The following is a 56,503-nucleotide window of genomic DNA, read 5'->3' as shown; positions in this document are numbered from 1 at the left end:
CATTAAAACCTTGTAAGATTGTTGCTCCATCTCGCTTTAGTGCAGTTCCTAACGGCAAAGCAAAACTCGCAATCTCCGATCGCAAGCCATATCCTTCCTGCATATTTTGCAACACCATTGGCAAAACTGCATTGGAACTTGCCGTCCCAAATCCTAAAAAGAATGATGGCACTAAACTCTGAAAAAACTTAACAGGTTCGGCTTTTAGTAAAGTTAATAAAATCAAATAAAATCCTGCCATGATCGCCGTGGCAATCAATAGTCCCAACACATACCAAGATAGTCGGATCAGCAATTCTAATCCTTGAGTCGCGATCGTCGAACTAATCAATGCAAACACACCGATCGGTGCAACATACAAAATCACCGATAGCACTTTTTCGCTAATAATATAAATACTTTCCAACAGCTCGACAAATGGCTGCGCCTTGGCTTGCGCGAGTTGTATTCCCGCCCCAAATAAAGCCGCTGAGAAAATAATTTGGAGCAGATTGCCGCTACTGAGTGCGCCGACTGGATTGGTAGGAATCAGACTTACCAACCAATCGATCGCATCTGGAGCCACTGTCGCATCAGTCGCGGTAGGCAGCGTAAATCCAGTCACCCCCGCACCAGGTTGCAAGCACAAAGCTACAGCCATCCCGATGCAGAGTGAAACCAGACTCGTCACTACATAGCAAGTCATCAGCTTGAGTACATATCGCCCCACTTGCCCCGTACCCTGAATCCGGTTGACACCCAAAATCAAGGATGAGAAAATCAGCGGTACGACTACGAACTGAATAATTCGTAAAAATCCCGCTCCGATCGGTGCGAGTAGATAACGATCGATTGGCGCGATCGCTAGCGGAAATGTGGTATTCAAAACAGTCCCAAACATCATGCCAACGGCAAGGGCAGTGAGGATTAGTGTAGACAGGCTCATAGGTGGATGGTGGATGGTGGATGGTGGATGGTGGATGCGTTATGGCTGGTTGCTGAATTTGTAGTGTGACATCTGTGCGGGGACAAGGCATCCATCAAAACTTAGCACAAAAATTTGCAACACCTGTTGAGCCTGTGACGAAGTTTCAGGCGAGAGCCAACGCACTAATCCCAAAACTAATCCCTAAAGCCCAAAGCCTAGAACCTAATTCGCCTAAAACCTAAAACCTAAAACCTAAATTAAGACATTCGATCGTTGTCAGTTACTGAAGTGCCGTGCTTAACTAAGTCGATATCGTCAAAAAAGTAACGGAAAAATCCCTGTGTTAGCCAGAGTTTGGAGTGCGACAATTATCGGCATCGAGGCAGTCAAAGTAGGCGTTGAGGTAGATGTCGCCACAGGTTTGCCAGGGATTACCGTCGTGGGGTTGCCAGATACAGCCGTCCAAGAGAGCAAAGAGCGTGTCAAAACAGCAATCAAAAATGCGGGTTCGGCATATCCCGTGCGGCGGATTGTGATCAATCTCACGCCAGCCGACCTTCGTAAGGAGGGGCCGAGTTTCGATCTGCCCATCTGTGTGGGTATCCTCGCCGCCTCAGACCAAGTGAGCGGCGAATTATTGGGTGATTATCTATTTCTCGGCGAACTGTCCTTAGATGGCAGTTTGCGGGCTGTTACGGGCGTATTGTCGATCGCTGCTGCCGCTCAGCAGATGGGGATTACTGGCTTGGTAGTGCCCGCCGCCAATGCTAGCGAAGCGGCGGTCGTGCAAGGCTTACAGGTATATGGCTTAAACGATCTTGCCGAAGTCGTCACCTTCCTCAACCATCCCGAACAATTTGAGCCAGTCAAAGTCGATGTCACAGGTAGACTCGCCCAACCCCAACTAGATTGCGCCGATCTGCATGATGTCAAAGGTCAAGCACACGCCCGTCGCGCCCTCGAAATCGCCGCAGCAGGCGGACACAATCTGATTTTTGTCGGGCCGCCTGGGAGCGGCAAAACGATGCTAGCGCGGCGTTTGCCAGGGATCTTGCCGCCCCTCTCATTCGCCGAAGCGATGGAAGTCACCCAAATCCACTCCGTCGCTGGCTTGCTCAAAGAACGCGGCGCACTCGTCTGCAACAGACCTTATCGCAGTCCCCACCATTCGGCTTCTGGGCCTGCACTGGTGGGTGGGGGCAGCTTCCCGCGCCCTGGGGAGATCTCCCTCGCCCATCGGGGCGTATTATTTCTCGATGAGTTGACCGAATTCAAACGCGACGTACTGGAATTCTTGCGGCAACCACTCGAAGATGGACACGTCACCATTTCCCGCACCCGCCAATCGGTATCCTTCCCCGCTCAATTTACCCTCGTCGCCAGTACAAATCCCTGCCCCTGCGGTTATTATGGAGACACGATCCAAGCTTGTACCTGCAATCCGCGTCAGCGCGAGACTTATTGGGCAAAGCTTTCTGGCCCCCTGATGGATCGGATCGACTTGCAAGTAGCAGTAAATCGGCTCAAACCTGAAGAAATTACCGATCGACCCACTGGCGAAAATTCGGCTACAGTCCGTCCCCGCGTGCAAGCTGCTCGCGACAAAGCCAGTCGGCGATTTGAGTCGGTACCGAGGATTGTGTGCAATGCCCAGATGCAAAGTCGGGAATTACGAACCTGGTGTCCGCTTGACGATCGCTCTCGGCAGTTATTAGAGACAGCCATTCGCAAGTTAGGATTGTCAGCTAGAGCCAGCGATCGGATTATCAAAGTCGCTCGGACGATCGCCGATCTCGCAGATACAGACAGCATTGCAGCGAGTCACATCGCCGAAGCAATTCAATATCGGACGATCGATCGCATGCAATAGCATCCTCACACAAACTAGGAGAGCTGGACTAGGAGATAGATCTAATAATTTCATCTCAACTACGACAAATAGATTGATGTAAACTATTCTCTAACCCCCAACCCCTAACCGATGACTAACCAAAATCCCGCAGTTCCTTCAGCCCAATCACCACTCGATCGTTCGCGCCAGCGCGATATCCTTGCCAAAGTCAATGCTCACGCAGATCGTTCGCTCGATCGCGTATTTGCAGACATCGACGAACTCCTCAGCGACGATCTTGCTACCAATACTCACACGCTGTCGGTACAGCAGCCTCAACGCCCTCAGTACACCACCACATCCGTGTACCCCGAACAATATTCGACTCGGCAACCACAGCAACCACAACTTCAAGCCCAAGCTCCATCTTATCCGCCTCAACCAGCAGTCGAGCCAACCCCAACCGCAGCCAAGCCAAAACCAAATATTCCCCTCTGGCTCAAAGTCCTACTCGGTCTCAGCGTGACTTCGATCGCGATCGGTAGTACGCTCGTCTGGCTCGTCAACGAACGCAAAATCGAACTTCCCAATACCAGTTGGCTCCCATTTCAATCCCAGTCGCCGACTGCTGTTGCCGATGCCAACTTCGCTCAGTACATGCAAAAATCTCTAGCCAGAATCGCCGCCAACACTCAAGCCGCTTCAGTCACTACTCCCACCAATCCCGCTCCGAGTATCGCCGCTCCAGCCGCCTCCACAGCCCCAAATCCTGCCACCACGACCGTCCCCGTAACAGCGACCCCAGTAGCGGTCACCACGCCAATTGGTTTGGTCAAAACCCTGCCCACTAATCAGCAGCCAGGTGCCGTCTTCGAGATCGACCGTCGCAGCGTCGTCGTGACTGTCGGTCAAAAAATTGGCAATACTAACTGGTCTTTGATCGCTGTCAATAAAGGCGAAGTAATGGTCAAACGCAAAGGCGGCGAAATTCGCGCGATCGATGTCGGTCAGAAATTCTAGGTTTTAGATTTTAGGCTTTAGGTTTTAGGCTTTAGGTTTTAGGGAAAAAGAGAAAATACAACTAATTCCCTAGTTTCCTACCTCTACTTCCTCTAACCATCAAGCCTAACTAACACCTAACACCTAATACCTAATACCTAACACCTAACACCTAATTATGGGTTTACTCGAAGACATGAAACGGTTTCTAGAAAGTCAAATCGATGACTTTCTTGCCAAAAATCCGCACCTGGAATTACAGGTGATTGAAGAGCAGCTAGCACAACAGGAAGATGATACAGTCGCGCTGATCGTAGACTTGCAATCTCAAGAAAAACAAACCGAGCGCGAAATCCTTAACACCGCCCAAGAGATCAAAAACTGGTACGATCGCGTCCAAAAAGCCACCACAGCCGGACGGGCGGATCTGGCGACAGCGGCTCAAGAACGCGTCAATGCCCTCCTCCCCCAGGGAAATCAACTCTGGGGCAAAATGCAAGGCTTCAAAGAGCGTACAGCCCAAGCTCAAGAGCTATTGCAAACCATCAAACAGCGAAAAACAGAGGTCAAAGCCAAATCGATCGCTGCTCGTGCCGCCCGCACTCAAGCCGAAACCAGCAGCAATACCAGCAGTTGGGGATCGGCAAACAATTATACCAGTACCAGCGATTTTGCCGATCCCCTCGATGCTCAATTTCGGCGATGGGAGGCAGATGAAGAATTAGCAGCACTCAAACGTAATTTAAGTAAATAGGCTGATTGTAAAATAAATCTTTAAATCTAGCTAGTGTAGTCTGGTAAGATTACCAATACAAGGTCGCTACATCATTGTCAGCAACACGTTATCGATCGCCGATTTTGATTTATTGCCTCAGTTGTGGAGTAGCAGTGTCAGTAGCGACCGATTGACACTATCTAGGTATATAGATATGCTAAAAACCGCGATTTTTAAGAAGTCTCATTTTGGTGACGCGATCGCTGGCATCGTTACCGTATTTGGGATCGATATTCTGATTATCTTTATCGCATTACTATTAAATACATTTTCACCGATTTTTATATCGGTGGTCTTTTCAGTCGGTTTGATCCAACTTATTTATGTATTACCACTATTGCGGTGGTCGATGAAACGCCGTGTCAAGGGATTTAGCAAAGGTATACTACTGGGTGCAATCGCGATCGCCACTATCAATATTGTCTGCTTTTTAGTAACTTTCAAGTTCTTTATTAGCGGTGCAAGATGAAAATTAGTTGACAGTTAATTATCGAAGGCTATTTTCAGGTATTCGGCTTCGGTAATCAGATCGGTGAGATTTGGGATGCGATCGGGAAATAAGATCCCGTCTAAATGATCGAGTTCGTGCTGAAATATCCGCGCGACAAAATCAGTGAGTTCTTGGCGGACAAACTCCCCAGACCTGTTAAAATATGTAACCTCGATCGCGCGATCGCGCAGCACCAAACCACGCGTACCAGGTACGCTCAAACACCCTTCCCAGCCTGCAACCAGCTCACCAGATCGAGCGACGATTTCTGGATTTATCATCGCTGTGGGTGCCATCGTCGGGGCGTGAGGATAGCGCGGACTCGGACGCGAAGCGACGATAAATAACCGCACCGATGCAGCGACTTGGGGAGCCGCAATCCCGACACCATTTGCCGCTTCACAAGTAGCCATCAGATCCGCGATCGTTTCGTCAAGTTGTCGATCGCTAATGTTGCCAATTGCCACTGATTTTTGACGCAAAATCGGATTACCTATTTCCGAAATCTGAAGAATTTTATTCACAACCCGATCGAGAATTTAGATATAAATGAGATGGAGATGGTAGGTTGGGTAGCGGATGCACGCATCCGCTACCCAACCTACGTGGAATATTTAATTCCCAATCTTAATCATGAACAATCTTGACGGATACCATTTTGTCACTACCTTTAATCGCATTGACAACATCCATATCCTCGGTCTTACCGAAAACAGTATGAACGCCATCTAAGTGCGACTGAGGAGAATGACAGATAAAGAACTGACTACCGCCAGTATTTTTACCTGCATGAGCCATCGAGAGACTTCCTGCTTGATGTTTATTCGAGTTGATTTCGCAATTAATTTTGTAACCTGGGCCACCAGTACCAGTACCCTGAGGGCAACCACCTTGGATCATGAAATTGGGAATGACGCGGTGAAAAGTTAACCCATCATAAAAACCTTTCTCTGCCAAATCGACAAAGTTCTTGACTGTATTGGGAGCATCAGCATCAAAAAACTGGATATTGATGTTTCCTTTTGCGGTTTCGATAATTGCACGAGTCATAGCGATTTGGGATTGAATGATTAGCTAACCTATTTTAGCGCAGTTTTAAAGTGGGCTTTCCCACAGCCTCAGACCTAAAGCCTAACTTACCTGTACAATGAATAACTGAGAGAGAGTCGGTGAGGTGGTTGCGAGTTCGCCAGTCGAATTTCGAGGAAAGTCCGGGCTTCCCAAAGACCAAACTTGCTGGGTAATGCCCAGTGCGAGCGATCGTGAGGATAGTGCCACAGAAAAATACCGCCGGAATTAGGCTTTAGGCTTTAGGCTTTAGGCTTTAGGGGACAGGAGATAGGGAAACACCCTAATATCTACCCCTAATACCTAATACCTAAAGCCTAACCCCTAGTGGTAAGGGTGCAAAGGTGCGGTAAGAGCGCACCAGCAGTATCGAGAGGTACTGGCTCGGTAAACCCCAGTTGGAAGCAAGGCAGGAGCGATGGTTGGTCTTTTCCCTGTTCCGTTTAGATCCGCTTGAGGTACTTGGTAACAAACTACCCAGATAGATAACCGCCGTCTCGTCAGAGATAACAAAACCCGGCTTATGTCCGACTCTCTCTCTATTTTTTGAGCGAGTAAAATCCAGATGTATCCACGCCGACAACAAGAATTAGTAAAGTTGATGAGTCGGTTGGGACTACCGCTAGATACTCAGGTGGATTGGTCGTTGTTGGATATTGCTTTGACGCACCCGACGATGGGGACGCCCAACTACGAGCAGCTAGAATTTATCGGTGATTCGGTCGTCCGGTTGGCTGCTTCCGAGTTTTTGTGGGAGACTTATCCCACTAAGTCGGTGGGGGATTTTTCGGCAATTCGGAAGGTATTGGTGAGCGATCGCATTTTGGCACAATTAGCCGATGGTTATGGATTTGAGCGTTATCTGACCCTGGCTGCCTCGGCGGTGGGCGATCCTTCGGGACGGGTGTCGCGGCTGGCTGATGCGTTTGAAGCGGTACTAGCTGCGCTCTACCTGAGCACCAATAACCTCAACCTAGTTCGTCCCTGGCTAGATCCACACTTCCAGCAATTAGCGACCGAAATCCTCCAAGATCCCGCCCGCCAAAATTATAAGGATGCACTGCAAGAGTGGACGCAGGCACACTATAAGGCGTTACCAGAATATCGCGTCCGCGAAGACCCCCTCAAACTCGATCGCTTTCAACGATTTATCGCCGAAGTCTGGTTTCGCGATCGTCATCTTGGCACTGGAATCGGACAGTCCAAAAAAGCTGCCGAACAAGCTGCTGCGAAGGTGGCTTTTACTCAGCTCATAAAATAGGCTTTAGGCTTTAGATGTTAGGTGTTAGGGGAAGAAGCCGGATGTGCGTAACGCCCAAAGTCCAAAGCCTAAAACCTAAAGCCTAAGACCTAACCTCTAGCTATTTACCAACCCGATCGAGTATCATAGACAATTGTGTCTAAACATACTTAATTTCCATGCCAAAACTCAAAAGTCGCAAAGCAGCAGCCAAGCGTTTTCGCGCTAGCGGCACTGGTAAGATCATGCGCCGCAAAGCATTTAAGAGCCACCTGCTCGAACACAAAAATGCCGATCGTCGTCGGAGCCTATCCAAGGCAACTGCGGTTGACGAGACTGATGTACTGCGAGTACGTGGGATGCTCCCTTACTTGTAACCTAGAGACTTTCGTTCATTACAAGACCCAGACACTGGTAGCTTGAGGACTGACGATCGATGGTTAAGACCCAACGATCCACAACGCCGTAGAGCAATTTTAATCACCAACTAACACCATTTACAACTATGACTCGGGTAAAGCGCGGTAACGTGGCGCGGAAGCACCGCAACAAAATTCTCAAGTTAGCCAAAGGCTTTCGAGGTGCACACTCGAAACTCTATCGGATTGCTAACCAACAAGTAATGAAGGCATTGCGAAATGCCTATCGCGATCGCAAGAAGAAAAAACGTGATTTCCGCCGCCTGTGGATCGCGCGGATCAACGCAGCTTCGCGTCAGCATGGCATGAGCTACAGCCAATTGATCGGCAATATGAAAAAAGCCGACATCCAACTCAATCGCAAGATGCTCGCTCAAATTGCCATCCTCGATCCAGCTAGCTTTGAAGCAGTAGTGAAACTCGCTGCCACAGCAAAATAGATATCAAAGGCAGTGGATGGTGAAGGGTGAATGGTGAATAGATCGACCACCCAATATCCACCATTCACTATCCACTATTCACTAGCCACCATGAAGTATAAAGCACGATCGAATAGATTAAAACCTTTATTCTTCATCCTGACACTAATAGCAAGTATTAATAGCTGGCAAGCAGCTCAAGCGGGAACGCTCAAAGAGATTCAACAACGTCGAAAATTAATAGTAGCGGTCAAAGACAATCTTCCCTTATTGGGAGTGCGAGATCGAGCTGGTAATTTACAAGGTTTGGAAATAGATATCGCCCGCAAATTAGCGACAGAGATCTTTGGAAATCCCGAATCTTTACAGCTAGTTCCTGTCACCAATCAAGAGCGATTGAAAGTAACGATCGATGGGACAGTCGATCTTACAATTGCGAGAGTCACCATCTCACCAACTCGATCGCGAGTCATTGATTTTAGTCGCGCTTATTATCAGGATGGGACAGGGATAATTACGGATCGAGCAAATATTGTCAAGAACGCTGACTTAGTTGGGAAGAAAGTTGCCGTCTTAAAAAATTCCACGACGATCGCCACTCTCCAATTTATCATCCCCACCGCCCAACTAGTCGGCGTCAATAGCTATCGACAAGCTCAAGAATTATTAGCTACAGGTAAAGTGGTGGCAATCGCCGCAGATCGAAGTCTGCTACTTGGCTGGAGCAAAACTACACCGACTTATCGTCTCCTACCAGATAAACTCTCGATCGAACCGCTAGGTATTGTCATCCCCAAGGGACAGCAATACGATCCACTACGGGAATTAGTCGATCGCGCGATCGCTAGTTGGAAAACTGATGGCTGGCTTGAGCAACGTATTCGGTTCTGGGGATTGCAATGAACACGGGAACCATGTCACGGAAAGCTGATTGTGTTCAAAAAAGCCTAACATCTAAAGCCTAAAGCCTAAAGCCTAAAACCTAGTTATCATAGATAGTCAGGTATTGAGTACCCAACCTAAAATTCCCTATCCGCTACCTAAAAATGGACTTTTCAGACAAAAATTTACTCGTCGTCTACCTGGCAGCATTCTTGGCAATCTTGAGTGTGGCGGCTTTCTTTATCCTCAGACAAATCATCAGAACTCAGAAAATTGAGAACAAGCTGACTAAATTGGAGCGAAAACTCAAAGCCGAGCGCGGTACCGTGCCCGAATATTATGAACTTGGGAGTATTTATCTAGAGAAAAAAATGTTTATCCAAGCGATCGCCATGCTCAAAAAGGCGATTAAACTCGAAGATGCCGAAATCCCAGCAATGGCTCCGATTTACAATGCTTTGGGATATGCATATTTTGGACAAGAGCAGTACGATATGGCAGTTCGTCAATACAAAGAGGCAATCAAACTCGAACCAGGATATGTGATGGCGATGAATAATCTCGGACATGCTTACGAACAGAAAAAACTCACCGGACAAGCTTTGGATATCTACGAGCAAGCCTTGGCACTGGAACCAGACAATGAAACTGCCAAACGTCGGAGTGAATCGCTACGTCGTCGCTTGGTTGTGAGTAGTAAATAATCAAATTAGTTTACAGTTTGGGGATTTAGATCCCAATCTTTGCAATTATGACGATCGGTTTTAGTGAGATGGAGATTTGAAAGCGTGTCAGAGTTATTAGCAGGACAAGTCGCGATCGTTACAGGTGCATCGCGAGGGATCGGTCGCGCGATCGCGATCGAATTGGCGCAAGTTGGTGCCAAAGTAGTCATCAATTATGCTAGTTCTAGCGGTGCTGCGGATGAATTGGTCGCTCAAATTGTCAGTGATGGTGGCGAAGCAATTGCTATTGGTGCCGATATCTCCAAAGCCGAACAAGTTGACGAGCTAGTCAGTAAGGTGATGGACAAATGGGGACGAATAGATGTCCTCGTCAACAATGCGGGGATTACCCGCGATACGCTGATGTTGCGAATGAAATTAGAAGATTGGCAAGCGGTGATCGATACTAACCTGACTGGCGTATTTTCCTGTACCCGCGCGGTGAGTAAAATCATGCTCAAACAAAAGTCCGGCAGAATCATCAATATCGCCTCTGTCGCTGGACAGACAGGCAACCCAGGACAAGCCAACTACAGCGCGTCCAAGGCTGGTGTCATCGGCTTTACCAAGACGGTAGCCAAAGAATTGTCTAGTCGGGGTATCACCGTCAATGCGGTCGCACCAGGGTTCATCGCCACTGATATGACTAACGATCTCAAAACCGCAGGGATCTTGCAATTCATCCCCCTCGGTCGCTACGGACGACCCGAAGAAGTCGCGGGGATGGTGAGATTTTTGGCAGCAGATCCAGCGGCGGCATATATTACTGGTCAAACCTTTAATGTCGATGGTGGAATGGTAATGGTGTAGGTGTGTCCGAGAGAGATTTAGGGCGTTGCTAAATTAAGGTATGAAACGCCAGATTTAGTTATCGCACCCTAAACGATCGGCTAGATTGATGTAGGGTGCGTTATGGCTTTGCCTAACACACCAGAAATTAAGCCGCATTAGAGTCCGACCGAAAACTGCTGCATATCCAAAAGACGATCGAGTACAGCAATAAGCCTAGAAATACGCCAGACATCGCCCCAATCAGCGATCGCACATGGAAATTGACAAAGGGTTCGCGATTGTCCTGTGCGGCGATCCAAGCCACTCCCAAAGCACAATAAACGATCCCGATGATGGCAAGCACTCGCCACCCAGGGGCTAACGTTTCCACTCGCTGATGCAGCTTTGCTCGATGCAGCCAGGTCGCAAGCCAGAATGACAGCGCGACAAGTCCGAAGATGCCGCCACCATAGTGAAGTAATGTATAAACCTGTAGCGATCCAATCGTTAATTTGAGGAACTCTGAATGTATACCAGAGTCACCAGTGTGTGTCAAAGCATCCCAAATGAGATGCGTAGCCGCACCGATCGCGATCGACAGCATAATATTAAATAGCTCAAAAATTGACAGCGGAAAATATTGCTTAGGTGAGGGAAATTTTTGAGCTAATTTGAGCGGAATCAGAGCTAAAAATGGGCGCAATAACACATATCGAATTACTAATAAGAGGACGATCGAATAAGGTACTCCTTGGATAAAGATGCCATGAAAAGTATGTCCGATGGTTTTGCTCGGATATAGAAATAGGAAGTAATCGGCATCAGGAATCATCGAGCCGATCGCGAGGCTAGCTAAATGTAGTTTCTGCTTCGATCCCCACCAAATCGGGACAGCGGCGATCGGATGAGCAAGGGTAAATGGCATATTTGAGCTTACCTTTCGTGACAAGTAGATGAGGACAAGTCGATCCTAATTTGCTGACTATCGACAGCGAGAATGAGCGGCGATCGGGCTGTTAAGTCATGAATGAATGGCATCATCACCTCCAGAATATCGGGTGCTTGAAAGTGTTCTGGCTTGGTATCGGGATGCGGATAATAAATCAAACCATCGATCGCTTTATCTCGATCGAGCAAAAGCTGGCAATCAAAAAATGAGAAGTCTTCGGCGGGGTCATTGGGCGACCATTTTATCTGCTTGAATGTATATTTAGTCTGCTTTATTTCATACTTGGATGGAGCGATCGATAGATTTATCGTACCTGCAAAATACTCGTTCAGATCTAGACCACGATCGCGAAAAAAGGGTTTTTGCATCTCAATCGTCCCCTGTGGGAAGCGCAGATTTTGGGCTTGTCCTGATGCTACTCCATACCCTTTTTCGATAACACATCTAACTTGAATCCGATCGCTCATAAGTGTATTTAGGTAGTTAAATATATTGGTTAATTAAAGTTCGGGTCACTCAAAACTGTGTAGACTTGACGCTGCTCGAACAATGCCAAGAGATTGCTGTCGAGCTTGCCTCCGGCGGCTTCTTGATGCAAGATCGCTAAGGTTCGATCGAGTGATAAACGCGGCTTGTAGGGGCGATCGCTAGCTGTCAGCGCATCATAAATATCGGCGATCGTCATCATCTGGGATTGGATCGGAATTTCAGTAGCAGTTAGTCCGTAAGGATAGCCACTTCCATCTAACTTCTCATGGTGGGAGCCTGCAATTTTGGGGACATTTTGGAGCTGTTTCGTCCAGGGAATCTTGCGAAGGAAATCATAGGTGTGACTGACATGGGACTCGACTACCAAGCGTTCGGCGACGGTGAGCGAACCTCTCGGGATGAGGAGTTGTTCGATTTCGGCTGGGGTGAGTAACGGTTGTAAATTGCCTGCGAGATCGCGGTAGGTATATTGAGCGAGTTGCTGGAGATCGGTAGCGATCGGATCTAGCGTTTGGGCGAATTTTGAAGTAATAATGACATCTGGTTGGTTGAGTTTAGTTAATAACTCCCAGTAAGATTGTAAGCGATCGAGTTTGGCTGTCAATTCTAGATCGAGCTGTTGCAAGTATCCACATTGGTGACAATTATTATCGCCTTGATGTTGATGTGAGAGGGGAGTATTGAGTAAATAACTGAATTTCTGTTCGGCGCATTCTAGTTGCCAAGTGCGTCGGAGCAGATTGAAGCGGTAGCTAAGTTCGGTAAGTTGATGGGGATAGAGCTTATTACTTTTTTGAACGATCGCTTCGGGAATGCTAACTTTACCAAAGTCATGCAGGAGCGCAGCATAGCGGATTTCTTGGAGCTGGCGATCGCTAAAATGGATGGCGGCGAGTTTGCCAGTATCGACACTACTGACTTCCTGGCTCAAGCGCACGCACAATTGAGCGACACGTTCGGAATGTCCGGCGGTAGTAGGATCGCGGCTTTCGATGACTTGGACTGAGGCGGTAACAAATCCGGCGAATAGCTCCTCGATGCTTTCGAGTAAATGATTGCGCTCGATCGAAATTGCGGCTTGAGAGGCGAGGGAGCGGACGATCTGCTGCTCCCAATCAGAATATGGTTGCGTGATTGACAGTGCGTTGGCGGGGGTAATGCGGAGATCGGCGTTAAGCTTGCGATCGATTAGTTGGAGTACGCCGATCGTATCTCCGTCCCGATTTTGCATCGGTAGTACCAGTACGGAGACAGTCCGATAAGCAAACTCTAGATCGAAATGCCGATCGAATTTGTAAGGAACATTGCTTGGGAGGGCGTAAGCATCGGGAATGTTCAGACTCTCGCCTGTAGTTGCGACATATCCCGCCAAACTTTCGAGATTGAGCGGGATACTGGCAAATTGGAAGGAGAGCTGGGGGAGAGAGTCAGTCTGAGCAGCTTTGAAGATCAGCTTGGGTTCGCGCTCGGTGCGATCGATCAAATAAACACTTCCCGCATCACTACAGGTGATTTCGCGACTTTTGGTCAAAATCAAGTCGAGCAATTCTGTTAAATTGAGACAATCGGATAGTGCCGTCCCAATTGCTAGCAATTGTTCGATCGTCTCCCGCTCGGCGGCGACGCTGGTAAGTGAGTCTAGAGATGTCCGCACGGGATCTTTCAAGCTACTGTCTAAGTACATAAATCGAATGTCAGCGCAGTTCGCGCTCACTGATGGAGCCGGAATACTGAGAACACAAATTCACCAAATCCCCTCAGCGGCAATCGTCAATGAGGATTGCCTCCAATTATATCAAACCCAAAATTGTGACCGATGTTATCAATTGCGATCGAGACTCAAATTACGGCGGTGACTGTTTATACCGATCGGGCACTAGTTACCCGCCAAGGGACAATTGAGCTAACCGGAGCTGAGCGAGTCCTGACGGTGACGGATCTACCTACTACCCTCGATCCTGAGTCGGTGCGTGTCAGTGGGAAAGGTCGAGTTGCAGTCAAACTCCAGGGTGTAAGTGTCGATCGTCACTATACCACCGCACCTGTCGCCGAGCGGCTAGCACAACTGACTGCCGAAATCGATCGACTCACAGCCGACAGACGGCGGCTACACCTCCAACTGGAAACCATCAAGCTCCAATCCGACTTTATCAAAGGCTTACGCGAACAAACCGAAACATCATTTTCACGCAGCCTCGCCCGCCAACAAATCGGGCTAGCAGATACCCAAAACTTCCTCGACTTCATCGGCACCAAAAATACCGAATACGCCTTCACAGGCGAAGATTTGCGCCAGCAGCAGCTTCAAATTGACAAACAGATCCACAGTCTCCAACTGCAACTCAATGATATTCAGGCTCCCACTAGTCAGGAGAGTTTCGAGATTGGGGTGGCGATCGCAGCGGCTGGGGCGGGCGAGTTCCAGCTAGAATTGACGTATCTAGTCGATCGCGCCTGCTGGACTCCCTTGTATGATTTGCGCGTCCAAATTCCTACCACAACAATCCAACTCAACTATCTCGCCCAAATCGTCCAAACTACAGGCGAAGATTGGGCGGATGTCAACCTGACGCTCTCTACTGCCAAACCTGGGCTAGGCAATATTCCTCCTAAATTGGCTCCGTGGTACATCGACACGATCGTCCCAGAGATCGCCCGTCAGAGAAGTATGGCATTCAGGCCGTCAGAACTACTACAAGCTGCACCCGGATCCTATGCTGGAGCTAGCTTTGATAAACTCGAAGCACAGGAGCAAGCACCAGAGTATGCAGCAGAAAATGACGTTGCTACCGTATCTCACCAGGGAAGTGTCGTCACATTTCAACTCGGTAGTGGCGGGAATATTCCCAGTGATGGCAATCCCCACAAAGCAACAATTTTTAGCGATAATTTGCCCTGTCAATTGGCATATATAGCGATGCCACGGTTAGTTAGTTTTGCGTACTTACAAGCCATAGCTACAAATCGTCCCGATGGTGCGACCTTATTGGCTGGTAAAGCTAATATATTTAGGGATGATGTATTTGTTGGTACGAGCAATTTAGAAAATACGGCACCTGGACAAGAATTCAAACTTAATTTAGGCATTGATGAAGGCATCAAGATCGATCGCGAGTTGAGCGAGCGTCAAGTCGATAAAACATTCTTGGCTGGCAATCGGCGGATTACTTATGCTTATCGGCTCAAGGTGACTAATTTACTCGATCGTGTCGATCGCATTCAAATTAACGACCAAATTCCACACAGTCGCAACGAAAAAATCAAAGTAAAACTACTCAAAGTCGAGCCACAAATTCAACTAGGCGAGTTGGGTAGACTGGCTTGGGAACTAAATTTACCCGCAAATACTCAAACTCAAATCGCATATCAATTCTCGATCGAATATCCTGAAGCTGTTCAGATCCAAGGACTAGACGGGATCTAGCCTCGCCACAAGTTCTAACTGTCCTGGCGACTACTATATTTACTCACGCTTACCCGTTGAGCGCGATACATCCCGCCGTGTCCCGAACAGAGATAACTACAAATACAGACAATCCCTGCATACAGCCCCGCCGGAACACCAAATAATTCGATCGCCATCAGCGTCGCCGTCAATGGTGTATTTGCAGCTCCAGCAAAGACAGCGACAAATCCCATCCCAGCTAATAATGGTGGGGGTAAGATCGTCACTGGGGCGATCGCATTGCCCAAGGTGGCACCGATATAGAATAAGGGCGTTACTTCCCCGCCCTTAAATCCCGCGCCTAGACTCAGTGCGGTGAATCCGATCTTGGCGGCAAAATCCCAGGGGGGAAGTTGAGTAGTAAAGGCACTGACGATCGTCGGAATGCCCAAGCCGACATACTTAGTCGTACCCAAGAGTGCGATCGCGATCGCGACTAAAATGCCACCAGCGCATGGTCGTAAGGGTGGATAAGCGATCCGCGCTGCAAAATAGCCACTGATTTGATGCGTCAAGGTGGTAAATACCCACGCAGTGAGTCCGAAGATCGCTCCCGCACCAATTGCAGTTAGCAGCCCCCACACAGTCAATTTGGGGACGATCGGGATGCTGTAAGTTGACGGTGTAGCCCCCATGCTAGCGTGACGCGATCGCCAACGATCGCCGCGATCGCACAGACAAATAATCCGTCATAGCGCAACTTGCCCACCGCCAATACTTCCAGCCCAAATAACATCCCCGCCAAGGGGGTGCCAAATACAGAGGCACATCTACCGCCGATCCCAGCCATCAGTACCAGCCGTCGCTCGGCAGCAGGTAAGCCCAATAGCAGTGTCAATCGATCGGCAAGTGCCGCGCCCATCTGTACCGCCGTCCCCTCTCTCCCCACCGAGGCACCAACCACATGCGCGATCGTCGTACCGAGGAATACTAGTGGTGCCATCCGCAGCGGAATCACCGTGCGCGGATCGTGAATTTGAGCGATCGCCAGATTGTTGCCTGCGGCGACACTGCGACCGAGATAATGATAGATCAGCCCACTTATCAGCCCACCCACGGGCAATAATAACCAGCTCCAGCGGTGGGACTCCCGCCACTGCGTCGCCCACTCCAGAGTAGCCAGGAGAGCGGCTGAGGCGGTGCCAGCGAGGATACCGATCGCCCAACCGATCGTCAGCCATTTTAGCAGATCGGAGATAGCTTGAGCTGGTTCGAGTCGCGACCATTTTGTCATGATAGTTTGTGCGTGACACTGCTGTGGCGGCAATCCTGCTGTCTGTGAGTAATCGATCGAGAGCTAAAGTATAAACGATCGCAACTTGCTGTCGATCGAGCATAATTACGAGATCGACGGGGTAATATAGAGATTGGGATCGATCGCTTTGTTCGCACCGAACAACTAAATAATGCTGATAACTCCCACGCTCGGTTAGCATCTGCGGCACCAGATCGCCAACCTCCCATCGTCTTCAGTTTAGGAGCAATAAATCGCCATGCAATCACGCGCAGTCCGAGAAGGTTCAGTTGGATTGATGCTCATCGCTGGGTTGGGAGTTTTTGGAGCGATCTTCTTGTGGCTCAAGGGATTGGCACCAGGAAATCAGACTTACAATATTATCGCCCAATTTGCCCAAGCACCAGGGATGCAGCCAGGAGGTGTGGTGAGATTTCGCGGCATCCGCGTGGGCAAAATCGCCAAAGTCGAACCTGGAGCCAATGGGGTAGAAGTGGTGATGCAGATGGAAGATCCTAATTTGATTATTCCCAAGGATGTGCTGGTGGAAGTCAGTCAAACTGGGTTGATTGGCGAACCAGTTGTGGAAATTACCCCGCGCAGTACGGTGGCAATTAATACCAGTACGATCGCCAAAGCCTTGGATACTAAGTGCGATCGCAATTTGATTCTTTGTAATAATGCTAAAGTGAATGGTCAAATTGGGTCGAGCTTCAATGAATTGATCCAAAGAGCGACGAAATTAATTGAGATTTATAATAATCCAGAAGTCGTTAGAAATCTCAATAATACGCTCGTTAAAACTGGAGCCGCAGCCGAAGATTTTTCCCGACTGAGCAAGAGTTTGAGTAAGGTAAGTAATGATTTTTCGAGCCTCCCTAAATCTGTAGAATCTGGATTGACTAATCTATCCGCCAAGGCAAATGTGTTGACGACATCACTCGATCGCACGAGTACCAAAATCGGGCAAAGTGCGGATAAATTTAACGTCACGGCTGCCGAGCTGACGGCGACAGCGGCTGAGTACAAAAAATTAGCCACATCTGCCAATCTTTTGGTAGTCGAAAATCGCAAAACATTTTCATCTTCTCTCGAAAATTTTGATAAGCTCAGTATCGATTTACGCAAAACAGTAAATCAAATTAATCCCTCGATCGGCAAGCTCAACACCACCATCTCGAAAGTAAATACTGATAAATTGGTACGAGATCTGGAGGGCGTCTTGAGTAACGCCAATCAAACCACTCTCAATCTCAAAAATGCCACCGCCAATCTCAACGATCCCAAGACGGTTCTAATGTTGCAACAAACACTAGATTCCGCGCGATCGACATTCCAGAATACCCAAAAGATTACCGCCGATCTAGACGATCTCACTGGAAGTCCCGAGTTTAGATTCAATCTCCGCAATTTAGTCAATGGTTTAGGAAAACTAGTGTCCTCCACCGAGCAATTGGAACAGCAAGCCAAACTCGCTCAGACACTCGCACCATTGGGTAACTCACTCGCACAGATCGAAGGGTTACCAAGCCAAAACTCTCCCGAGCCAAATGCTGCTAGCCTCAATTTGCAGCAGATGCTACCAAATAAAGTCTCAAGCAAAGCATCATCATTTATCCCCAGATCTCGATTGAGCGGTGACGATCGAGATCTACTGATTCCCGATCTCGATCGCCCCTCGCAGCCATCCCCACCCGCCACCACGCATCCCCTCAAGTAGCTTAAACATCGAGATCTTAGCGATCGCTCTGCCATAGCCAAACACCACTATTGGTAAGCCCCGTATCATCAGGCGTTACCAACAGAAAATGTAAGCCATGTACCAGCCGTTTGCGCGCCTCGTACAGTCGAGCAGCTTGACTGACTTCCGCGTCATTGAAAGTCAGCATCACCCAGCGATCGGCTAGCCCAGCATCCATCACCAAACCGCCAGGATCGTCACCCAGATAATTGAGACTCACAGGCTCCGTATCGGCAATCCACCGCGCCAATCGCAGCGATTGCCGCCCCCCGTAGATGATAACTCCAGGAATGGCGACATTGGCTCCTAGACCCCAGTGAGGTGGTAATAAGTAGTCTGGCATCGAGACGATCGGGATCGGTCGATCGGCAAAGTCCGACACCAGTTGCCCCGCCGTCAGCGTCACAAATTGCCACTTGTCGCCCACCAAATAGTCGGGAATTGGTAACGGCGGTGGTGACTCGATTGCCAGGGGTTGATAATTAGGATTGTGGTAATCTTGCGCCTGTTGTTGCAATAATTTTTTCAATGAGATCGTCCGTCGCGTCGGCTCGACGGCAATCCCTAACTTCGCAGCAGCAGTCTGAATTAGACCCAAACTTTGCGGTCGAAAAACTTGAATTGATGCTGGTAATTTAGCATTCGTCGTCGCAGCCAACTCGATCTGAGTGGCAATCCAGTCAGCATTGACCTGTTTTTGGGGGCAGCTAGCGGTATAGTTCCATTGTCCATCCAGGTGACAGAGCGCAAGCTCCCATAGAGTTTCGCCGCGATCGTTTTGCCGTGGGCGACTGGAAATATCTGCTTGCCAAATGGTCATTGCGGTGGCGGGGGATGGGGAGACTTGGGAAGAATGGATCGCGCTAGCACTAATAAGTAAGTGGGCGTAATTATCGATCGACTAGATTATGCCTGAAACCTAAAGCCTAAAACCTAAAACCTAAAGCCTAAATTAGCGGTAAACTGAACTTTGTTGAGAGTCTCATACCAAGCATGGAAACTACCTGGCGATCGGTCAAAACCTACACTGATATTCTCTATCATAAAGCCGATGGGATCGCAAAAGTGACCATCAATCGCCCCGAAAAGCGGAATGCGTTCCGTCCACAGACAGTATTTGAGATGTATGATGCCTTTTGCGATGCGCGGGAAGATACGAGTATCGGTGTGGTACTACTTACAGGTGCTGGGCCGCATACCGATGGTAAATATGCTTTTTGTTCCGGCGGCGATCAGTCGGTGCGCGGACATGGGGGTTATCAGGGCGCAGACGGGATTCCTCGCTTGAATGTATTGGATCTGCAACGGTTGATGCGATCGATGCCCAAGGCGGTAATTGCCCTCGTTGCGGGCTATGCGATCGGCGGCGGTCATGTCTTACACTTGATCTGCGATTTGACGATCGCGGCGGACAATGCCATCTTCGGACAAACAGGGCCGAAAGTCGGTAGTTTTGACGGTGGTTTTGGGGCGAGTTATCTGGCGCGGATCGTCGGCCAAAAGAAGGCGCGGGAAATCTGGTATCTGTGCCGTCAATATGACGCACAAGCAGCACTAGATATGGGTCTGATCAATTGTGTGGTACCTGTAGATCGGTTGGAAGCCGAAGGGATCGCCTGGGCGCAAGAGATCCTTGCCAAAAGTCCGATCGCGATTCGGTGTCTCAAAGCTGCACTCAATGCCGATTGTGACGGGCAAGCTGGCTTGCAGGAATTGGCAGGAAATGCGACATTGCTCTACTACATGACCGAAGAAGGTGCCGAAGGGAAGCAAGCATTTCTAGAAAAACGCCAGCCCAACTTTCGCCAGTATCCGTGGTTGCCCTAGCTACATGAAGTTGGCAGAGCTGTCATCGTGTGGCTAAAATTTGAGCGGGAAACAATGGCGACCACATTATTCGATCCGCTAGCTGGCGATTTATTGGGACTGAAGCTTAAATTGACGATCGCTCAAATTTTAGCCGAATGGTAAATAATCTACTTTTTAGTCAGAGATTTGAGTTTTTTCCGCATCCGTATGGCTGCGGTGCCACCGACGAGATGAGTGTCGAAATTGGCTGGGTTTGAGAATCGGTATATTCGCTAAATTCAATTCATTCGCGACTGTATTTACTGTGCCCGTCGTCGCACCACCAACGGCAAAATTAGTATTCGGAGTGGTAGCAATCCCCAGCCCAGCCGCTAAATATTCGACCCACAGCGGTCCATTGGAAAATCTGCCACCAGTAAGGTTACCATAAGGCGGGGCGATCCCACCCGTTGCATCGAAGGCAAGCCCCAAATCGGAAAGACTATCACTATACACCACTAATTGGCTAAAGGTAGCAGCAAAGACGCGACCTGGAGCTAAAATAGCCGCGATCGTCAAACCCAGAACAATTGAAAGTTTTCTCATTTTTTATTCCTCAAAATTTAGTCGAAAAGCACCGATATTGACGATCGATCGTGCGTTGGCAAAGCCGATCTGCGCAGGCAGACGCTGTGCCTACGGCAGGCTATCGCCAACGCGTTGGCAACGCCTGCGCCTTGCGCTTACGGAACGATAATCGCCAATCTTCAAAACAACCTACTCTTCACCAGCAGATTTGAGTTTTTTTCGCATGGCAATCCATTCACCTCAACGATCGCTAGCCCCACCGGATGGTCGCTGGAGCGAAAAATACGACCGAAACCACCCGATGATAGTGGTATCTGTGTAATTGTGGTTCGATCTGAGACATAGACATTGTCCCCATCGATCGCAATCCCTTCTGGTCGGTCAAAAGCTATATTAAGCCTAGCAGTTGTGTCGAAATATCCTCTCGAAAACCGAGTGCCACTTTTACCATCTGGGGCAATCTTGTTAACCGAATTAGATCCAAAATCTACTTCAAAAAGGTTGCCACTAGGATCGAAAGCAATCCCCGCTGGAATATTAAGTCCTGAGATGAAGGTCGTGAATGTTCCATCTGGTGCGAACTTTTGAATCGCGTTATTGCCAAAATCTGCTGCGTAGAGGAAACCGCCCGAAAATGCAATGCCCGCTAATTGAAGGTTTGCCGGAGCATTGAGTCCTGAGACAAAGGTGCTAACCGTTCCATCTGAGGCAATCCGGCTGATGGTATTACTGGCAAGGCTACTCACGTAGAGATCTGCCGCTGATGCTGCTAGTGGCGAGCAGAAAGCAGAGGCAGTGAGTAAACCCACGCAAAGTCCAGCCGATCGGGATCGAGACAGAATATTCATATATTACAGAGGAAGGTTGGGTTTTGCCGATTTTTGGCGATCGAAGTTTTTCGATCCTGGGCTGGGTATTGTCTCTACTATTGCCGCAGATCTGGCGATAAGCCAGACGAGATAAGACTAGATAAGCTCTAATTGAATTTTGCCGATCGCCTAATCGCTGCAAACTTCTCTAGGACTACTCTTTTGGGGTGTAGTCATAAATAGATGTTTGGCTTAACTCAAAATTAAGTGAGTAAATTAGCTGGCGATCGCTCCGCAATGTGCCACCATTAGAGACACTTCTTGCCGATTTGGTGCCATTTTTAGCCAATCGACAAGATTCTCAAAACACACTTTAGCGACTAATTCATCACCTTCAGAACCATCGCTGTTTGGTAATTTTAGACAATCTTGAAACTCTATCTAAAGGGGGTGAATGTGCGGGACAATTGCGGGATGGTTATGAAGATTATGGTGAATTACTTAGACTGATTGCCGAATCGAATCATCAAAGTTGTATCGTTCTGACTAGTCGCGAAAAACCTGCGGAAGTTGCCGCTTATGAGGGTGAAATTTTAAAAGTGCGATCGTTTGCGTTGTGCGAATTGAAACGAGTTTTTAGTGCGACTGAATCTTTACAACAGCAAATATTACTAGTACTAGCCGAGTTACACACATCGACACCTCAATTTGCAGAATATGGCGCGGGGAATATCATTAATCTCTGCAATTATTTCTCGATCGATCTGACTGGCTGGGATTTTTCGCACCTGACGATTCGCCATGCCGACGAGCTACAACAGGCAAACCTCCACCGCGTAAATTTTACCAATGCCAACTTCGTCCGCTCCAGTTTTATCCAACCCTTTGGGACGGTATTCTCGGTCGCCTTTAATCCCGATGGTACCCAAGTTGCAACTGGCGATACCAATGGCTCTGTATGCCTGTGGCGCGTTGCCGACGGTCAACCGTTGCGGGTATTAAAAGAACATACCAACTGGGTGCGGTGCGTCCAATTTAGTCCCATACTAGATCGGGATTCCCGACAGCTCATCGCTAGTGCCAGTCACGATCGTACTGTAAAAATTTGGGATGCCAATAGTGGCGAATGCCTCCATACCCTCATCGGTCATACTGAGGTGGTGTGGTCGATTTCTTGGAGTGCAGATGGCAAAACGATCGCCAGTGGCGGATTCGATCGAGATATTAGAATCTGGGATACTCAAACTGGTAAATGCCGTCAAACGCTCTCAGGACACGCTAGTATGCTCTTTGCCGTCGCTTGGCACCCCGACCTGCGGACGCTAGCCAGCGGTAGCAGCGACACCAGCATCAAGATCTGGGATACCCACACCGGAGCGTGTCTCGATACCTTACCAGAACACGCATCGATGGTGCTTTCAGTTGCCTGGAGTCCCGATGGTAAAATGCTTGCCAGTAGTGCCCAAGACCAGACGCTCAAGCTGTGGAATGCCACAACGGGGAAATGTCTCACCACCCTATCAGGGCACGCGAGCTGGGTGTGGTCGGTCAACTGGAGTCCCGACGGACAACTACTCGCCAGTGGATCTCAAGATCGCACTGTCAAACTGTGGGATCTCAAAACTAGCACCTGTCTCAAAACCTTACCAGGTCACACGAGCTGGGTCGGTTCGGTCAACTGGAGTCCTGACGGAGAACTAATCGCCAGCGGTAGCGAAGATTGCACCGTCAGGTTGTGGGATCTCACCGGACAATGCCTGCAAACTCTCCACGGCTACGCCGCTCAAGTATTTACGATCGCCTGGAACCCGCAACATAACACGATCGCGAGTGGTGCCCAAGACTGCGCGGTGCGACTGTGGCACGCAGACACGGGAAAATGTATCGACACTCGCACCAAACATACAAGCTGGATCTGGGCGGTGGCTTGGAGTCCCGACGGTGAGATGCTAGCTAGCGGCAGTAGCGATAATAACATCAATATCTGGGATATCGCTGGCAACCACCTTCACACCTTGCAGGGTCATTACACCTGGATCTGGTCGGTAGCCTGGAGTCCCGATGGACGGCTCCTCGCCAGTAGTAGCGGCGACAATACCATCAAAATCTGGGACGTATTGACTGGGGTATGTCTGAATACCCTTACCGGACATACTGATGTCGTCTGGACGGTAGCTTGGCATCCCGCCGGACGCACGTTAGCCAGCAGTAGCAGCGATCGTACGATCCGCTTGTGGGATGTCGAAACTGGCGTGTGTGGGGTAAATTGGGTGGCGCATACCAGTTGGATTTTTTCCGTCGCTTGGAGTCCCGACGGACGCACGTTAGCCAGCGGGAGTAGCGACACTACTGCAAAATTGTGGCCGATTCCCGATTGCCAATTGCTAGCTGAGGTTTGCGAACCAGTCTGCCGAGTATCGATCGCCCATCATGAAGCAATCGGTGTGGTAGCATGGCATCCAGACGGACAGATGCTAGCAACTGGAGCTAGCGATCGGATCGTTAAAATTTGGGATGTAGACACGGGCAAGTGCCTCAAAAAACTCATCGGACATGCTAGCTGGGTCAGATCGGTAGTCTGGATTAAGGATGGTAATATCTTAGCCAGCGGCAGTGCTGATGAAACGATCTTATTATGGGATATCCAGACAGGAGAATGCTTAAAAACATTGAGAATCGATCGACCCTATGAAGGCATGAAGATCGCTGGTGTATCAGGCTTGACAGATGGCTCGATCTTGACGCTTAAAAGTTTAGGTGCGATCGAACGAGCGATAATTATTGCTGTCTAAAACTGCGGCGGCAAGGGCAGACGGGACAGCCTTCCAGCACAGCGCAACAAGCAACTAACGATCGCCACAATCATCGATCGACTGCCAGTTATTTAGGTAAATTTTGGTCTTTCGATCGCAATCTGTCAATCCGAATTTGTTGCTCTACAACTTGCTGTTTGAGTAGTTCGAGCTGGGTTTGAGCGGCGTACTTCTGAGATTCGAGGAATTGCGTCTCTGATTTGAGCTTTGCCATCCGAGCATTGTGATCGTCGGTGCGCCCTGGCTGATAGGTGATGCCTAGATACAAGGTGATATTGCGACCATCATAGGTATTGAGTGCGCCGCCTAAATTGATACCAAAGTCATTCTCAGTATTGACTGGATTTTGGATGACTGGACTGAGTGGGATATTGGGGTAAGTATAGTTGATCTGTTGGCTATTGGTTTGACCGCTGTTACTGAGATTGTTATTTTGATTGGTTTGGACGTTGGCGTTGTCGTTAGAGTTGTCACCGACACTAAAGTTTTGATTGGAATTAGCGGTCTGCGCCTGTGCGACACTAGTTCCGAGCAATAATCCGGCGATTGTCAATACGACTATGGATTGATATTTTTTCATTGTGCTATGTCCGATCGAGAGATTGGAGCGATAAATATACCCAATCTTAACTTACACACAAACACCCAAAAAATAGACATTTACGGCAGCTTGTTGCTGAGGCGATCGATCTAGGTAGCGATCGCGCAATAATAGGAGCGATCGCCTAATGTTAATTAGCCCAAGACTCGATCGATCCGTGGTAGTGCTAATTGGTGCTGGTGCAATAGCAGGAGCGATTGAATCAGATCGGGGCCGTGTACCTCGCCTGTGAGGGCAGCACGGAGACTTTGCATGACTACGCCCTTTTTGACGTTTTGCTCTTTTGTGACCTGTTTCATCAGCTCCTGAGCCTCGCTCTCGCTCAATTCTGGCTGAGCTTGCAGTGTCGATTGCAGACTCATCAGCACTTCTTTGGCACCTGGTTGGGCGACTTTGGCGGTGGCTTCTTCGCCCAGGGTGACGGCATCTGTAAAGAATGTCCGACTGATTTCGACACATTCATCCAGACGGGCTAAACTCGCACCGATGAGGCTAGTCAGCCGGAGCAACCACGCTCGATCTGCATCGGGATCGAATTTGAACCCCGCAGCTTGCCAATAGGGAATTAGTTCCGGTAATAACTGCTCGGCTGGCATGGCGTGGAGATACTGACTATTAATCCAGTTGAGTTTATCCCAGTCAAATTTACCACCCGCTTTGTTGACGCGATCGAAATCAAACTGTTTCGCCGCTTCCTCTAGTGTAAATAGCTCCTCGGCATCTGGAGATGACCAACCCAAGAGCGTCATATAATTGACCAAGGCTGGTGCGATATAGCCCATTTTTTTGAAATCATCGATCGAAGTTACCCCATCTCGCTTGGAGAGTTTCTTACCTTCAGCACTGAGGATCAGCGGTGTGTGAGCAAATTCTGGCACTTTGACACCCAAGCCTTCATACAACAGGATTTGCTTGGCAGTATTGGCAATATGATCCTCCCCGCGAATGACGTGGGTGATCTGCATATCGATGTCATCGACTACTACCGCGAGATTGTAGAGTGGTTGCCCTAGCTCGTGCTCGTCAGCCGCGCGGGCAATCACCATATCTCCACCCAAGTCGCTACCCTTCCAACTAACTTCCTCGCGCACCAAATCTTGCCAGATGATTTCGCGATCGTCTTCAATCTTAAACCGAATGACTGGACGACGACCTTCAGCAATGAATGCAGCTTCTTGCTCGGGGGTGAGATTGCGGTGGCGGTTATCATAGCGCGGAGCTTGATGATTGGCTTCTTGAGTAGCGCGCAACTCATCGAGTTCCTCGGTAGTAGTGTAGCAGCGATATGCACTACCATTGTCCAATAAAGTTTGGATCGATTGACGATATAAATCTAGCCTTTGGGACTGAAATAGTGGCCCCTCATCCCAATTTAAACCCAACCACTGCATCCCATCGAGGATATTTTGGGTGTATTCAGGTTTGGAGCGTTCGGTGTCTGTATCTTCGACGCGGAGGATGAATGTCCCCCCATAGTGACGGGCGAATAACCAATTGAAGACGGCGGTGCGGGCGGTGCCGATATGTAGGTTACCAGTGGGACTTGGAGCGATGCGAACTCTGACTGTCACGGCTAATTATTTGTAAGCGGTACACCTTTGATTGTAAATGTTTAGGAGGTAGGGTGAGTAGGTTTTAGGCTTTAGGGGGAGAGACTAAAAAAATAGACATCCTGTTGATTTAGGATGTCTGATTGTTGCGTCAAATTGCGGTTCGGTCTTGGTTGCTAGGCTACACGCACTACTGAAAATCCAGATCGAACAACATCTGGACAAACTTAACGGAAGCCGACAGCCGCCTGCCAAACAAAGGCTAGAGCCAAAAATAATACTGGGATGATTGGCAGAACATCCACTAATGGATCGAAGATGGCATATGCTTCTGGCAATTTAGCAATTAGGAGTGCTGCGTCCATATTTGATTAATCCTTGTTTCCAACACAGTTATTATAGTTGCTGGATATTATACCATGCCTGGATCGTCGATACGGGTTACTGGCGATCTAGATTTCACCGCAGTCATGTATCTCGACGATCGCGATCGAGCTTTCCAAGATCTTTAACTTGCTCGTAGTGGCGATCGCCGCTAGCTCGATGACTTGATGTGCTAAAACTGGCAGATGTTCAGGCAACTGCTTTCAAGCAGCGACTCGGATTGACGACATTAAATTATTTATTAGCATATTCTAATTGGGTCGAAACCTGGGGCATCAGAAACGGAGATGGTTCATCTTCTCCTAGCAAGATCAGTTGCTGACAAGGGATTTTATCTGATAAGATAGAACTAGCCATCATGCCAGTATGAATTTCAAGAAAGCCATAACTGGGCGTCTCAAAAATCAACCGCTGTCCGGGAAAAACAACTCGCTCAAAGTACCAATTCTGGACATTGGTAATTCTGGCAATCTGCATCTGACTAGTACTGTTGACATAGCAGCAGCAGATCTGATTCTCATTGTCTTGAGGTAAGGGATCGAGAATGTGGGGCATAATAATCTATTTCACCTGGTACCCAAAAAAAGACTTACACGATCGAAGGTATCACTCCTGTTTAGTTAGAAGCTGTAAACTCGACTACTTTTTGCAGTTAATGGGGATCGCTGGGATCGATCTGTGTGAAACGGTGCTAAACATCCAGCCAATCTCAATCGTCGCCTACCTTTCTCCTGAGATTTTATGTAAAGTTATATTAAAGGGATCGATCGACTTTACTAGTAACCATCACCATTTAGCTTAAATGAACACACGGATTCTTTACTGTCGGCTACCTTGCAATCCAATTTTCCCGATCGGGGTTGTCTACTTATCCGATCACGTTCACAAGCAGTTTCCGGATGTCGAACAAAGAATCTTTGATGTCGGCGCAGTACCGCCACTTGACTATGGTAGTGCGCTCGATGCGGCGATCGACCAGTTTCAGCCCAATTTATTAGTTTATTCCTGGCGAGACATCCAGATCTACGCACCTGTTGGCGGACGCGGTGGGAATCCGCTCCAGAACTCCTTTGAGGTATTTTACGATCGCAATCCGCTCAAAAAATTGCGTGGAGCCTTGGGTGGGGCGCGGATGCTTACCAGCCACTATACCGAGCTGTGGCGTAATATGTCTCTGATTAAGCGCGGACTCAAGCGCGCCAAGAAACACAATCCCGACACTAAACTAGTCGTCGGTGGTGGGGCTGTGAGCGTCTTCTACGAACAACTAGCTAAAAGTTTACCCAAGGGTGCGATCGTGTCGATCGGCGAAGGAGAAGCCCTGCTAGAGAAGATTATTAGAGCTGAAGATCTAGCTGGCGAACGCTGCTATATCGTCGGTGAAGCACCGCGCAAAGGCTTGGTACACGAACCGCCAACCCCGATCGAGAAAACGGCGTGTAATTACAATTATATCGAGACGATCTGGCCAGAATTTAGTTACTATTTACAAGATCGAGACTTCTATGTCGGCGTGCAGACAAAACGTGGCTGTCCGCACAACTGTTGCTACTGTGTTTACACTGTCATTGAAGGCAAACAAGTGCGGATCAATCCGGCTGACGAAGTAGTCGCCGAAATGCGCCAATTATACGATCGCGGGATTCGGAATTTTTGGTTTACAGATGCTCAGTTTATCCCCGCACGGCGGTATATCGATGACGCGATTGAGTTATTGCAAAAAATCGTCGCCAGTGGCATGAAGGATATCAAGTGGGCGGCGTATATTCGCGCTGACAATCTCACGCCCGAACTGTGCGATCTGATGGTCAAAACAGGGATGAACTATTTTGAGATCGGCATCACTAGCGGCTCTCAAGAATTAGTGCGGAAGATGCGGATGGGTTATAATTTGCGTACCGTTTTACAAAACTGTCGCGATCTCAAAGCAGCGGGATTTGAAGATATGGTATCGATCAATTACTCCTTTAATGTGATCGATGAACGCTTTGAAACTATCCGCCAAACGATCGCTTATCATCGCGAAATGGAGAAGATATTCGGTGCCGATAAAGTCGAGCCAGCGATCTTCTTTATCGGGTTACAACCACATACTCACCTAGAAGAATATGCCTTCAAAAATGATGTGATTAAACCAGGATATAACCCAATGAGTCACATGCCTTGGGTCGCCAAAAAACTGCTGTGGAATCCCGAACCATTGGGTTCATTCTTTGGTGAGGTTTGTCTTCAAGCCTTCCGCGACAATCCCAATGATTTTGGGCGGGAAGTGATGAAGATCCTGGAAGCACGGCTGGGTAAATCGGAGCTGGAGGAGGCTCTGACTGCACCTGTAGAGGTCAAGCAATTAGCGAAGGTTTAGCGAAATCGAGGTAGGGGCAATTCAGATGTTCTCCCTACCTTTATTTAGCGATCTCCATGTCTTGTCACAGCGAGATCTGGAGGGAACCTCCAGGGCGCGAAGCCCAACTGTCAACTGTCTGCTTGTCTTGTCTCGCTGCTTGGTGCAACACATGCACCAGGAAACCTCCGCCTGAAAAGCATCCGCAAACCCTCGGCAGAGCCTACGTATCGCGAGCCGCTGGTGCAACACATGCGCCAGGTATCCTCCGCCTGAACAGCATCCGCAACTGTCAACTTTTTAACTAGCTACTTTCGGTTGATAAGTAGAAATCACCTCCAATTCCTTGAGTTGTTTCGCCTCCACATTTGCAGGTGCATTGGTGAGCAAACACTGTGCTTGCTGCGTCTTGGGAAAAGCAATCACATCGCGGATCGAATCTTCGCCAGCGAGTAACATTACCAACCGATCGAGTCCGTAAGCAATCCCGCCGTGTGGGGGGGTACCATATTCAAAAGCTTCGAGTAAAAAGCCGAATTTGTCCTGAGCTTCCGCTGTCGATAATCCGATCGCGCTGAAGACTTGTTCTTGGATTTCGCGCTGATGAATGCGGACACTACCGCCGCCGACTTCGGTACCATTAAAGATGATATCGTAGGCTTGGGCACGGGCGGTGGTCAGATCGCCGATGTCGTCTGGATGGGGCGCGGTGAAGGGGTGATGAAGAGCTTCGAGTCGCTTTTCATCAGCATTGTACTCGAACATGGGAAAGTCAGTAACCCATAATAAATTAATCTTACTATCGTCAATTAAACCCAGTTCGCGACCGATCGCTAGTCGCAAGCGATCGAGTGTTTTATTGACCATCGCTGCATCGCCAGCACCGAATAGTAATAAGTCTCCAGGCTGGGCACCTGTGAGCTTCAGCAGTTGGTATTTATGCTCCTCAGATAGCGAATCTTTAATTGCGCCGATCGTATCGATTTCATTGTTGGCTAGGACGCGAATATATGCCAAACCTTTGGCACCTGCTTCAGTCGCTTCTTTAAATAAGTTACCACCTGGTTTGATTCTGACATTGGAGATCGTTTCATTCCCACCAGGAATCGGTAAGATTTTGACAATCCCACCACTGGCGATCGCCCCTGAAAATACTTTAAATTGGGAGTCTTTAAATAACTCACAAACATTAACCAATTTCAGGTCAAATCTAGTATCGGGTTTATCACAACCGTAATCCTCCATCGCTTGGGCATAAGTCATCCGAGGCAATGGCAGAGCTAATTCTATTTCCTTAATCTCTTTGAAGATTTGATAAATCAATTCTTCATTCAGGCTAATAATCTCTTCCTGAGACATGAAACTCATTTCCATGTCCAACTGTGTAAATTCTGGCTGTCTGTCTGCACGCAGATCTTCATCGCGAAAACAGCGCGCGATCTGATAATAGCGATCGCATCCCGATACCATCAATAATTGTTTGAATAACTGCGGTGATTGCGGGAGCGCGAACCATTCGCCCAAATTTACCCGACTGGGTAAGATAAAATCTCTGGCACCTTCAGGCGTCGAGCGCGTCAGGATTGGCGTCTCGATTTCCATAAAGTCAAACCGATCCTCCAAGCAACGGCGAATCGTCTTAACTACCTGGTGACGCAGTTGGAGATTGGCACTCATCCGTTCGCGGCGCAGATCCAGATAGCGATACTTGAGGCGTAGATCTTCTCGGACGAACTCATTTTCGGTTTGAGATACCTGGAAGGGTAATTGTTTGTGGACGCGGTTGAGTACCTCGATTTGCTCGGCGTAGACTTCGATCTCACCTGTGGGGATGCGGGTGTTGAGGGATTCCTCGGGACGACGATAGACGCGTCCGGTAACCTTGACGACATACTCGCTGCGGAGCGTTTCGGCGATCGGATAAGCAGCTGGCGTCCGGATCGGATCGCTCACCATCTGTACCGAACCCGATCGATCGCGGATGTGGAGAAAAATCACTCCCCCAAGATCGCGGCGACGATCTACCCATCCGCAGAGGGTAACAGTTTCGCCAATTTGTTCGGTGCGGATTGTCCCGCAATAATGGGTTCGCATATGCTAAATCTAATTCGACGATAATTACTTTAAAAGCCCGATTTTGTCCTGAAGAGGTGCGGCAAAAATCTATCTTACTCTCATTCGGATCGCCGAGTCGCGATCGATACCAGATTAACTGGTAAAGTCGAACGAGAGCCAAAATAATTGGCTTCCCTAATTATCTACCATTCTTTGCACCGCAGATCCACGCATGTTGATGTTATCAGAGCGCGATGTTCATGTCTGGAGTACCCATCTCGATCGCGATCGCGAACAGATCGCCGAGTTCAGGCAATTTTTAACGCCTCCAGAACGCCAGCGCGCTGCTAAGTTTATCAACCCGACTCATGGCGATCGCTGGATCGTCGCGCGGGGCTATTTACGCCAAATTTTGAGTCAGTATCTGGATCTGACACCTGCACAGCTCGTGTTTACCTATAGTCAATATGGCAAACCCGCGCTTGAGGGGAGTCTGCTCCAATTTAATTTATCCCATTCTCGCGATCGCGCTGTCTATGGCATCAGTGCCACAGCCCCAATCGGGATCGATATCGAATACATTCATCCCTTACCTGCGGCAGATTTGGTCGATCGCTTTTTTTCTCCCGCCGAGCAAAGTATTTTTCACAGTCTCCCTGTAGAGACCCAGCAAGCCGCATTTTTTCATGCCTGGGTACAGAAAGAAGCCTATCTCAAAGCGTGCGGAACGGGTTTGAATACACCATTAGACCAAATCGAAGTCTCGATCGATCCGAGTACTCCTGCTGCCATCGTTGCCGCCCCTTCAGAGGGAATTTCGTACATTCAGAAACTCGAAATATCGCCTGAATATGCCAGTGCGATCGCGATCGGTAGTGATGTCGTTGGCGGAGCCTCTCCAGGGGAGAATCGCACTTGGCAAAAACCCCGTCGGATTGAATACATGGGCGGTGAAAGTCACAGCTTTGAAACTTTAATTTAAAGCTGATTTGGTAGGGGCAATTCATGAATTGCCCCTACCAAATGGGGCAAAATCTAGATTGAGACACTATTAAGCCCTTCTTTGTAGACCCTCGATATCATTTTTCTGACGAGCCAACATGTACTCAAACTCTATCCCCGCAGCGACACCAAACTGGATCGCGCCCAGAATCCAGAAGACTTCCAGCATAAATCCACCTTGATAGTCGGCGATCTGATTGCCTGCATAGGCAAACCACATGTCCGCAATGTAATAACAGATTATCGCCTGAGCATTAACCTGCCAAGCATTGCTGAGCCTACCGCCCCAAAAAGCCAAGATCATCACGATCGCCAAGGCAAATAACACGACATCACACCAGACATAAAAGGCATTCAATGTCTGACCGTAAGGCTTGAGCAGACCATCAAAAAACATCACCCATCCAGGTGCCTGTGGCGCGGGTGCATCTGCTGGCTTTAGCTCGGGTGTGGGAGTCGCCAGATCTGTCCCAGCGATTGTCTGCACTTGCGACACTACGGGCACTACTGCCGTCGGGTCAATCGCTGGTGGTTTGAGAATCCACGTCACCAGCGTCGCCGCATAAATAGTTACTCCGATGACGATCGCCCATTGATAAATATTGAGCCGGACGCGCTTACTGGCGATCGCGCTGAACATCGCTAGCAACAGACAAAGATAGAAAATTACAAAAAACGGATCGCCCAGCGATCCCGTCGAATTTAGCTGCCAGACCAACTCCCACGAGCTAAAGAAGATATTGCCCATAAAATAAGATAGCAAAGCGATACCGATGAGTAGCCATACCTTGCTCCCACTCGGCATCCGACGGCTCAAGCCATTGCGAATACATAATAACCCCGCACACAAGGTCGGGACATTTTGAAGGATATATGCAGTGAAAATGCGATATAAAAATGGTCTGTCGGTATTTTGGGCTGAACCACTAAAAAACATGTAAGTAAACAGCGACAAAGCCGCCCAGCCAAATGCCAAATAAGTGACATTCTGCTTCCGCCACAGATATTCCCAGCGGGCGAGTGTTTGTGAAAGATCGAGCATATAATTTGGTTGATAATTGACAGCGATCGCTCATTTGGTCGTCGGAAGACTCACAATTTGAGGATGAATGGTGCTAATTATCAGTGTTCCCACCCAGCTCGACAGATCGCTTATCAACCAATCCCTCTACAATTCACGCTGCTGGCTCTAATTTGTCACTGGGAGGGATCGATTAAGCTTGGGACAAGAAATCCACCATTTTTGCCGATAACGGAATGCCAGCTAAAATCTCAGCAAATAGATATTGACCATTCGGATTTACTTCTAAAAATACATACTCTCCATCCGGTTTGAGGCGCAGATCGATCGCTCCATAGACCAAGCCTAATCGGGATAATAGTTGCTGGAGTTGAAGCGCGATCGTGGGATCGAGCGTGTGTGGATTGAAGGGGACATCGTGGTCGAATCGCCAATCGAGGGGCGAGTGCCCGGTTTGAGATTCGATTTCGACTGGATATAATTCACCACCGATCGCCGTGACGCGGATATCCAATCTGGCGGCGATCTTTTCTTGAAAAATTGCTGGGCAATATTGCAAACTATCCAGTCGATCGAGATCGCTAGGTAGGAGGGTCTTGGTGCCCGTACTTTTACCTTTACCTTCACCCATCCCTTTATAGATTAATTCCCACCCGCGATCGGCAAAATCGATGACTTCCAAGGGATTATTGGTAATCAGTGTGTGGGGAATTGTCAAGCCTACCTGCTGGGCGATTTGCAGTTGACGACCTTTTGGTTTTGCAGCGCGATTGTGAGATGGTAAATTCACCCATTTAGCCGGAATAAAACTTTCCAGGTGTTCGATAAATTGCACCCATTCGCAATTAATAAAAACTGCATCAGACTCATCCTCAGTTGCCGCTACGGCGGGTGGTCTGGCGCGTCGCCACCACACGGACAAAATATCTGTAGACTCGACAATCTCGCCTGTCGAAGTTACCAACCTCAAGCCTATTTCATCACCAACAGTGTAGGCAATTTGCAAGTCTCGATTGAGAGCGTGGAGATCGATCCATTCAAACCAAATCTGGCGATCGGTCAAGAGTTTAGTAACTACCTGTGCATGAAGGTCGTCTGCTGGCGCAATAATTAATACTAACTTGGATTTCATAAGCTAATTTCACAAAAGTGGGGAGCCTCTAGAAATAGTAATTAACATGCTGGCAAGCCCGATCTGGCTGCCATTTAGCTCTATTTACTAACTCTCAGACTCTCCACCAAATAGTCACTAAAAACCTAACTAAAATTACATCACATCAGAATCACTATAACCACCAGAACCATTTTTGCTGCTAGTCCTAGGACGCTCGGAAGCCTCTGTACCTGGTTCGACCCCAATCGCTGCTAAGTATTGGTTCTCTTTGGCAGTGACATTTTTATCGCCTGCGGATATTTCGGTCGAGTTAGGCAAAGCTTCTCCACCTAAGACAAAAATTTCGGTTGCTGCTTGAGCAGACGAGCCAAATTGAGTCGCAGTAATTACAGTCAGTAAACTAAGTAAAACAGTGGGTGTAAGTTTGGACATATTAGTCACCTCATAAGTTGGTTGAAGACTCTCGATCGAGTCTTGCCCACATTATGGCATCCACTTATTGAGGATGTCCACTATTTTTTAGATATATGAACTCAGCTAGTCGAAGCTTTAGTCATTAGACATATCGATCGCTTAAAAGCTTACCTAGCAAAGCTTATATTAATTAGTTCTCAAATAAAGCTCAAGTTTCTAGCGCGATTATGAGCTTATTTAACTGAAGTTTGCTTAAATTAGTGACTTTTTAGTTACTTTTTAGTGACCTTCGATCGCACTAGGCTGTGATGCACTCACTAATGGATCTCTTGGCTCCAGCATCTGCTGGTAGCCCATAGCGGTCTACTATACTAAGAAAGACAGTGAAATTCGATCGCCTTAATTTAGCAGGAGCACCATCGCAGTGACTAGTACGCTCAATTGCCCTACCGTTCGCACCTTGCCCAATGGCTTGACCATCATTGCCGAGCAGATGCCGATAGAGGCGGTAAATCTAAATATTTATCTCAATGTTGGTTCATGTTTGGAAACTAATGCGATCAACGGTATGGCACACTTTCTCGAACACATGGTGTTCAAAGGGACATCCAGGCTGGCTGCGGGTGAATTCGAGCGACTGATCGAAGAGCGGGGTGCAGTCACCAATGCCGCGACGAGTCAAGACTATACTCATTACTACATCACCACTGCGCCCCAAGATTTTGCCGCCCTAGCTCCACTCCAAATCGATGTCGTCACCAATCCCCGCATCCCTGATGATGACTTCGCGCGGGAGAAGTTGGTAGTCCTCGAAGAAATCCGCAGATCGCAGGATAGTTCCTCCCGTCGCATCTATCAACAGGCGATCGAAGTTGCCTTCAATCAGCTCCCATATCGGCGTCCGGTATTGGGGCCAGAAGCCGTCATTGAGGGGCTTACCGCCCAACAAATGCGCTTTTTCCACGCCACCCATTATCAACCCAAAGCGATGACCGCAGTGGCTGTGGGGAATCTACCGGTGGAGGAATTAATCGATATCGTCGCTGATGGTTTTGCCGCTCAAAGTGGCAATGTACCGACTGCCGAATTTGTCGGCACCAAAGCTCGGATCGCACCCGAACCTGCATTTACGCGTGTCGTTCGCCAAGAGCACATCGATCCCACGCTCCAGCAGGCGAGATTGATAATGGTGTGGCGTGTCCCTGGATTGGTGGATCTATCAGAAACATATCCGCTGGATATTTTGGCGGCGATTCTCGGCTCGGGACGCACATCCCGCCTCGTCAAGGAGTTGCGCGAAGAACGCCAACTAGTAAACAATATCAGTGTCAGCAATATGAGCAGTCGGATTCAGGGTCTATTTTATCTCAGTGCCCAGTTACCGAGCGCACATCTCGCCGAAGTGGAGCAAATCATCACCCAACATATTTCCCAGCTCCAAACCACGCTAGTTACCGATGCCGAAATCGCCCGCATCCGGCGTCAAGTTGCCAATCGCTATATTTTTGGTACCGAAACTCCGAGCGATCGCGCGGATCTTTACGGTTATTATCACTCTGTCGTCGGCGATCTTGCCCCCGCTCTCAATTATCCCCAGCACATCCAAGCTTTGGACGCAACAACCATCCAACTCGCCGCTCGTCATTACCTCTCGCCACATGCGTATGGAGTGATTACAGTTAAGCCGGAGTAAGTTAAATTAATTGATAATTGATAATTGGGCTTTTAAATGTGTGGTGAGCAGTGTCCACCAGCTAGGTTTCAGACATAATCGATCTGATAAATAACCCAAGTTATTACCTATTTCCTACCTGCGACTGAAGTCGCGGCTGATCTTACAAAGTCCGCCCACGCGGACTGAGAAATTAGTCCGCGTAGGCGGACTTTGCACTCTGAGCAGCGGTTTCTAACCGCTGGGTTTATAGGTAGCAACTTAGGTTAAATAGTTGTATCTACCTGATTACTTCCCCTACTTAATCACTTTCACAGTTTTGACTTGCAACGGTTGCCCAACTTGACAAATGGTCGCCAGATCGGACTTGGGGACACCGCTTACTTGCGCTCTAGTGCCGTCAATTTTGGGGAACTTGCCCATCAATTCATACTTTTTGCCATTATCGGCAGCGAATTGATAACAGACACCTTCTACTTCGATTTTTTTAATCGTGCCAGTGAGATTGACTGTCGCTGGTTTAACTTGAGTCACGCTGGTACTGGTATTGGCGATCGCCAATGGCAATGGCAGTAATGTCCCGATTGTCAAAATTGCCCCAATTACTAAGATATAAAATTTAATTACTTTAACTGACATAATTTAGCTCCAATAATATCCATATTACTAATCTTTGATTACTATAGCTCTAGACGTAAATCTGACTAATTTAGCTCCCGATCGCGCTTACGCTGGACAACCTAAAGTAGTAATATACAGTACGGCTTCACCTTCGGGAATACCCAAAACTTCGTTGACGCGATCGTCAAAAAATCCGGCAATACCACTTACACCCAATTCCAATCGCATCGCCGCTAAATTCAACCGTTGACCCAAATGTCCGGCATCTAGATGTAGATAACGATACACGCGATCGCCATATTTCTGGATCGCCATTTGAAGATCGGCAGTGTGAAAAATAACCGCACCAGCATCGCGCCCCAGTTCTTGTCCCAAGCAGAGATAGTGCAACTCTTGCCGAAAGTTCTTGAAGCGAATTTGACGCAGTTCTTGCGCTCTGGGTGCGTAATAATAGCAGCCTTCTTCCAATCCTTCGACTCCCGAAACAGCAACGAAGGTTTCGATGAGACTCAAGTCAAAATAATTGGGATTTGGATCTAAATTTTGCTCCACATAATGTTGGGGATGATAAGTAAAGTCCAACAAAGCTTTGAGATCCTCGATCGTCAATCCTGCACCTGTAAAGCTCCGAGTCGAGCGACGTTTGAGGATAGCATCTTCTAGACCCGATAATGGCAAAGTATCTTGCCAATTTATCGGTGCTGTTTTTGTCGATACTTTTAGACAAAATGGAAAATTGTATTTATCATCCAACTGAACTGGATTGAGATCTGCCAAATTTGCTGGCAATTGTCTGAATTCAGTAATTTCAGTCATTTGATGACAATAGTTTAGGAGTCTACCATCAGGTAAGTCTGGATATTCGAGATTAATTCTTGAAGGTAATCCTGACGGAAAAGCTGGCACTACTAGATCGGGATAAGCATCAATATCGACGAGCGGAATTACAGTCACAGCAGCTTCTTGTTCTGCATTGAGATATAGTGTCTCATTGATATCTCGATCGACAAAACCACCAATCAAATAAGGACGAAAACCATTCATCGATCCAGCTAGTTCGATATTGCCGAGTAAGTGTCCGGTATCTAGAAAAATCCGCCGATAAGCCCGATCTTGATATCGCCATGCCGATCGATTAAATACCGCTGTGGTAATCAATGTCAATTCGGCAGCCATCAAAGCTGGGTGCATAAAGCAAGCAACTTGGACATTTTGCCACACGTCATTTGCCCAAAAATGGATGAGGGTATGATCTTTGACTTGGTAATTATAAAGTCCAGCTGGTAAGAATTTATTGCCGCGCGATACGAGATATATCTCGGCTGGATATAGTCCACCTGCTGATGGAGCCGCTCGGAGATACATCGGCTCACCCATCGTCTGAATTCGAGCCGTCAATCCATAGCTACACAATAAAAACAATGACAATCTTTGCCACCAAATACTATCGGGATCTTGTTTGGTTGATTTTAGATATGGCTTGAGATCGTAATTCGTACCGATTTTATATTCTTTATATGATGATGGTTGTTGACTCCAGTCTAGTCCCTGACTTTTAGATGCGATCGTTTCTGGATCGTATTTTGTCCGCTGATGATAATGCTGGGCAAATGAGTCAACCATAAGAATTATCGATCTTAAATATACAAAGTGAGAATATTAAGTTAATGAATTATCTGACTAGTAAATATCGTAATTTTTAGATCGATCGACCCAAATCGATCGCTGTCCAAATCGTCCAAGTATCAGTTAATAATAAAAATCCAGTCAGTACCAATAAGGCAAAATACATCCACGGCTGAGATAGAGGATAGACATCTGTCGTATCGATTGCGCTATATTGCTGAATTAGCTTGACCAATCGATCGAACCCCGCTACCCGCATCGGCAGTAAAAAGCCTTCACCATCGCCATTAATAAAATAGTAAACCAATCCACCCTGTCCCGTCGTCCGCATTTTTAAATCTTTAACATCGCTCCACGACACCTCCCAACTTTTGACAAAAAATTTGGGTACCCATCCTGGATAATTGACTTGGATCGATCGATCGTCCACAACAACTCGCTGACTCAATGCCCCCTGCAACGCCGTAAATCCCAATCCAATCCCCACCCACAGCAACCACGCTGGCACCTCTGCATGAGTAAACGTCGCCAGGAAGGGGAGCGGAATCATCAGCGAGATATACAGCAAGCTCAAGGTGATGCGGATCAGTGGGGCAATGTGGAAAGTCATCATTAGGTTTTAGGTTTTAGGCTTTAGGCTTTAGGTAGTAGTTGTAGGGTGTGTTAGCGGAGCGTAACGCACCGTTTATTGTCGCAAATGTAAGGTGGGCATTGCCCACCACATCAATATTTGGATGCTCTTTACCTTAAATAAATGCTAAATTTTTACCAGGCGCGATCGAGTCCCTGTCCCCAAAAAGCGGTAAATTTATGCACAGTAATATCGCCCAAAACCTGAGTCTGACAAGCAAGGCGCAGGTTTCTAGTCGAAGTATGTGGTGGAAAGGCTCGTCTAGCAGTATCTTTCCAATTTGGTGCGGATACTTCGCCCTCGACCTCCACGGCACAAGTGCCACAGGTACCGATGCCCATGCAATTAATAATCCGTGCATTCCCATTGTAGAGATCTACTCCATTGGCGAGTAATACCTGGCGGAGATTGGCTCCAGTTTCGCAGGTGAAGCTTTTTCCTTGGGCAGTGACTTGGGGCATAGGGATAGAGAGTAGGGGGTAGAGGGTAGAGGGTAGGCAAGAAAAGCTCTAAATTTTTACTGCTGATTTAGGCAGAACGCTACATTATCTAATAAATTGAAAGCTGATTCTATTCTCGCGCAATTTTATGAAGCAGATCCAGATTTACGATACGACGCTCCGCGATGGCGCGCAACGGGAGGGTTTGACGCTGGCTGTCGAAGATAAGCTCAAAATTGCGCGACAATTGGATAAATTGGGGATACCGTGGATTGAAGGTGGTTGGCCCGGTGCCAATCCGAAGGATGGGGAATTTTTTCGACGGTTGCAGTTGGAACCGCTGACACAGGCGGAAGTCGTCGCTTTTTGTTCGACGCGTCGCCCTGGCGGTTTAGCGGCTGAAGACAAAATGTTGGCGGCGATTCTGGCCGCTGGAACGAGATGGGTGACGATTTTTGGCAAATCTTGGGATTTGCACGTTATGGAGGGCTTACAGACCGATTTAGCTGAGAATCTGGAGATGATCCGAGACTCGATCGAGTACCTGATTTCGCAAGGTAGGCGGGTTATTTATGACGCCGAGCATTGGTTCGACGGCTATGGAGCCAATCCTGAATACGCAGTTCAAACTCTACAAACTGCGATCGCCGCTGGTGCCCAGTGGCTGGTATTTTGCGATACTAATGGCGGTACGATGCCGCAAGATATCGCCAGGATTGTATCTGAAGTAATTGAGATCGTCGATCCTACTGGACTGTTACAATTTGGCATCCACCCGCACAATGATTGCGAACTCGCCGTGGCAAATGCGATCGCGGCGGTTACTAGTGGGGTGACAATGGTACAAGGGACAATTAATGGTTATGGCGAACGCTGTGGTAATGCCAATCTCTGCTCGATTATCCCCAATCTCCAGCTCAAGCTGGGTTACTCATGTCTCACCGATCCCAATCTCACCCGCTTGACGCAAGTCAGTAGATTTGTTAGCGAAGTCGTCAATGTCGCCCCCAATGATTATGCCGCCTTTGTCGGCAAATGCGCCTTCAGTCACAAAGGTGGCATCCACGTCTCCGCTGTCGAACGCAATCCCCGCACCTACGAACACATCGCCCCCACCCAAGTCGGGAACGAACGCCGCATCGCGATCTCCGAACAATCGGGACTGAGCAATGTCCTCATCAAAGCTAGCGAGATGGGACTGACACTCACCAAATCAGATCCCCGCACCCGCCAGATCCTCGCCCGACTCAAAGAATTGGAATATCAAGGCTATCAATTTGAAGGAGCCGAGGCGAGTTTTGAGTTATTGATGCGCGATATCCTCGGACAAGCTGCGACACTATTTACGATCCAAGATTTTCAGGTGCATTGCTCGATCCTCCCTAGGCGAGACTACGCCACTACTACCCGACACCACTCCCTCGCCACAATTAAGATCGCCGTCGATGGGCAAAATATCCTCGAAGCTGCCGAAGGAAATGGCCCCGTCTCGGCTCTCGATGCCGCCTTACGCAAAGCATTGAGTCAGTTTTACCCAGAACTCACCAAGTGCTATCTCACCGATTATAAAGTGCGAATTATTGACGGCGGTGCGGGGACTTCAGCGGTGACGCGGGTATTGGTAGAGTCGAGTAATGGTATTCACCGCTGGACGACGATCGGTGTTTCTGATAATATCCTCGCAGCATCCTATCAAGCTGTCGCTCAGGGGATTGAATATGGGCTATTAGTTAAGTCTCCACAAACTTGTAGTTTGATTGATGTAAAATGAGATTAGAGATCGTATCTAACCCAGATCCCACATTTTCTAATATGAAACGGCCGATTGAGATAATCGAACCTGACATCAAAATACTCAAAGCCGCTCCCAATACAGGCGGTTATATTAATTGCTTCATGGTTCTTTTTGATAAAACTGCATTTCCGGTAGAAAAATATGGAAATCTTGAAGAGTGGCTTCAAGAAAATGAGGGTGACATATCGGACGCTATTTGTGATGATGATTTTGAATATCCTATTTATGTACTGCATTTCGCCAACATTGATGGAGGCGACGATATTGTTCTGCTAATAGAAAAAGATATTTACATTAAACAGTTCTCAACAAATATCGTGCTTTATGACAGCGCACTCACATCACACTGTATTACTAGTGTTGAAGCTGGTGGTTTTGTATATATTAAATCTGGATGTCATTACTGGAGTGCTTGTAGTCAAGAAGGCTATAATGGGCCAATTAGCTATAACTCTATGTCTAAAATATATGGCGGTGAGTATAGCTTTTTGAAGATAGATCGAGTTAGATTTTGGTCAATTTACCAATCTGCTTTAAAAATTTGGACAGAGCAGGTAACTAACTAAAGATCTGTAAACAATGAAATACCGATTTGAGCGATATGAAAAATCTATCTCTATATGAGGCTTTATAATGATTACAGATACGATCGAGCAAAGATTACTCGCAAAAATTCGCAAACTTTCAGCTACTAAAGTTGTAGAAATTGAAGACTTTATCGACTTCTTGTACGAACGTGAGATTCAATCTGATGCAAACTTGACGCTATCTGCAACTAAGCTCTCGGAAGCCACATTTGCCAAGGTCTGGAATAATCCCGAAGATGCAGCATATGATAACCTATAAATTTGGAGATGTTGTTCTCGTGCCCTTTCCATTTACAGACCAAAGCACCAGCAAGAAACGACCTGCAATCGTAATTAGCTCCGAGCTGTACAATCAATGTAAATCAGATCTAATTTTAATTGCCGTTACCAGCCAAGTGAATAAAGATCTGGAACTTGGTGAAGTACTTATTAACGACTGGTCTGCTGCTGGGCTGTTGAAGCTTTCAGCTATTAAGCCAGTTATTACCACGGTCGAACAAAATTTAGTAATTAGGGTATTGGGGAAGTTAGAATCTTTAGATATTAAAGCATTACAAGGTATGATGAAGCAAATTATCACCATCTAAAGATCTGAATCGCCGTGGCGGTTACTCTAAGTCCAGAGTCAGCGATCTGACCCAGCGATCGGGTATTAATGATACTTGCCCATCCAAACTATCTGTCTTGGTGTACCACCACGCCCACGCAATCAACACAGCTTGCAATGGTAATCTACCCCAGCGCAATACCGCTGAATCGGGGATATTTGGGAGATCGATCGCATTGACTGCCATATTGATATTGGCTGGAAAGACGGCGATAAATAAGATGAGTAAGCCCCAAGCGGCGGCTTGGCTGACTGGCGGTACCAAAATCCCAATTCCGCCCAAAATTTCAAAGAAGCCGCTGATATAAACCAATGCCAAATGAGCGGGAAAATAATCGGGCACGATCTTGACGAATGGATCGGGGATGACAAAGTGCATAATCCCGACGACGATGATGCAGATAGCGAGGATGACTCGCAGTTGTTCTTTGCGCGTAGTTGCAATCAATCGGTGGCGGAGCCTCCGTCTTGCGAAATCGGCTTGAGGAGTATCAGGATGCATGGCTTTTGGGTGAAATCCAACAGGCGTATGATTCATCATAGAGGCGATCGCCAGATCGCTCCATCCATATTTAGGCAGATATCTGACCCTCGCAACGAAAAAGTCTCGCAATTTTTAGCATTAAATCAAACCCAGGCGATCGATCGATTACCAACTAGCTCATCAAATGACTCTGCGCCAGCAAATTATTGTAGCTACGATCTCTTATGCGGTTATCATCTATGCGATCTCCTATCTCGAAGTGTGGATGAACCCGTACTGGTATGATAACTCTCCAAACCTAGAATATATCCCTGTCTCCGAGCGGTGGGTATGGGCTTTGTGGGGATATTTAGCTTATTTTGGGTTGGGATTACCGCTATTGCTTGCGACAATTGCCGTTATGGTTTGTCACTCACGGCGGTAGCAAAAATCCAGAAGCTCGGAAAAGGTGAGCGAGTGCCCACCTTTACTGTGAATAGAGGCTATTTAGTAGTTACTTGTTGATGGCGGGTGGGGATCTCGGCGGGAGCTGATGCGGACATCCAGAGTAAATTTTGTAACACTGTCATACCAGCGATCGCTAGCAGTGAACCAGCCACCGAAATCTTAGAAAGTTTAACTGAGTCGAGAACTGTCAGATCGTGAGTCGATTTAGATGCAATTGAGGTAAAAGTCATGTGATTTTCTCCTAATCTTATCGATATCTACAGCGAACATGCTCCGGTTTTCGCAAATATCCAGATGGCGATCTGCCTGGAAGATGCTGCAATCTCCATATTCTAACGCGATCTTTTTGGCTCAGACCGCATTCATAGGCCGAGCCTACTCTCGGTAGTCGCCCGTGAAGGTAGCCGCCGCGCTGGAAGTGAGTAGCTGTCCCAATGAGATCCGATCGATGCGCGCACATCCGCTCTGCTATATTTATAGTCGATCGCTTCTGGCGGCGATCGATGGGCACACATCACAGTCAATAGCGAGATCTTCACCAAATTACTAATATGAGCTACTCTTCTACTCTTCTGGCAGGTCAAAAAGCACTGGTAACGGGTGGTAGTTCTGGCATCGGTGCTGGGATTGCCCTGCATTTAGCCGCATGTGGTGCAGCGGTTGTGGTCAATTATCTTTCTGACGCTGACGCCGCCCATCAAATCGTCGCCCAGATCGAAGCCGCCCACGGCGAAGCCTTCGCGATTCAAGCAAATGTCGGTCGAGAAGAGGAAGTGCAAGCCATGTTCGGCCAGATGTGCGATCGCTTTGGGACGATCGATATTTTAGTCAACAATTCGGGCATCCAAAAAGACGCTGCCTTTGTCGAGATGAGTCTCGACGATTGGAACAAGGTAATTGAGACCAATCTCACCGGACAATTTTTGTGCGCGCGCGAAGCTGCCAAGGAGTTCTTGCGGCGGGGGGTGCAGCCGGATATTTCCAGCGCAGCAGGGAAGATTATCTGCATGTCTTCCGTTCACCAAGTCATCCCGTGGGCGGGGCACGTCAATTATGCCGCCAGTAAGGGCGGGGTCGATCTGCTGATGCGGACGATCGCTCAAGAACTCGCACCGCACAAAATCCGTATCAATAGTATCGCTCCTGGCGCGATCGCTACTCCCATCAATCAATCGGCTTGGGATAGCCCCGCCGCCGCCGCCAAGTTACTTCAACTCATTCCCGCCAAACGGATCGGTAATGTCGATGACATCGGCAGAGCGGCAGTCTGGCTAGCTTCGGATGACTCCGATTATGTCACTGGGACGACGCTATTTGTAGACGGTGGGATGACGCTATATCCAGCATTTGCGGAAAATGGTTGAGGATTGCCAAAAGATTGTAGCTGTTGGGTTTCGTGCCTCAACCCAACCTACATACATCTTATATTTAATTTCACTTACCTACTTATCAACTATCAACTCTCTAAACGCAGACTAGTTGCGGCGTGAGTCGATCGAGAATTTGTTTCAATACCAATGCTGTCCAGTCGATATCAGCCGTAGTGTTACTGCGACCGAGCGTGAGGCGAATTCCACCTACTGCATCAGTTTGGCTATACCCCATCGCCAGCAGGACAGGGCTGGGAGTCAGTTTGCCACTCGCACAAGCAGCCCCAGAACTGATACCGATGCCAGCGAGATTGAGCTGGCGGACGATCGTTTTGCCAGTAATGGGTGCGATCGGATGGCAGCGCGGGATCTGGAGCCAAAAGCTGAGGTGATGGGGGAGGCGGTGGTGGCGATCCCCAGTCGGGACGAGTAACGGGCAATCAGCTAGCAGCTCGAATAATCGATCGCGCAGCCCAACTAATCTACTACTTTCTACTACCAATTCTTCACTAGCTAATTCTGCTGCTACGCCAAAACCCGCAATTTGGGGCACGGCTTGAGTCCCAGATCGCCATCCCAGCTCTTGCCCACCACCAGCGAGGAGGGGAACGAGTGCCAACCCTGGACGAATGTAGAGTGCGCCTGCGCCCTGTGGACCATATAATTTGTGACTAGATATTGAGAGGAGATCGATCCCCAATTTTTGAACGTCGATCGCGATTTTGCCAGCAGCTTGGACGGCATCAGTATGGAAACAAACTTGGTGCTGGTTGCAGATCGCCGCTAGTTCGGCGATCGGTTGGATCGTGCCGACTTCACTTTGGGCGTAGATGATGGATACTAGTACTGTATTTGGACGGATTGCGGTCGCCAGATCTTCAGGATCGACCCGTCCCGATCGATCGACGGGCAATCTAGTTACTTGCCATCCTCTACTTTCCAACCAGCTCACAGGTGCGCTAATTGATGAATGTTCGACACTGGAAATGATTAAATGTTGGGGGGTATCGTACAAATTTGCCACCCCCATGATTGCTTGATTATTGGCTTCAGTTCCACCCGATGTAAAGGCGATCGCGTCGGGATTGGCAGTGATTAATGCTGCTACTTGAAATCTCGCCTGTTCGATCGCCGTCGATGCCCGTTCGCCCCATTGATGGATACTCGAAGGGTTGCCCCATGCTGCGGTCATCACTCCGTGCATCGCGGCGATCGCTTCGGTGCGAGTAGGAGTCGTCGCACTATGATCTAGATAAATCTGCATAGACTATGATAAATATTTAGCTTCATTTAATTGATTTTAAATTAAGAATACTTGTTAATTATAAATATAAAAATCTATTGCGATCTTTAACTAAAAGTTTTAATTCTCTTGCGCTTCCATTCTCTAATATAATCGCACTAAACATCACTTAATGCAATCATATTACTCAACCTTCACCCACTAGTTGAAAACCCTACTACCACCCTAATGAAGAACAGGGGTTGAAATCTTCCACCTTTGGGTAGATTGTTGAAGACAAGGGCGGGGACACATCCCCACCCTAAAAACTTCGCTCTCTCGATTCGCTGTCTTGACCCAAACACATGCGGAGGGAACCTCCGCGTGATTTGGGTTGCTAAACCGTCGGCAGAGCCGACGAGCGCGAATCGCTGTCAACTGTCAACTGTTAACTACCTGGCTTGCAGATATTGTAATCTTCATGTGATAACACTTCTTTCGGTTGCAAAATACCATCCTCCTCAAAACAGAGCATTCGGTAATTGCGAGTCACCGGGATGCTAATTACTAGACGATTATGGCGTAGCCTTTTTCCACCAAACTCTCGATAGTTCCTGCGATCTTGTAAACCGATAATAATATTTCTAGCTTTTAAAACTACATGCGATGGCAAGCTTTTTAGATCGATCGGATCGAAAGCAAAGCTATCATGCCAACTACGCTTTTTCTCTTTCTTTTCATTCTCACCCACTTCCTCTTGGAGACAGCGGTGACAAATCTGTCCGTAGCCTTTATGACCGCATTGGAACATTTTTCGGCGTCTGCTCATAATATATACCTCGATATCTAATGTAGTTTGTAAAAATGGTAATTAAGCAGTTACAAATTAGCTGCATAGAAATTTAAACAATGATGGCGATGCTACCAATTTAACCTGGCGGGCGATCTAGTTACCAATTTGGCCTTGGTATAGCAAATCCGTACCCTAGAGTAACAATCTTCAATCTTAAAAGTCAATCGTCAGATCCACAGCGATTGTCAAATACTTGAGTAATGAATGATACACTCGATTAAGTGCAGACTGCATATTCAGACTACCCAAAATCATGGTCGCATTCATCGTAACGAGCGATTAACTTATTATTTATCCTTCATCGTTTTTAAGTTTTCCTGTGAAATTTCGACGATTTAACAGTGCTTTGGGTACATCATCCTCCTCTCTCCTATCTAGTTTAGCTCTTGGGAGCGTCGGTATTGCCATTTTTTGTGGATATTGGTTCTGGTTCCGTTCCTCATCGGCAACTCAAGCCAAGTTACCACCATTACCACAAGATGAGTCTATTCAAGTTTATTTCAATCACGATCGCAGCGCGGAATTTACCGAACCTTATCGCTCCAAAAATAGGCTAGGCACAGATCTAGCCGCTAAGTTAATTGCCGCCATCAATGCGGCACAGTCTCAGATCGATGTAGCAGTACAAGAGTTTCAATTGCCCAATATCGCCCAAGCTTTGGCAGCAAAATCGCAGGCAGGAATTAAGGTACGGGTGATTTTGGAACACAACTATAGTCGTTCCTTGAGTGAATTGACAGTCGCTGATGTGGATGGATTGACAACTCGGGAGGGGAAACGCTATCGCGAATTTCAAAAATTGGTAGATATCGATGGTGATGGGACTCTCACTCAGTCGGAAATCGGTCAACGCGATGCACTAACTATCTTGCGAACTGCTAAAATCCCGATTGTTGATGATACGGCAGATGGTTCGCGCGGCAGTGGTTTGATGCACCATAAGTTCATGGTGATAGATGGACGTCAAGTGATGGTGACGTCGGCAAATTGGACAATGAGTGATATCTATGGCGATTTTGGCAATCCAGATAGTGAGGGCAATCAAAACAATCTGGTCCAGATCGAGAGTAGCCAATTAGCGGCCGCATTTGCGACGGAGTTCGATCTGATGTGGGGAGATGGCAACCCAGTCAATCAAATTAGCCAATTTAAGGCGCGCAAACCAGCGCGTCCAGCAGTTGAAGTGCTAGTCGGCAAAACACGCGTCTGGGTGCAATTTTCACCGACTTCCAAGCAACTGGCATGGGAGGATAGTAGTAGTGGCTCGATCGCTAAGTTGCTCGGTAGTAGCTCACAACGAATCGATCTGGCTCTGTTTGTCTTTTCGGAGCCTGGATTGGCAAGTGTTGTACAAGCGCAGTCTCAGCAGGGTGTCAAGGTACGCGGCATTATCGATCGCGAGTTTGCTTATCGGGATTATAGTTCGGCTTTGACGCTCATGGGTGTGGATGGTCGCAATATTTGTCAAGCTGCTGTAAGTTCGTCGCCACCATTGGATACAATTGGCGTACCGACTTTACCGACGGGAGATCTGCTGCATCATAAGTTTGCCGTCATCGATCGCCATACTGTAATTACAGGTTCGCACAATTGGTCTAATGCTGCCAATTATCGCAATGATGAGACTCTATTGATCGTCCATGATAATCTCACTGTCGCGGCACATTTCGATCGCGAGTTCGACAGACTTTACGAACGCGCGGTGATGGGCATTCCCGCTCGGCTCAAGCAAAAACATTGCTAACCCAGCCTGTAGGGTATGTTAGGCTCAAACCGTAACGCACCAGTATCCGTGCGAAGACTATCGATCGCGAGAGATCGGCAGTCCGCTATCATCGAAATTAGAGCCGCTGTGGAGGTCAAACGATCGTGCCTCAAATTTCTAGCTGGACAGATCTACTTATTCAAGTTATCTCTGAAGATATCGGGCGAATTGCCTGGAATAGTTTTCTCGCACTAGTACCACTAGTTTTGAGTTTCTCGCTATTCTATCAGCCGCGATCGCGCTGGTTTTCTAATGTTACTTATATTTTACTAACTATTAGTTTCATTGTCGGTATCAAGAAATACAATAATGGAGATTTATTAGTATCTTTAGTCAGGACACTTGCTGTCTGGTGGGAAGATAGCACTATTTTAACCTTAATTTCACTCTGCTCGATCGTGTTATTAGTAACTGTCGATCGGCGATTTCGGTCACCACCAGCTCGAAATCGATCGCTCTTGTGGTGGATCGGGTTATGCTTATTTACGGCGATCTTACCCAACGCACCTTACATCTTGACCGATGTAATTCATTTTTACGATGCTGTTCGCGCGATCGACTCTGCCTGGACGATCACTTTAGTTGTTGTCCCAATTTATCTGATATTTATTGGTGTTGGGTGGTTTGCCTATGTATTCTCACTGATTAATGTCGGACGATATTTGATGACATCTCATCTGGATAACTATATAAATATCGCTGAATTAAGTCTCCATTTCTTGTGTGCGATCGGAATTTATATCGGTAGATTTCTGCGATTCAATAGTTGGAATATAGTGACGCATCCCCAGAAAATTATCAGTGTTTTACCAGAAGAGTTGATTGGTAAGTTTCCCGTGGTGGTGATTTTGTTGACGTTCTCCATTATTGCGCTCCTCTACGCGATTTGTAAGCCGATGGGAGCGAGATCGTCTGTCTATCGAGCATAGGGTGATGATGAGCGCGACGGGTGGGCTGCGCCAACGATTTCTATTGACCGATGTGCTGGATGTTGCTAAGATTGTTTTGAGATTGAACACTATTCCGATCTAAATACAGTAGATATATGAAAGACAACGCCACCAGCGGCAGCCAGCGGATGACAAGATCGGTCTCAGGATTATTTATCGGTGTGGGTTTGAGCCTTGCTGTAGTTGCTTGCGGTCAGGCTGGCGATTCACCGTCAGCAGGTAATGCTCCGGCTGGTACAGAGCCGAAAAAAGATGTCGAAGTGACCCTTGTTGGCTATGCTATTCCCAAAGCTGCTCATGATGTCATCATCAAAAAGTTCGTCACTAAATGGCAGCAGGAAAACAACCAAAAAGTCACATTCAGACAAACTTATGGTGGTTCCGGTTCTCAAACCCGTGCGGTGATTGATGGATTACCTGCGGATATCGTGCATTTAGCGGTGGGTAGCGATGTTGACAAAATAGCCCAATCTGCCCTGGTAGCGAAAGATTGGGCGAAAAAGTTACCCAACAATGCCATTGTCGCGCGGAGTGTGGTCGCGATCGTCCTCCGCCCAGGCAATCCCAAACAAATAAAATCCTTTGCAGATTTGGCGCGTCCCGATGTCAAATGGGTGACAGCCGATCCCAAAACATCCGGCGGCGCGCGGTGGAACGTTCTAGCGTTATGGAATAGTGCCATCAAATCTGGTGCAAATGAAGCTAAAGCAACCGAGTTGGTCGCTAGTGCCTTTAGAAACGTCGTTGTTCAGCCCAAAGATGCCCGTGAAGCTACTGATGCTTTCGCCAAGCAGGGACAAGGAGACGCGTTACTAAACTATGAAAATGAGACGATCTTTGCCAAAGAAAGAGGTCAAGCACTCGATTATGTCGTGCCAGATGTAAATATCTCGATCGATACTCCAGTCGCCATTATCGATAAAAATGTCGATAAACACGGCAACCGTGAAGTCGTCGAAGCCTTTGCCAAATATCTCTTCACGCCTGAATCTCAAGCCGAATTTGTGAAATTGGGTTACCGTCCAGCCGCAACGGTGACAGATCCCCGCTTCTCACCAGTAAAAACATTGGGTACTGTGGCGGAATATGGCGGTTGGAATAATGTTCAGCAGAAATTCTTTGAAGATGGCGGTATTTACGACAAAATTCAAGCTGGTAAAAAATAGTTAAATAAGGTATCGATAATTTTAACGATCGCTTTATCTGCTCTGACCAACTGATGGCTGACTCACCTGGCGAAGAATTGAACCCCGATCTCGTTGGTGTTGGCAAAGCCTGCCGTAGCGGCGCGTGAGCCGGAGGTTCCCTCCGGCATAGAACGCGACAAGACAGGCACAGCCTCTCCGCTGAAGAATCGATTCACACCGCAATGTAAATTGGAGGATAAATAGATGGCACATCAATGTTGTGGCCCTGGTTATGTCTCGCCGCAAGCAGCGATGACAGCAGAGCGGGAGCAATTGTTATATACGATCGCGCTGTACACGGGTACGGACATCCAAGAGCCAGACTATCTTGCCACGATCGATAGCGATCCCGCATCGCCGACGTATTCCCAAGTGATTCACCGTTTACCGATGCCATATATCGGTGACGAACTGCATCATTTTGGCTGGAATGCTTGTAGCTCTTGTCACGATGATACTAGTAAATCACGGCGATTCTTGGTGATTCCCGGCATTCGCTCCAGTCGGATTTATATCATCGATACTGCCGATAGCAAAGCACCCAAAATCCACAAAGTCATCGAACCAGAAGAGATTAAGGCTAAAACCAATTTGACAGCTCCCCATACCGTTCACTGTCTCGCAACCAGTCAAATTATGGTGTCGATGCTCGGCGACGCGGAGGGTAATGCTCCAGGTGGTTTTTTGCTCCTAGATGAAAACTTCGATATTACTGGACGGTGGGAACATCAAGCCAATGCGATCGAGTTTAACTATGACTTCTGGTACCAGCCACGTCACAATGTGATGGTTAGCAGCGAGTGGGCAGCACCCAAAACCTTTTATCCAGGCTTCGATCTCAATGATGTCTCGGCGGGCAATTACGGTCAACATTTATACTTTTGGGACTGGCAAAAACGGGAAGTTATCCAAACTGTCGATTTGGGTGCGGAGGGATTAATTCCGCTAGAAGTCCGGTTTCTTCACAATCCCGATAGCACGCATGGATATGTTGGAGCGGCTTTGAGTAGTAATATTTGGCACTGGCATCGAGACAACAACGATTGGCAAGTTAGTAAAGTTGTCGATGTGCCAGCGGTCGAATTAGCAGGCTGGGATTTTCCCGTCCCATCGCTGATTACAGATTTATTAATCTCAATGGACGATCGCTATCTCTATTTCTCAAACTGGTTACATGGAGACATTCGCCAGTATGATATCAGCGATCCCGCCCGTCCCCAACTAGTCGGGCAAGTCTGGTGTGGCGGCTTGCTGGAGCAAGGTGGCGAAATTAAAGGGCACAAGCTATCGGGTGGCCCTCAAATGCTGCAATTGAGCTTGGATGGCAAGCGGCTGTATGTCACGAGTTCGCTATTTAGCACTTGGGACAATCAATTTTATCCAGACATGAATCAAACTGGGTCTTATATGCTACAGATTGATTGCGATCTCGATAAGGGTGGACTCTCAATTAATGAAGATTTTTACATCGATTTTGGGCGCGAACCCAAAGGTGCGGCGCGCGCACATGAGATGCGCTATCCCGGTGGTGATTGTACTTCAGATATTTGGATCTAGATGGATACCTATCGAGTTGAGTTGGTAAATCGGGGCGGCATCGCAATTGATGTCGCTCCCGATGTCCAGATGTTAACGGCAATTGAAGCATCGGGCTTGCGCTTGCCCGTTGGCTGCCGCGATGGCGTTTGCATTACGTGTGCTGCTAAATTAATCTCAGGCGAAGTCGATCGATCTGCCGAACGGTGTCTCAAGCCAGACCAAATTGCCGCTGGATACGTGTTATTGTGCGTGGCGTATGCCCGATCTGATTGTCAATTTGAAGTTGGGATCGAAAGTCAAGCGGCTTTGTATCCCAACCCTTTTAAAAGTCGAGCGATTAATCTTTAACGTCTTACACAAAAAGTAGTCCAGCTTCGGCGGACTTTGCATCACTAGCCACGATTTGCGACGCGCGTTCTGGAGGTTCCATCCAGGTCGAGTGCGTCAAGACACAATCGTAGGCATTTCTCACACCCCAGCCAGCGAAGGCAACTTAACGACCTCAACATCTGGCAAATCTTGAAATAACGCCGTGCTGAGATAGCGTTCACCAAAACTGGGTTGAATGAACACAATGAGCTTATCAGCGTTTTCTGGACGTTTGCCAATTTGAATCGCTGCCCACAAAGCCGCTCCCGCTGAAATCCCCGACAGTAGCCCTTCCTCTCTGGCTAGCCGACGACCGAAGTTAATGCTGTCATCATCGGTCACCTGAATTACCTCATCAATGAGATCTGTCCGCAGTACCTGTGGTACGAATCCCGCGCCGATTCCTTGAATTTTGTGCGCTCCTGGTTTACCTCCAGACAAGACATGACTATTCATCGGTTCGACAGCCACAACTTTGAAACTCGGTTTGCGGGGCTTGATCGCTTCGGCAATACCCGTAATCGTGCCGCCAGTACCGACCCCACCGACGATGATATCGATCGCGCCATCGGTATCTGCCAACAATTCTTCGGCGGTAGTTTCGCGGTGAATTTGAGGGTTAGCAGGATTGTTAAACTGTTGAGGCATAAAAGCATTGGGCAATCCAGCGACGATTTCCTCGGCGCGGCGAATTGCCCCCTTCATCCCCTCAGCTCCTGGAGTTAATTCCAACTGTGCGCCGTAGGCTTTGAGCATGGCGCGGCGTTCCAAACTCATGGTTTCTGGCATCGTTAGGATCAGTCGATAACCCTTAGCTGCTGCGACCATTGCTAGGGCAATTCCGGTGTTCCCCGAAGTTGGTTCGACAATGATGCTTTTGCCTGGTACGATCTGCCCTGCGGCTTCGGCGGCGGCAATCATGCTCGCCCCAATCCGATCTTTGACTGAGGCGGCAGGGTTCATCCCTTCCAATTTAACTAAAATTTCTGCTTTGCAACCTGCCGATTGGGGAATGCGATTGAGTCTGACTAACGGAGTTTTACCGATTAATTCTGTAATATTCTTAGCAATTTTCATAATTATTCTCTCTTTTTCAAACTATTGTTACCAATTAAATTCCTGCACCATAGAGGAAATCTTCGATCGCTCGATCGGTTTCTGCTACATCCTGAACGCCAAAGTTTTCGACATCTTCTGCACTATTCGGATGCAGTCGAGCGTGGAGATCTCGAACTTGCTGTTCTAAACTCTTAATTCGATCGAATAACTTACTAATGACTTCAGCTTCGAGATCGGGTAAATTGTCCTGATTTCGGGATGTATCGATCGTCCGACTGCCATTGCGAATTACGCGTCCGGGAATACCGACAACAGTGCAATCGCTGGGAATATCTCTCAACACGACCGCACCCGCACCGATGCTCGTGCGATCGCCAATCTGAATATTACCTAAAATCTTGGCTCCCGCCCCCACCAAGACATTATTGCCCAGGGTGGGATGGCGTTTACCCGTTTCTTTGCCAGTACCGCCGAGTGTTACGCCTTGATAAATGACCACGCCATCGCCAATAATTGCAGTTTCACCAATTACGACTCCCGTACCGTGGTCGATAAATACCCCTTTGCCAATTGTGGCACCAGGATGAATTTCAATCCCTGTCAAAAATCGATTCAAACTTGCCATAAATCGCGGCAAAAAGGGCACGCCCAGACAATACAACCAATGAAATAATCGGTAGCAAGATATCGCCTGAAAACCAGGATAGCAACATAAGATTTCCAACCAATTTCGGGCGGCTGGATCGCGTTGTTTAATAATTTGCCAATCGGCGATCGCGACTTCGATCGGGTTAGTGGGAGTTCTAGATTGAATCCGATCGATTGCTATGGCTGCTCCTTGGCGACAGCCCGCCGTTAGGCATAGCCGCTCCGGCGGATAATCGTGCTGATTTGTCTGGGTTAGGTGCTGGGTATCATTCATATCACATCTACCTATCTGAAATAATCATGTTTTGAGTAAATACTACTATTTACCTATCTACTTACCGTTATTATTACGATCGACTTTAACACAGGTCATGCTAAGATAGCAAATGAATCTACTGTAAGCCCATAATATTACCGTAGATGTCTTACTGTTGGCGATCGTCCACGATCGCACTAAGGCACCACTATATTACAGATTGAAATGTGACAGACCGTACCCAACGGACCCAACTGACAGACAAGTTTACTAACTATTTAGAGCAAAGAGGCGAATCTAAATGACCAATCTATCCTTGAGCGCATCTCAACCAAGAGTTTTACAATCGATCGATATTAATATTCCGCAGCAACTACATCAGGAGCCAGTCCTAGCCAAACTTATTAGTAACTATCATCTCATCGTAAATTTTCAAGCAGCAGTATTAGATCGCAAAGCTACTGGCGGTGGCTGGTTTAATCTTAATTTAGAAGGTCATCCGCAAGATATCGAATAGGCTCTAAAAGATCTCCAGCAGTTAGGAGTAACAATTTTCTCTCATGGTTTGGTGGCAATTGATGTGGGTGCCGCATCTCATCTGAAAAATCGTTCCGATCTCGATCCAAAAGATCCTCGATTAACGATAAATACTAACTAACAATACCACCGTATTAGTCAATTTTTGATTCTTAAAAATTTGAAGAAGCGACTGATGTGGTGGGCTTATTGTTAGGAAATATCGAGTAATTAATTACAGATTCGATCGCTATTATGATAAATAGGGAACCAGAGCTTTGCTATTACTTTGCCTATGGCTCGTGCATGTGCCATGTAGATTTACAGCGCACATTGCAAGAAGATGTCGAGCCTTATATCATTGGGATGGCAACACTGACAGGTTATCGATTTGGCTTTTATTACTATGCCCAGCATCGCAACTGTGGGGCATTAGACATCGTACCCGATCGGGACTCAACAGTTCATGGAGTCTTATATCGACTACCTGCTAGGCTAATTCCGGCTTTAGATCTGCGCGAACATGTACCTCAAGGTGGCTATCGCCATGAATTGGTAAATGTGCGGTGTCAAGATCGGCATTATTTTCAGGTGAAGACTTATGTGGTAGTGGATAAATTGCCAACGGAATACCCCCCCAATGACTGGTATACAGGAGTTGTGATGCGCGGTGCAGCTACCTGTAATTTACCTACTGCTTACCGCCATCAGCTCCACGCACATATCCAGCAACTTCAACAAAGGCAACCCAGCGATTTGGCGGCTGCCTAGATCCAAGTTTAGATAGATTATTCATTTAGTCAAGCTATTATTAACCCATCAAGAAATTTCAGAAATTGTCGGCACGTCGAGAGTTATAGCAGTCGCCACATCGGTTAAGACACTCTAGATCTCAGTCCGCGTAGCGATGCGCGCTCCTCGGGTTCCCCGAGGGTTTAGCGCATCAAGACAGGCGGACTTTGCAGCACTAGCGGCGATTTTAATCGCTGTGCTGT

60 protein-coding genes and 1 other RNA gene (1 of these 61 cut by a window edge) are annotated in these 56,503 nt (G+C 47.8%); 31 read left to right on the top strand and 30 right to left on the bottom strand.

Annotated elements, in window-relative coordinates:
• Window positions 1-925, bottom strand: partial view of a dicarboxylate/amino acid:cation symporter gene (locus tag ACEW9I_RS01330; RefSeq protein WP_373538576.1) — the 5' portion only. 332 nt of this gene lie to the left of the window's left edge; 925 of the gene's 1,257 nt are visible here — the first part of the coding sequence; the start codon lies at window positions 923-925; its stop codon lies beyond the left edge, outside the window.
• Between the two features lie 322 nt (window positions 926-1,247).
• Here ACEW9I_RS01330 and ACEW9I_RS01325 point away from each other — a divergent pair, with 322 nt between their 5' ends.
• The 4 genes from ACEW9I_RS01325 (at window position 1,248) to ACEW9I_RS01310 (ending at window position 4,981) form a co-directional block, all read left to right on the top strand.
• Window positions 1,248-2,777, top strand: a complete 1,530-nt coding sequence (locus ACEW9I_RS01325; RefSeq protein WP_373538575.1) for a YifB family Mg chelatase-like AAA ATPase — start codon at window positions 1,248-1,250, stop codon at window positions 2,775-2,777.
• A 111-nt stretch (window positions 2,778-2,888) separates the two neighbouring features.
• Window positions 2,889-3,758 (top strand): hypothetical protein, encoded by an 870-nt coding sequence (locus tag ACEW9I_RS01320; protein WP_373538574.1) that lies wholly within the window; start codon window positions 2,889-2,891, stop codon window positions 3,756-3,758.
• Between the two features lie 157 nt (window positions 3,759-3,915).
• Window positions 3,916-4,491, top strand: coding sequence for a TIGR04376 family protein (locus ACEW9I_RS01315; protein WP_373538573.1), 576 nt, complete (start codon window positions 3,916-3,918; stop codon window positions 4,489-4,491).
• 175 nt (window positions 4,492-4,666) lie between these two features.
• A complete protein-coding gene (locus ACEW9I_RS01310) occupies window positions 4,667-4,981 on the top strand; it encodes a hypothetical protein (protein ID WP_373538572.1) in 315 nt (104 codons plus the stop codon).
• Between the two features lie 14 nt (window positions 4,982-4,995).
• Here ACEW9I_RS01310 and def read toward each other — a convergent pair whose 3' ends face one another.
• Both def and ACEW9I_RS01300 read right to left on the bottom strand, forming a co-directional pair.
• Window positions 4,996-5,526, bottom strand: a complete 531-nt coding sequence (gene def / locus ACEW9I_RS01305) for a peptide deformylase (protein WP_373538571.1) — start codon at window positions 5,524-5,526, stop codon at window positions 4,996-4,998.
• A gap of 103 nt (window positions 5,527-5,629) precedes the next feature.
• Window positions 5,630-6,052, bottom strand: a complete 423-nt coding sequence (locus ACEW9I_RS01300) for a peptidylprolyl isomerase (protein WP_373538570.1) — start codon at window positions 6,050-6,052, stop codon at window positions 5,630-5,632.
• A gap of 112 nt (window positions 6,053-6,164) precedes the next feature.
• Between ACEW9I_RS01300 and rnpB the strand changes: the two genes are divergently transcribed.
• From rnpB to fabG, 7 genes are all read left to right on the top strand, one after another.
• An RNA gene (gene rnpB / locus ACEW9I_RS01295) (RNase P RNA component class A) lies at window positions 6,165-6,609 on the top strand.
• 26 nt (window positions 6,610-6,635) lie between these two features.
• Window positions 6,636-7,331 (top strand): ribonuclease III, encoded by a 696-nt coding sequence (gene rnc / locus ACEW9I_RS01290; protein WP_373538569.1) that lies wholly within the window; start codon window positions 6,636-6,638, stop codon window positions 7,329-7,331.
• Window positions 7,332-7,489: 158 nt separating this feature from the next.
• On the top strand, window positions 7,490-7,687 hold the full coding sequence (rpmI, locus tag ACEW9I_RS01285; protein WP_295615932.1) for a 50S ribosomal protein L35: 198 nt from the start codon (window positions 7,490-7,492) through the stop codon (window positions 7,685-7,687).
• Between the two features lie 128 nt (window positions 7,688-7,815).
• Window positions 7,816-8,169, top strand: coding sequence for a 50S ribosomal protein L20 (rplT, locus tag ACEW9I_RS01280; protein ID WP_373538568.1), 354 nt, complete (start codon window positions 7,816-7,818; stop codon window positions 8,167-8,169).
• Between the two features lie 90 nt (window positions 8,170-8,259).
• Window positions 8,260-9,051 carry a transporter substrate-binding domain-containing protein gene (locus ACEW9I_RS01275; RefSeq protein ID WP_373538567.1) on the top strand — a complete coding sequence of 264 codons (792 nt, stop codon included), beginning with the start codon at window positions 8,260-8,262 and terminating at the stop codon, window positions 9,049-9,051.
• Window positions 9,052-9,194: 143 nt separating this feature from the next.
• Window positions 9,195-9,734, top strand: a complete 540-nt coding sequence (locus tag ACEW9I_RS01270; protein WP_373538566.1) for a tetratricopeptide repeat protein — start codon at window positions 9,195-9,197, stop codon at window positions 9,732-9,734.
• An 84-nt stretch (window positions 9,735-9,818) separates the two neighbouring features.
• Entirely contained in the window at window positions 9,819-10,565 is a 747-nt protein-coding gene (fabG, locus tag ACEW9I_RS01265) for a 3-oxoacyl-[acyl-carrier-protein] reductase (RefSeq protein ID WP_373538565.1), read from the top strand.
• A 127-nt stretch (window positions 10,566-10,692) separates the two neighbouring features.
• Here fabG and ACEW9I_RS01260 read toward each other — a convergent pair whose 3' ends face one another.
• From ACEW9I_RS01260 to ACEW9I_RS01250, 3 genes are read right to left on the bottom strand one after another with little or no spacing between them, the layout of a single operon-like run.
• Window positions 10,693-11,451 carry a DUF4184 family protein gene (locus ACEW9I_RS01260; protein ID WP_373538564.1) on the bottom strand — a complete coding sequence of 253 codons (759 nt, stop codon included), beginning with the start codon at window positions 11,449-11,451 and terminating at the stop codon, window positions 10,693-10,695.
• 8 nt (window positions 11,452-11,459) lie between these two features.
• Complete coding sequence (locus tag ACEW9I_RS01255; RefSeq protein ID WP_373538563.1) at window positions 11,460-11,942, bottom strand: hypothetical protein; 483 nt, start codon at window positions 11,940-11,942, stop codon at window positions 11,460-11,462.
• 29 nt (window positions 11,943-11,971) lie between these two features.
• Window positions 11,972-13,648, bottom strand: a complete 1,677-nt coding sequence (locus tag ACEW9I_RS01250) for an HD-GYP domain-containing protein (protein WP_373538562.1) — start codon at window positions 13,646-13,648, stop codon at window positions 11,972-11,974.
• A gap of 132 nt (window positions 13,649-13,780) precedes the next feature.
• Between ACEW9I_RS01250 and ACEW9I_RS01245 the strand changes: the two genes are divergently transcribed.
• The gene (locus ACEW9I_RS01245; RefSeq protein ID WP_373538561.1) at window positions 13,781-15,388 is read left to right on the top strand and encodes a mucoidy inhibitor MuiA family protein; all 1,608 of its coding nucleotides are present in this window, start codon (window positions 13,781-13,783) and stop codon (window positions 15,386-15,388) included.
• A gap of 14 nt (window positions 15,389-15,402) precedes the next feature.
• Here ACEW9I_RS01245 and ACEW9I_RS01240 read toward each other — a convergent pair whose 3' ends face one another.
• Both ACEW9I_RS01240 and ACEW9I_RS01235 read right to left on the bottom strand, forming a co-directional pair.
• Complete coding sequence (locus tag ACEW9I_RS01240) at window positions 15,403-16,044, bottom strand: chloride channel protein (protein WP_373538560.1); 642 nt, start codon at window positions 16,042-16,044, stop codon at window positions 15,403-15,405.
• Complete coding sequence (locus ACEW9I_RS01235; protein ID WP_373538559.1) at window positions 15,996-16,643, bottom strand: chloride channel protein; 648 nt, start codon at window positions 16,641-16,643, stop codon at window positions 15,996-15,998. Before ACEW9I_RS01235 ends, ACEW9I_RS01240 begins: the two co-directional genes overlap by 49 nt.
• A 259-nt stretch (window positions 16,644-16,902) precedes the next feature.
• Between ACEW9I_RS01235 and ACEW9I_RS01230 the strand changes: the two genes are divergently transcribed.
• Window positions 16,903-18,363 (top strand): MlaD family protein, encoded by a 1,461-nt coding sequence (locus tag ACEW9I_RS01230; RefSeq protein ID WP_373538558.1) that lies wholly within the window; start codon window positions 16,903-16,905, stop codon window positions 18,361-18,363.
• Between the two features lie 16 nt (window positions 18,364-18,379).
• Here the strand turns inward: ACEW9I_RS01230 and ACEW9I_RS01225 are convergent, their stop codons facing one another.
• Window positions 18,380-19,204 (bottom strand): Tab2 family RNA-binding protein, encoded by an 825-nt coding sequence (locus ACEW9I_RS01225; protein WP_373538557.1) that lies wholly within the window; start codon window positions 19,202-19,204, stop codon window positions 18,380-18,382.
• 173 nt (window positions 19,205-19,377) lie between these two features.
• On the opposite strand from ACEW9I_RS01225, the gene menB reads away from it, so the two are divergent.
• Window positions 19,378-20,211 carry a 1,4-dihydroxy-2-naphthoyl-CoA synthase gene (gene menB / locus ACEW9I_RS01220; RefSeq protein ID WP_373538556.1) on the top strand — a complete coding sequence of 278 codons (834 nt, stop codon included), beginning with the start codon at window positions 19,378-19,380 and terminating at the stop codon, window positions 20,209-20,211.
• A gap of 156 nt (window positions 20,212-20,367) precedes the next feature.
• Here the strand turns inward: menB and ACEW9I_RS01215 are convergent, their stop codons facing one another.
• Window positions 20,368-20,778 (bottom strand): SGNH/GDSL hydrolase family protein, encoded by a 411-nt coding sequence (locus ACEW9I_RS01215; RefSeq protein ID WP_373538555.1) that lies wholly within the window; start codon window positions 20,776-20,778, stop codon window positions 20,368-20,370.
• A gap of 161 nt (window positions 20,779-20,939) precedes the next feature.
• Entirely contained in the window at window positions 20,940-21,608 is a 669-nt protein-coding gene (locus ACEW9I_RS01210) for an NHL repeat-containing protein (protein WP_373538554.1), read from the bottom strand.
• A gap of 371 nt (window positions 21,609-21,979) precedes the next feature.
• Between ACEW9I_RS01210 and ACEW9I_RS01205 the strand changes: the two genes are divergently transcribed.
• Window positions 21,980-24,361, top strand: coding sequence for a hypothetical protein (locus ACEW9I_RS01205; protein WP_373538553.1), 2,382 nt, complete (start codon window positions 21,980-21,982; stop codon window positions 24,359-24,361).
• Window positions 24,362-24,449: 88 nt separating this feature from the next.
• Here the strand turns inward: ACEW9I_RS01205 and ACEW9I_RS01200 are convergent, their stop codons facing one another.
• The 5 genes from ACEW9I_RS01200 to ACEW9I_RS01180 all read right to left on the bottom strand — a co-directional run bounded on the left by ACEW9I_RS01200 (window position 24,450) and on the right by ACEW9I_RS01180 (window position 27,472).
• Window positions 24,450-24,962 (bottom strand): hypothetical protein, encoded by a 513-nt coding sequence (locus ACEW9I_RS01200; RefSeq protein ID WP_373538552.1) that lies wholly within the window; start codon window positions 24,960-24,962, stop codon window positions 24,450-24,452.
• Window positions 24,963-25,117: 155 nt separating this feature from the next.
• Entirely contained in the window at window positions 25,118-26,554 is a 1,437-nt protein-coding gene (gene gltX / locus ACEW9I_RS01195) for a glutamate--tRNA ligase (RefSeq protein WP_373538551.1), read from the bottom strand.
• 206 nt (window positions 26,555-26,760) lie between these two features.
• A complete protein-coding gene (locus ACEW9I_RS01190) occupies window positions 26,761-26,898 on the bottom strand; it encodes a photosystem II reaction center protein K (RefSeq protein ID WP_295615014.1) in 138 nt (45 codons plus the stop codon).
• A gap of 87 nt (window positions 26,899-26,985) precedes the next feature.
• Complete coding sequence (locus ACEW9I_RS01185; RefSeq protein ID WP_373538550.1) at window positions 26,986-27,114, bottom strand: hypothetical protein; 129 nt, start codon at window positions 27,112-27,114, stop codon at window positions 26,986-26,988.
• A 37-nt stretch (window positions 27,115-27,151) separates the two neighbouring features.
• A complete protein-coding gene (locus ACEW9I_RS01180) occupies window positions 27,152-27,472 on the bottom strand; it encodes a DUF1830 domain-containing protein (protein ID WP_373538549.1) in 321 nt (106 codons plus the stop codon).
• A gap of 247 nt (window positions 27,473-27,719) precedes the next feature.
• Here ACEW9I_RS01180 and ACEW9I_RS01175 point away from each other — a divergent pair, with 247 nt between their 5' ends.
• The gene (locus ACEW9I_RS01175; protein ID WP_373538548.1) at window positions 27,720-29,279 is read left to right on the top strand and encodes a photosystem II high light acclimation radical SAM protein; all 1,560 of its coding nucleotides are present in this window, start codon (window positions 27,720-27,722) and stop codon (window positions 29,277-29,279) included.
• Window positions 29,280-29,558: 279 nt separating this feature from the next.
• On the opposite strand, the gene aspS is transcribed toward ACEW9I_RS01175, so the two are convergent.
• Window positions 29,559-31,352 (bottom strand): aspartate--tRNA ligase, encoded by a 1,794-nt coding sequence (aspS, locus tag ACEW9I_RS01170; protein ID WP_373538547.1) that lies wholly within the window; start codon window positions 31,350-31,352, stop codon window positions 29,559-29,561.
• 193 nt (window positions 31,353-31,545) lie between these two features.
• Here aspS and ACEW9I_RS01165 point away from each other — a divergent pair, with 193 nt between their 5' ends.
• Window positions 31,546-32,295 carry a 4'-phosphopantetheinyl transferase superfamily protein gene (locus tag ACEW9I_RS01165; RefSeq protein ID WP_373538546.1) on the top strand — a complete coding sequence of 250 codons (750 nt, stop codon included), beginning with the start codon at window positions 31,546-31,548 and terminating at the stop codon, window positions 32,293-32,295.
• 69 nt (window positions 32,296-32,364) lie between these two features.
• Here ACEW9I_RS01165 and ACEW9I_RS01160 read toward each other — a convergent pair whose 3' ends face one another.
• From ACEW9I_RS01160 to ACEW9I_RS01150, 3 genes are all read right to left on the bottom strand, one after another.
• Window positions 32,365-33,357, bottom strand: coding sequence for a hypothetical protein (locus ACEW9I_RS01160; RefSeq protein WP_373538545.1), 993 nt, complete (start codon window positions 33,355-33,357; stop codon window positions 32,365-32,367).
• 172 nt (window positions 33,358-33,529) lie between these two features.
• The gene (locus tag ACEW9I_RS01155) at window positions 33,530-34,468 is read right to left on the bottom strand and encodes a hypothetical protein (protein WP_373538544.1); all 939 of its coding nucleotides are present in this window, start codon (window positions 34,466-34,468) and stop codon (window positions 33,530-33,532) included.
• Window positions 34,469-34,603: 135 nt separating this feature from the next.
• Window positions 34,604-34,882: a hypothetical protein gene (locus ACEW9I_RS01150; protein ID WP_373538543.1), complete on the bottom strand. Its 279-nt coding sequence runs from the start codon at window positions 34,880-34,882 to the stop codon at window positions 34,604-34,606.
• Window positions 34,883-35,288: 406 nt separating this feature from the next.
• Here ACEW9I_RS01150 and ACEW9I_RS01145 point away from each other — a divergent pair, with 406 nt between their 5' ends.
• The gene (locus ACEW9I_RS01145) at window positions 35,289-36,557 is read left to right on the top strand and encodes a M16 family metallopeptidase (protein ID WP_373538542.1); all 1,269 of its coding nucleotides are present in this window, start codon (window positions 35,289-35,291) and stop codon (window positions 36,555-36,557) included.
• 276 nt (window positions 36,558-36,833) lie between these two features.
• On the opposite strand, the gene ACEW9I_RS01140 is transcribed toward ACEW9I_RS01145, so the two are convergent.
• From ACEW9I_RS01140 to ACEW9I_RS01125, 4 genes are all read right to left on the bottom strand, one after another.
• Window positions 36,834-37,175: a hypothetical protein gene (locus ACEW9I_RS01140; RefSeq protein ID WP_373538541.1), complete on the bottom strand. Its 342-nt coding sequence runs from the start codon at window positions 37,173-37,175 to the stop codon at window positions 36,834-36,836.
• Between the two features lie 87 nt (window positions 37,176-37,262).
• The gene (locus tag ACEW9I_RS01135) at window positions 37,263-38,780 is read right to left on the bottom strand and encodes a SagB/ThcOx family dehydrogenase (protein WP_373538540.1); all 1,518 of its coding nucleotides are present in this window, start codon (window positions 38,778-38,780) and stop codon (window positions 37,263-37,265) included.
• 76 nt (window positions 38,781-38,856) lie between these two features.
• Window positions 38,857-39,396, bottom strand: a complete 540-nt coding sequence (locus tag ACEW9I_RS01130) for a hypothetical protein (RefSeq protein WP_373538539.1) — start codon at window positions 39,394-39,396, stop codon at window positions 38,857-38,859.
• A 152-nt stretch (window positions 39,397-39,548) separates the two neighbouring features.
• Entirely contained in the window at window positions 39,549-39,875 is a 327-nt protein-coding gene (locus tag ACEW9I_RS01125; RefSeq protein ID WP_373538538.1) for a 2Fe-2S iron-sulfur cluster-binding protein, read from the bottom strand.
• A gap of 127 nt (window positions 39,876-40,002) precedes the next feature.
• On the opposite strand from ACEW9I_RS01125, the gene cimA reads away from it, so the two are divergent.
• The 4 genes from cimA (at window position 40,003) to ACEW9I_RS01105 (ending at window position 42,823) form a co-directional block, all read left to right on the top strand.
• Complete coding sequence (cimA, locus tag ACEW9I_RS01120; RefSeq protein ID WP_373538537.1) at window positions 40,003-41,625, top strand: citramalate synthase; 1,623 nt, start codon at window positions 40,003-40,005, stop codon at window positions 41,623-41,625.
• Between the two features lie 41 nt (window positions 41,626-41,666).
• Complete coding sequence (locus tag ACEW9I_RS01115) at window positions 41,667-42,215, top strand: hypothetical protein (RefSeq protein WP_373538536.1); 549 nt, start codon at window positions 41,667-41,669, stop codon at window positions 42,213-42,215.
• A 67-nt stretch (window positions 42,216-42,282) separates the two neighbouring features.
• On the top strand, window positions 42,283-42,495 hold the full coding sequence (locus ACEW9I_RS01110; RefSeq protein ID WP_373538535.1) for a toxin-antitoxin system, antitoxin component, Xre family protein: 213 nt from the start codon (window positions 42,283-42,285) through the stop codon (window positions 42,493-42,495).
• Window positions 42,473-42,823, top strand: a complete 351-nt coding sequence (locus tag ACEW9I_RS01105) for a type II toxin-antitoxin system PemK/MazF family toxin (RefSeq protein ID WP_373538534.1) — start codon at window positions 42,473-42,475, stop codon at window positions 42,821-42,823. Before ACEW9I_RS01110 ends, ACEW9I_RS01105 begins: the two co-directional genes overlap by 23 nt.
• A 21-nt stretch (window positions 42,824-42,844) precedes the next feature.
• Here the strand turns inward: ACEW9I_RS01105 and ACEW9I_RS01100 are convergent, their stop codons facing one another.
• Window positions 42,845-43,384 (bottom strand): hypothetical protein, encoded by a 540-nt coding sequence (locus ACEW9I_RS01100; RefSeq protein WP_373538533.1) that lies wholly within the window; start codon window positions 43,382-43,384, stop codon window positions 42,845-42,847.
• Between the two features lie 127 nt (window positions 43,385-43,511).
• Between ACEW9I_RS01100 and ACEW9I_RS01095 the strand changes: the two genes are divergently transcribed.
• Window positions 43,512-43,751 (top strand): hypothetical protein, encoded by a 240-nt coding sequence (locus tag ACEW9I_RS01095; RefSeq protein ID WP_373538532.1) that lies wholly within the window; start codon window positions 43,512-43,514, stop codon window positions 43,749-43,751.
• A 58-nt stretch (window positions 43,752-43,809) separates the two neighbouring features.
• On the opposite strand, the gene ACEW9I_RS01090 is transcribed toward ACEW9I_RS01095, so the two are convergent.
• The gene (locus ACEW9I_RS01090) at window positions 43,810-44,004 is read right to left on the bottom strand and encodes a hypothetical protein (protein ID WP_373538531.1); all 195 of its coding nucleotides are present in this window, start codon (window positions 44,002-44,004) and stop codon (window positions 43,810-43,812) included.
• A gap of 321 nt (window positions 44,005-44,325) precedes the next feature.
• Between ACEW9I_RS01090 and ACEW9I_RS01085 the strand changes: the two genes are divergently transcribed.
• Entirely contained in the window at window positions 44,326-45,138 is an 813-nt protein-coding gene (locus ACEW9I_RS01085; RefSeq protein ID WP_373538530.1) for a glucose 1-dehydrogenase, read from the top strand.
• A gap of 100 nt (window positions 45,139-45,238) precedes the next feature.
• Here ACEW9I_RS01085 and ACEW9I_RS01080 read toward each other — a convergent pair whose 3' ends face one another.
• Together ACEW9I_RS01080 and ACEW9I_RS01075 are read right to left on the bottom strand one after the other, a co-directional pair.
• Window positions 45,239-46,408 carry a cysteine desulfurase family protein gene (locus ACEW9I_RS01080; protein ID WP_373538529.1) on the bottom strand — a complete coding sequence of 390 codons (1,170 nt, stop codon included), beginning with the start codon at window positions 46,406-46,408 and terminating at the stop codon, window positions 45,239-45,241.
• 406 nt (window positions 46,409-46,814) lie between these two features.
• Window positions 46,815-47,195: a hypothetical protein gene (locus ACEW9I_RS01075; protein ID WP_373538528.1), complete on the bottom strand. Its 381-nt coding sequence runs from the start codon at window positions 47,193-47,195 to the stop codon at window positions 46,815-46,817.
• A 343-nt stretch (window positions 47,196-47,538) separates the two neighbouring features.
• Here ACEW9I_RS01075 and ACEW9I_RS01070 point away from each other — a divergent pair, with 343 nt between their 5' ends.
• From ACEW9I_RS01070 to ACEW9I_RS01050, 5 genes are all read left to right on the top strand, one after another.
• On the top strand, window positions 47,539-48,963 hold the full coding sequence (locus tag ACEW9I_RS01070) for a phosphatidylserine/phosphatidylglycerophosphate/cardiolipin synthase family protein (RefSeq protein WP_373538527.1): 1,425 nt from the start codon (window positions 47,539-47,541) through the stop codon (window positions 48,961-48,963).
• Window positions 48,964-49,088: 125 nt separating this feature from the next.
• Complete coding sequence (locus ACEW9I_RS01065; RefSeq protein WP_373538526.1) at window positions 49,089-49,913, top strand: DUF1361 domain-containing protein; 825 nt, start codon at window positions 49,089-49,091, stop codon at window positions 49,911-49,913.
• A gap of 116 nt (window positions 49,914-50,029) precedes the next feature.
• Window positions 50,030-51,100 (top strand): sulfate ABC transporter substrate-binding protein, encoded by a 1,071-nt coding sequence (locus ACEW9I_RS01060; RefSeq protein ID WP_373538525.1) that lies wholly within the window; start codon window positions 50,030-50,032, stop codon window positions 51,098-51,100.
• Between the two features lie 225 nt (window positions 51,101-51,325).
• A complete protein-coding gene (locus tag ACEW9I_RS01055; protein ID WP_373538524.1) occupies window positions 51,326-52,678 on the top strand; it encodes a selenium-binding family protein in 1,353 nt (450 codons plus the stop codon).
• Window positions 52,679-53,008, top strand: coding sequence for a 2Fe-2S iron-sulfur cluster-binding protein (locus tag ACEW9I_RS01050; RefSeq protein ID WP_373538523.1), 330 nt, complete (start codon window positions 52,679-52,681; stop codon window positions 53,006-53,008).
• Between the two features lie 120 nt (window positions 53,009-53,128).
• On the opposite strand, the gene cysK is transcribed toward ACEW9I_RS01050, so the two are convergent.
• Entirely contained in the window at window positions 53,129-54,106 is a 978-nt protein-coding gene (gene cysK / locus ACEW9I_RS01045; RefSeq protein ID WP_373538522.1) for a cysteine synthase A, read from the bottom strand.
• Window positions 54,107-54,140: 34 nt separating this feature from the next.
• A complete protein-coding gene (cysE, locus tag ACEW9I_RS01040; protein ID WP_373538521.1) occupies window positions 54,141-55,010 on the bottom strand; it encodes a serine O-acetyltransferase in 870 nt (289 codons plus the stop codon).
• A 283-nt stretch (window positions 55,011-55,293) separates the two neighbouring features.
• Here cysE and ACEW9I_RS01035 point away from each other — a divergent pair, with 283 nt between their 5' ends.
• Both ACEW9I_RS01035 and ACEW9I_RS01030 read left to right on the top strand, forming a co-directional pair.
• Window positions 55,294-55,509, top strand: coding sequence for an NIL domain-containing protein (locus ACEW9I_RS01035; RefSeq protein ID WP_373538520.1), 216 nt, complete (start codon window positions 55,294-55,296; stop codon window positions 55,507-55,509).
• Window positions 55,510-55,763: 254 nt separating this feature from the next.
• Window positions 55,764-56,279, top strand: coding sequence for a gamma-glutamylcyclotransferase (locus ACEW9I_RS01030; protein WP_373538519.1), 516 nt, complete (start codon window positions 55,764-55,766; stop codon window positions 56,277-56,279).
• Window positions 56,280-56,503: the final 224 nt, after the last annotated feature.

The sequence above is a fragment of the Chamaesiphon sp. genome, from assembly GCF_041738855.1.
Classification (GTDB): Bacteria; Cyanobacteriota; Cyanobacteriia; order Cyanobacteriales; family Chamaesiphonaceae; genus Chamaesiphon.
This window is presented reverse-complemented; position numbering and strand designations above follow the sequence as displayed.

Excerpts from the sequence above, each read along its gene's own strand:
- ACEW9I_RS01320 (WP_373538574.1), top strand. The coding sequence starts at position 2,889 with ATGACTAACCAAAATCCCGCAGTTCCTTCAGCCCAATCACCACTCGAT.
- ACEW9I_RS01315 (WP_373538573.1), top strand. The coding sequence starts at position 3,916 with ATGGGTTTACTCGAAGACATGAAACGGTTTCTAGAAAGTCAAATCGAT.
- ACEW9I_RS01310 (WP_373538572.1), top strand. The coding sequence starts at position 4,667 with ATGCTAAAAACCGCGATTTTTAAGAAGTCTCATTTTGGTGACGCGATC.
- ACEW9I_RS01300 (WP_373538570.1), bottom strand. The coding sequence starts at position 6,052 with ATGACTCGTGCAATTATCGAAACCGCAAAAGGAAACATCAATATCCAG.
- rnc (WP_373538569.1), top strand. The coding sequence starts at position 6,636 with ATGTATCCACGCCGACAACAAGAATTAGTAAAGTTGATGAGTCGGTTG.
- rpmI (WP_295615932.1), top strand. The coding sequence starts at position 7,490 with ATGCCAAAACTCAAAAGTCGCAAAGCAGCAGCCAAGCGTTTTCGCGCT.
- rplT (WP_373538568.1), top strand. The coding sequence starts at position 7,816 with ATGACTCGGGTAAAGCGCGGTAACGTGGCGCGGAAGCACCGCAACAAA.
- ACEW9I_RS01275 (WP_373538567.1), top strand. The coding sequence starts at position 8,260 with ATGAAGTATAAAGCACGATCGAATAGATTAAAACCTTTATTCTTCATC.
- ACEW9I_RS01270 (WP_373538566.1), top strand. The coding sequence starts at position 9,195 with ATGGACTTTTCAGACAAAAATTTACTCGTCGTCTACCTGGCAGCATTC.
- ACEW9I_RS01260 (WP_373538564.1), bottom strand. The coding sequence starts at position 11,451 with ATGCCATTTACCCTTGCTCATCCGATCGCCGCTGTCCCGATTTGGTGG.
- ACEW9I_RS01255 (WP_373538563.1), bottom strand. The coding sequence starts at position 11,942 with ATGAGCGATCGGATTCAAGTTAGATGTGTTATCGAAAAAGGGTATGGA.
- ACEW9I_RS01250 (WP_373538562.1), bottom strand. The coding sequence starts at position 13,648 with ATGTACTTAGACAGTAGCTTGAAAGATCCCGTGCGGACATCTCTAGAC.
- ACEW9I_RS01245 (WP_373538561.1), top strand. The coding sequence starts at position 13,781 with ATGTTATCAATTGCGATCGAGACTCAAATTACGGCGGTGACTGTTTAT.
- ACEW9I_RS01240 (WP_373538560.1), bottom strand. The coding sequence starts at position 16,044 with ATGGGGGCTACACCGTCAACTTACAGCATCCCGATCGTCCCCAAATTG.
- ACEW9I_RS01235 (WP_373538559.1), bottom strand. The coding sequence starts at position 16,643 with ATGACAAAATGGTCGCGACTCGAACCAGCTCAAGCTATCTCCGATCTG.
- ACEW9I_RS01230 (WP_373538558.1), top strand. The coding sequence starts at position 16,903 with ATGCAATCACGCGCAGTCCGAGAAGGTTCAGTTGGATTGATGCTCATC.
- ACEW9I_RS01225 (WP_373538557.1), bottom strand. The coding sequence starts at position 19,204 with ATGACCATTTGGCAAGCAGATATTTCCAGTCGCCCACGGCAAAACGAT.
- menB (WP_373538556.1), top strand. The coding sequence starts at position 19,378 with ATGGAAACTACCTGGCGATCGGTCAAAACCTACACTGATATTCTCTAT.
- ACEW9I_RS01215 (WP_373538555.1), bottom strand. The coding sequence starts at position 20,778 with ATGAGAAAACTTTCAATTGTTCTGGGTTTGACGATCGCGGCTATTTTA.
- ACEW9I_RS01210 (WP_373538554.1), bottom strand. The coding sequence starts at position 21,608 with ATGAATATTCTGTCTCGATCCCGATCGGCTGGACTTTGCGTGGGTTTA.
- ACEW9I_RS01200 (WP_373538552.1), bottom strand. The coding sequence starts at position 24,962 with ATGAAAAAATATCAATCCATAGTCGTATTGACAATCGCCGGATTATTG.
- ACEW9I_RS01190 (WP_295615014.1), bottom strand. The coding sequence starts at position 26,898 with ATGGACGCAGCACTCCTAATTGCTAAATTGCCAGAAGCATATGCCATC.
- ACEW9I_RS01180 (WP_373538549.1), bottom strand. The coding sequence starts at position 27,472 with ATGCCCCACATTCTCGATCCCTTACCTCAAGACAATGAGAATCAGATC.
- ACEW9I_RS01175 (WP_373538548.1), top strand. The coding sequence starts at position 27,720 with ATGAACACACGGATTCTTTACTGTCGGCTACCTTGCAATCCAATTTTC.
- aspS (WP_373538547.1), bottom strand. The coding sequence starts at position 31,352 with ATGCGAACCCATTATTGCGGGACAATCCGCACCGAACAAATTGGCGAA.
- ACEW9I_RS01165 (WP_373538546.1), top strand. The coding sequence starts at position 31,546 with ATGTTGATGTTATCAGAGCGCGATGTTCATGTCTGGAGTACCCATCTC.
- ACEW9I_RS01160 (WP_373538545.1), bottom strand. The coding sequence starts at position 33,357 with ATGCTCGATCTTTCACAAACACTCGCCCGCTGGGAATATCTGTGGCGG.
- ACEW9I_RS01155 (WP_373538544.1), bottom strand. The coding sequence starts at position 34,468 with ATGAAATCCAAGTTAGTATTAATTATTGCGCCAGCAGACGACCTTCAT.
- ACEW9I_RS01150 (WP_373538543.1), bottom strand. The coding sequence starts at position 34,882 with ATGTCCAAACTTACACCCACTGTTTTACTTAGTTTACTGACTGTAATT.
- ACEW9I_RS01140 (WP_373538541.1), bottom strand. The coding sequence starts at position 37,175 with ATGTCAGTTAAAGTAATTAAATTTTATATCTTAGTAATTGGGGCAATT.
- ACEW9I_RS01135 (WP_373538540.1), bottom strand. The coding sequence starts at position 38,780 with ATGGTTGACTCATTTGCCCAGCATTATCATCAGCGGACAAAATACGAT.
- ACEW9I_RS01130 (WP_373538539.1), bottom strand. The coding sequence starts at position 39,396 with ATGATGACTTTCCACATTGCCCCACTGATCCGCATCACCTTGAGCTTG.
- ACEW9I_RS01125 (WP_373538538.1), bottom strand. The coding sequence starts at position 39,875 with ATGCCCCAAGTCACTGCCCAAGGAAAAAGCTTCACCTGCGAAACTGGA.
- cimA (WP_373538537.1), top strand. The coding sequence starts at position 40,003 with ATGAAGCAGATCCAGATTTACGATACGACGCTCCGCGATGGCGCGCAA.
- ACEW9I_RS01115 (WP_373538536.1), top strand. The coding sequence starts at position 41,667 with ATGAAACGGCCGATTGAGATAATCGAACCTGACATCAAAATACTCAAA.
- ACEW9I_RS01110 (WP_373538535.1), top strand. The coding sequence starts at position 42,283 with ATGATTACAGATACGATCGAGCAAAGATTACTCGCAAAAATTCGCAAA.
- ACEW9I_RS01105 (WP_373538534.1), top strand. The coding sequence starts at position 42,473 with ATGCAGCATATGATAACCTATAAATTTGGAGATGTTGTTCTCGTGCCC.
- ACEW9I_RS01100 (WP_373538533.1), bottom strand. The coding sequence starts at position 43,384 with ATGATGAATCATACGCCTGTTGGATTTCACCCAAAAGCCATGCATCCT.
- ACEW9I_RS01095 (WP_373538532.1), top strand. The coding sequence starts at position 43,512 with ATGACTCTGCGCCAGCAAATTATTGTAGCTACGATCTCTTATGCGGTT.
- ACEW9I_RS01090 (WP_373538531.1), bottom strand. The coding sequence starts at position 44,004 with ATGACTTTTACCTCAATTGCATCTAAATCGACTCACGATCTGACAGTT.
- ACEW9I_RS01085 (WP_373538530.1), top strand. The coding sequence starts at position 44,326 with ATGAGCTACTCTTCTACTCTTCTGGCAGGTCAAAAAGCACTGGTAACG.
- ACEW9I_RS01080 (WP_373538529.1), bottom strand. The coding sequence starts at position 46,408 with ATGCAGATTTATCTAGATCATAGTGCGACGACTCCTACTCGCACCGAA.
- ACEW9I_RS01075 (WP_373538528.1), bottom strand. The coding sequence starts at position 47,195 with ATGAGCAGACGCCGAAAAATGTTCCAATGCGGTCATAAAGGCTACGGA.
- ACEW9I_RS01060 (WP_373538525.1), top strand. The coding sequence starts at position 50,030 with ATGAAAGACAACGCCACCAGCGGCAGCCAGCGGATGACAAGATCGGTC.
- ACEW9I_RS01055 (WP_373538524.1), top strand. The coding sequence starts at position 51,326 with ATGGCACATCAATGTTGTGGCCCTGGTTATGTCTCGCCGCAAGCAGCG.
- ACEW9I_RS01050 (WP_373538523.1), top strand. The coding sequence starts at position 52,679 with ATGGATACCTATCGAGTTGAGTTGGTAAATCGGGGCGGCATCGCAATT.
- cysK (WP_373538522.1), bottom strand. The coding sequence starts at position 54,106 with ATGAAAATTGCTAAGAATATTACAGAATTAATCGGTAAAACTCCGTTA.
- cysE (WP_373538521.1), bottom strand. The coding sequence starts at position 55,010 with ATGAATGATACCCAGCACCTAACCCAGACAAATCAGCACGATTATCCG.
- ACEW9I_RS01035 (WP_373538520.1), top strand. The coding sequence starts at position 55,294 with ATGACCAATCTATCCTTGAGCGCATCTCAACCAAGAGTTTTACAATCG.
- ACEW9I_RS01030 (WP_373538519.1), top strand. The coding sequence starts at position 55,764 with ATGATAAATAGGGAACCAGAGCTTTGCTATTACTTTGCCTATGGCTCG.